Here is a 41,597-nt window from a genome sequence, read left to right as displayed (position 1 = left end):
AGGAGCGGCGTGCCACATTCTCCCTCGTTCTGATGGTGGTTGCACCCCCGAGGCCCTGCGGTGCCTGGTGCCGCGTGGAACGGGAGGGGGGGGGGGGGGGGGGGGGCCCCCCCCCCCCCCCCCGCCGTCGTGTCCCGGGTTACGGGCGCAGCCTCAGCACCTGCGGGTCGTGGTCGCTGATCTGGTCGTGGAACTCCGAGTTGATGTGCACGCTGTCGTAGTCGAAGTCACCGCCGCGGCGGATCGCCGGGCTGATCAGGATCTGGTCCAGGACCTGCTGGTTGCCCTGGTAGTCGTAGGTGTAACGCTCGCTCCTCGGCAGGGACTTGATCGCCGACCACAGCGCGCCGTCGCCCTCCAGGATCCTCGTGGTGCCGGAGAACTCGAAGTCGTTCATGTCGCCGAGCGCGATCACGTCCGCGTTCTTCTGCACGGCCAGGATGTCCTCGACGAACGCGTTCACCGCCGTCGCCTGGGCGTGCCGCTGGATCTCCGAGCTGCGCACCGGGGGCTGGTACTGCGAGGTCAGCGCCTGGTCACCGCCCTTGGAGTTCAGGTGGTTGGCGATCACGAACACGGTCTTGCCGCGGAAGGCGAACTCGCCCACGAGCGGCTTGCGGCTGTTGCTCCAGGCCGCGTTCGCCGGGTCGATCCGGCCCGGCGACACCGTCAGCCGCGCCTTGCCGTGCGCCTTGGCGACCCCGACCGCGGTGGTCGAGTCGCCGCCCGCGCGGTCCGTGAAGGAGACCCGCTCGGGGTTGAACAGGAACACCTGGCGGATGTTGCCGCCGGGCTCGCCGCCGTCCTGGCCGTCGACCGGGTTGACCGAGCGCCAGTCGTAGACCGGGCCGCCCGCCGCGGCGATGGCGTCGATCAGCTTGGTCACGGTCCGGTCCGCGTCGACCGTGCCGTCGTTCGTGGCGCCGTTGTTGTCCTGGATCTCCTCCAGGGACACGATGTCCGGCGACTGGAGGTGGCGCACGATCGCGGCGGCGTGCTGTTCGAAGGTGGTGTCCGACGGGTCGAGGTTCTCCACGTTGTACGTCGCCACCGCCAGCTCGCGGCCCGACTGCTTCCGCGTCGTCTCGCGCTCCAGGCCGCCGCTCTCCAGCGTGCCGAGGCCGCTCGCGACCAGCGTGTAACCGCCGTACTGGTTGAAGTCCAGCGGGCCGGTCGTCGTACCGGAGAGGGTGTCGCCGACGTCCGCCTTCGGGAAGTCGGCGGCGGAGCCCAGCGACTGGATCTGGAGCCGGCCGGTGTTCTGGGAGTCGTAGGAGCCGTAGACCGTGCCGCCGCGGCGGCTGCGGTGCTCCCACGGCTTCACGGTGACCCACAGCTCGCTGTGCGAGTCGGTCGCGGTGACCACGCGGGCGTCGGCGACCCGGACGTTCATGCCCTCCAGGGACTCGTAGTAGTCCAGCGCGTACGCCGACGGGTCCAGGGCGAGGCCGTTGACCGAGCCGCCCGCGGCGGTGTCGCCCGCGGGCGCGTAGGCGTCCGGTACCGCGTCCTCGTCGATCAGGGCCGGCGCCGGGACCGCGTTGCCGGTGGAGACGGTGGTGACCTGCGGCTTGGTGATCTCCGTCAGCGACTGGTTGCCGGAGGAGGCGCCGCCCGGGACGTACTCGGTGACCGTGCCGGTCACCGTCACCGCGTCGCCGACCGCGACCTTCGGCGTGGAGCTGGTGAAGACGAAGACGCCCTCGCTGGTGGCCGGGTCGTCGTCCGGGGCCGCGTCCTGGAGCCAGAAGCCCCGGGAGGAGCCGTAGGTGCGGGTGGCGGTGACGATGCCGGGCACGTCCGTCACCTTCTGCCCGGCGTACGGCGATATCCGGGTCGTGCCCTGGATGTCGTGGACGCGCACCGAGTCGGCGTGCGCGGGGGAGGTGAGGACGACGGCGGACGCCGCGCCGCAGACGGCGGCGACGGTGAGCGCGGCGAGGCGCGCGGAAGACCTGCTCGGCAAGGGATTCCCTCCGGGACGTGCGTGGGCGCCGGGACGAGGACGGAAACGGAGACCGTGTGGGGCGGGTGGCCCTGTGTGACACGCGTAGAGCCGAGTGAACAGTTGTCCCCCCGCTTCTACGCGCGTCAATCTCCTGCCTGGCCCGGGGACTTGTCAAGGTTTCGGCCATGTACGACTCCTTGCGCGGAGATGAACCGGGCGGCATGGGTGGAAATCCGTCTAGGCTGAGCGGCTGAGCCCGTTTCACGGTCCGAGGAGATCCAGCCGATGTCAGACAGCTCCCCCCTGCCGCCCGCGCGGCTGCACCCCGAAGCGGAGCTGGCGCGTGCCGCGCTGTCCACCCCCCTGCTGTCCCGGGCCGCGCGCCTCGCCCGCTGGGCCGGGCCGGACACCCGGGTGGACGCCGGCGGCTCGCTGGCCGAGGAGCAGCTGCCGGCCGCCGCCGGCCTGCTCGGACTGACCGGGGACGACGCCGCCGCCTACGCCGGCGAGGCCTGGCGGGTCGCCGTGGACGCGGGCCTGGTCGAGATCGTGGACGAGGAGGCCGGGACCGTCCGCGCGGGGGAGAGCCTGGCGCTGCTCACGGGCTCCCCGCGCGAGGTGCTCGCGGTGTGGCTCACCGCGCTGGAGACCGTCATCGCCGACGCGGCCGTCCCCGACCTGGACGACCTGGCCGACGCGATGGACGAGAGCGGCAAGGTCGATTTCTCGTCACTCGACTGGGACCCGCGGGCCGAGGCGGACTTCCTGGACGGCGTCCTCGGCAACCTCTATCTGCTGACCGTCGGTGAGGACGGCCCCGACGAGGTCCCCGTCCCGCTGCCCGCCCTCGCCGCGTCGATGCTCGTGCCCGACGGCATGGGCGAGCCCACCAACGACGTCCTGGAACAGGTCTCCGACGCGATGATGCGGCTCGACGACCAGTTCCGCGCGCTGGAGCCGGCCGGGGTCGTGGCCTACCGGCCGGTGGACGAGGCGCTGATGGCCGACGCCGAGGAGGAGTCCGCGGCGCCCGTGGACGAGACCGACGTCTCCCGCTACGGCGTGGTCCGGCTCACCCCGCTCGGCGTGTACGGGCTGCGGGCCCGGCTGCTGGAGGCCGGGTTCGACGCGCCGGCCGTGGGCGACCTGGCCGACAAGGGCGCGGACGCGCTGCTCGACGGCACCGCCCGGTTCGGGCAGTCCGCCGCCCGCGCCGAGACCGAGCAGTGGCTCGCCCGCCGCGAACCCCTCGCCGGCGCCCGGGAGTTGCTGGCGGCGGCGCGCGGCGCGGACGCCGGGGGCCCGCTGCGCCGGCTGCGCTGCCAGCAGGCGCTGTCGCTGGTGGGCGCCGAGGCCGAACCCGCGCTGCGGGAGGTGCTGGACGACCCCGAGCTGGGCGGGCTGGCCCGGGTGTGGCTGAGCGAGCGGGGCGCCGCGGGGGTGCCGGCGCCCTCCCAGGAGCTGGTGTTCTGGCTGACCGTCGACACGCTGGCCGCGCAGCTGGCGGCCGAGGGCAACTCCGAGGAGCTGCGCGCGCTGGTGGAGGGGCTGGCGGCACAGCACGGCGGGTTCTTCGCGGCGGCCTGGCGGGTGGACCACCCCGCGACCGCCGAGGTGCTGGACGCGATGGGCCGGCTGCACCCGGACAAGAAGGTGGCCAAGGAGGCCCGGAAGGCGGCGTTCAAGGCGCGGTCGCAGCACGGGGGGTGAGCGCGCCGGGGGCGTGGTGACGGGCGCGGGCGGCCGGAAGCCGCCGATGCCCGGGGCCGTGGACCGCTGAGGCCCGGGGCGTGGGCCGTCGGTGTACGGGGCACGGGCCGTCGGTGCCCGGGGCCTTGCCGGCCGGGGCCCCGGGCGGCGGCGTGCCCCGGCCCGGCCGGATCCCCGAGGGGGTGGCGGTGCGCGGGGCCCGGACCGGCGTCCGGCCGCGAGGTTCCCCGCGCCCCCGGGCGCTGCCCGCCGTACCGGTTCCGGTCCGGGCGGTCTCTTATACGCGGTCGTGGTCCGGCGCATACGGATTCATGGAACAGGCGCCGCGGTGGTCGTCCGGCGTTCAACTTCCGTTCACGGATGGACGGGAGCGTGGCGCCGAACCGAGGCCCCCCACCCTCCACGACACCGCAACCGTCGTCACAGGAGACACCATGTCGCTCACCCGCAGGGACTTCGCCAGGACATCCGCGCTCACCGGCGCCGGGGTCGCCCTGGCCGGCAGCGTCGGCGCCCTCGCCACCGCGCCGAACGCCCTTGCCGCCACGGAGACCGGGAGCGGCGAAGCCGCCTCGGCGCACGGGGGCCACGACCACCACGGCGTCGGCTACGGCCCGCTGCTCCCCGACCCGGACGGCATCCTCGCCCTGCCGGCCGGCTTCCGCTACGAGATCATCACCTACAGCGGCCGGACCCGCCTGGAGTCCGGCGAGTTCACCCCGTCCAACCACGACGGCACCGCGACCTTCGAGGGCCCGCGCGGCACCACCCTGCTCGTCAACAACCACGAGCTGGCCGGCGCCCGCGCCCAGTGGCCGCACCCGGTGCCGCTCACCGAGGGCCTGGTCTACGACCCGGCCGCGGCCGGCGGTTGCACGGTGGTCGAGGTCCGCCGGGGCGGCGAGGTCGCCGAGTGGGTGGGCATCGCCGGCACCGCCACCAACTGCGCGGGCGGCAGCACCCCCTGGGGAACCTGGCTGACCTGCGAGGAGACCGAGGACAAGGCCGGGAAGAACGGCTTCACCAAGGACCACGGCTATGTCTTCGAGGTCGACCCGGAGGACCGCCGGGCCAACCGCGACCCCAAGCCGGTGAAGGCGTTCGGCCGCTACGCCCACGAGGCCGTCGTCATCGACCCCAAGCACGGCCACGCCTACCTCACCGAGGACGCCTCCGGCCCCAACGGCCTGTTCTACCGCTGGGTCCCGCCGACGGGCTTCCGGCACGGCCGCGGCAGGCTGCGCACCCTCGCGGACGACGCGGGCGTGCTCCAGGCGTTCAAGTGCTTCGACTCCGGCGGCCGGTTCGTGGACGACCTGTCCCGCGCCACCAGGACCGGCACCGTGTACGGCGTGGACTGGGTGGACGTCCCCGACCGGGACGCCCGGACCGTCTCGGTGCGCAAGCAGTTCACCGAGGGCCAGGTCACCCGAGCCCGCAAGCTGGAGGGCATGTGGTGGGCCGACGGCGGCGTCTACGTCGTCTCCTCCTTCGCCCGCCAGGAGAGCCCGGTCCAGCACGACGGCCAGGTCTGGTTCTACGACCCCAAGCGGCGCACCCTCACGCTGAAGGTGCTGCTCGGGGTGAACCCGGACCCGGCCGTCGACGGTGCCTTCGACGGCCCCGACAACATCACCGTCTCCCCCTACGGGGGCCTGGTCATCGCCGAGGACGGCGAGGGCGTCCAGCACCTGTTCGGCGCCACCGAGAGCGGCCGTACCTACCCGATCGCCCGCAACGAGCTGAACATCGGCACCCCCCAGGAGCCGGAGTACAGCGAGTTCACCGGTGTCACCTTCTCGCCCGACGGCCGGACCCTGTTCGCCAACATCCAGACGCCCGGCATCATGCTCGCCATCACCGGTCCCTGGAAGCGGCACCGCCGCTGATCCCCGGGGTTCCCGGCCTTCGGCCCCACCCGGCACGCCGCGGCGGCCCTCGTGCCCGTCGCGGCGCCGGCGTCGGACGGGGCGGCGATCGGCAGGGCCGGTAGGAGGGCGCCGGGGGCTCCCCGAACGCCCGCCTCACGCACGGGGGCTGCGGCGCCGGCCGGTCAGGACCGCGGCCGCCACCAGCAGGGCCGTCAGCGTGAGCAGGGCAGCGGCGGCGAAGGCGTGGGCGGTGCCGTGGGTGAGGACGGCGTCCGGGGAGCCGGTGGCGTGCCGGGTCGCCGTGCCGTACACCGTGACCAGGACGGACAGTCCGACGGTGCCGCCCAGCCACTGGAGGGTCTGGAGCAGGCCGGAGGCGGCGCCGGCCTGCCGCGGGGTGACGGCGGACAGGATCGTCGCGTTGAGCGGCATGAAACTGAGGCCCATGCCCAGGCCGATCAGGGCCAGCGGGCCGAGCAGTCCGGTCGCGTAGCCGTCCCCGGGCCCCAGCAGGGCCAGCCAGCCGGTGCCGAGCGTGGCCAGGGACAGGCCGGACAGCAGCACCGGCCTGGTGCCGAACTTGGCGATCAGCCGGGGCACCAGCCGTACGGTCGTGAACATCACCAGGGTCAGCGGCAGGAAGGCGAACCCCGCGCGGAGCGGGCTGTAGCGCAGCACCTGCTGGGCGAACAGGGTGAGGAAGTAGAACGCGCCGAACATGCCCGCGGGCAGGAGCAGGATGCTCGCGTACCCGCCGGCCCGGTCCCGGTCGGCGAACAGGGACAGCGGCAGCACGGGCTGGTCCGCCCGGGACTCCAGCAGCAGGAAGCCGGTGAGCAGGACGGCCGCGGCGGCGAAGCCGGCCAGCGCCCCGGGGTCGCTCCAGCCGCCCTCCGACACCCGGATGAACGCGTACACCAGCGAGGTCGTGCCGGCCGTTGCGGTGAGCGCGCCCGGCAGGTCGAACCGGCCCGCGTGGCGCCCGGTCTCGGGGACGAAGCGGGGCAGGGCGAGGGCCAGCGCCAGGCCGAGGGGGACGTTGACCAGCAGCGCCCAGCGCCAGGACGCCCACGAGGTGAGCATCCCGCCGAGGACCAGGCCGACGGAGCCGCCGATGCCGGCCATGGAGGAGTAGACGCTCAGCGCGCGGTGCCGGGGCGGGCCGTCGGGGAAACTCGTGGTGATCAGGGCCAGGGTGCTCGGCGCGATCAGGGCGGCGCCGGCGCCCTGGAGCGCGCGGGCGGCCAGCAGCCACCCGCTGTCGGTGGCGAGGCCGCCGAGCAGGGACGACAGTGCGAACAGCAGGACACCGGCGGTCAGGGTGCGGCGGCGGCCGAGGAGGTCGCCGACCCGTCCGCCGAGCAGCAGCAGGCCGCCGAACGCGAGGGTGTAGGCGTTGAGCACCCAGGACAGGGCGGTGGGACTGAAGCCGAGGCCCCGCCGGATGTCCGGCAGCGCGACGTTGACGACGGTGGAGTCGACGCCGACCATCAGGTAGGCGGTGACGATGACGAGGAGGGTGGTGGCGAGCCGCGCGGGTGGCGCGGGGGCCGGTGCCGAGGCGGTGGTGGAGGACGATGCCGACGTGGACGGGGTGGACGGGGTGGACATGCGGTCTCCCGGTCTGGGGTCCCCGGGCGCGCGGCTTCACGCGGGCAGGGGTGAGCTGCCCACGGAGTACTGCGGCGATAAGCGGGGACTGTCTCCGTTTGGTGCTCGATAAGATACGGAGACGGTCCCCGGTTGGCAAGGAGTGAGTGGATGACGCAGGTCAGGCCCATGCGCGCGGACGCTCGGCGCAACTACGAGCGGTTGCTGAAGGTGGCGGCACAGGCCTTCGCCGAGCATGGAGAGAACGCGTCACTCGACGACATCGCCAAGCGGGCGGGGGTGGGCTCGGGCACGCTCTACCGGCATTTCCCGACCCGGCAGGCGCTGTTGGAGGCGGCGTACGTGGACCGGATCGAGGCGCTCGGGGCGCGGGCCGACGAGCTGGCGAAGCGGCTGCCCGCGGGGGAGGCGCTCGCGGAGTGGCTGTACGAGCTGGCCGTCGGCACGATCCAGGTGCGCGGGATGAAGGCGCTGCTCGGCTCCGCGGTGACGGACGGCGGGGCGGCGGCGCTGACGACGTGCGGGAACGTGGTGAAGGGAGCCGTGGCGCGGTTGGTGCTGGCGGCGCAGGCGGAGGGGGCGCTGCGGGGGGACGTGGAGCCGATCGAGGTGCTGCGGCTGGCGCACGGGATCGCGTCGGCGGCGGAGCTGGCGGGGGCGGGGGAAGAGGAGATCCGCCGCTATCTGCGTCTGCTGGGCGAGGGGTTGCGGGGCGGCGGGGACTGACCGGCCGAGGGTGCTCGCCGGTGCGGGCGGGCCGGCGAGCACCCTTCCGGACCGGGGGCCCGGGGCGGGGACGGGTTCCGCCCCGGGGGTGTGCCGGTGTGCTTACAGGGCCTTCGCCGCCGGGTCGACCATGTTGCGTACCGTGCGGGCCTTGACGAAGTCGCCCATCGCCGTCATGTCCCATTCGCCGGAGAACTGGCGGATGAGCTTGGCCATCATGACGCCCGTGCGGGGCTCCGCGGCGGTGAGGTCGAAGCGGACCAGTTCCTCGCCCGTGGCCGCGTCGATCAGGCGGCAGTACGCCTTGGCGACCTCCGTGAACTTCTGGCCGGAGAAGGAGTTCACGGTGAAGACCAGTCCGGTGACCTCCTGGGGCAGCCGGCCGAGGTCGACCGTGATGACCTCGTCGTCGCCCCCGCCCTCGCCGGTCAGATTGTCACCGGAGTGCCGGATCGCGCCGTTGAGGATCACCAGGTTGCCGAAGTAGCAGCTGTCGATGTGGTTGCGCTGCGGGCCGTAGGCGATGACCGAGGCGTCGAGGTCGATGTCCCTGCCCCGGAACGCCGGTTCCCAGCCGAGGCCCATCCGCACCTGCGACAGCATCGGCCGGCCGCCCTTGACCAGGGACACCGTCTGGTTCTTCTGGAGGCTGACCCGGCCCTTGTCCAGGTTGATCTTCCCGGCGCCCGGCACCGGGGCGGGCGGCGGGGCCGCCGGCTGCGGCGGCGTCACCGGCCGCGGCGGGGCCTGGGGAGCCGCGGGGGCCGCCGCAGCCGGGGTGGCGGCGGCCGGTTCCTCCACCGTCACTCCGAAGTCGGTCGCGATGCCCGCGAGCCCGTCGGCGTACCCCTGGCCGACCGCCCGCGCCTTCCACTGGCCGCCCCGGCGGTAGATCTCCACGATCACCAGCGCGGTCTCGGTGCCGAGCCGCGGCGGGGTGAACGTCGCCAGCACGGCCCCGCCGTCCGCGTCCCGGATCGTGGCCGTCGGCTCGATGCCCTGGAAGGTCTGGCCGGCCGCGTCCGGGCTGGCCGTGACGACGATCTTCTCGATCTGCGGCGGGACGGCGGCGGTGTCCACCGTGACCGCGTCCGGGGCCGTGCCGCCGCCCGAGCGGTAGGTCACGCCGGGGCCGCTGGGCTGGTTGTAGAAGATGAAGTCGTCGTCGGAACGCACCTTGCCGTCGCCGGTGAGCAGCAGGCCCGACACGTCGAGCCGCACCGGGGCGGACACGTCCACCGTCACGCGCGCGGTCGGCAGAGGGATGTTCGAGCCTGGGGTCATAGCTGTCATGCCGGGTGAACGAACGACACCGCTTTACCGTTCCCTTACCGGACCGAACCCACCGGACGGACTACGGCACCACCACGATCTTCCGCCCCACGCCCGCCGCGAACTGCTCCAGCGCCTGCGGGTAGCGCTCCAGCGGGACGCGGTCGCTGATGAACACCTCCGGGTCCAGCACCCCGTTCGCGAACAGCTCCGCCGCCCGCTCGAAGCTGTGCAGCACGGCCATGGAACCGGTGATCGTGATCTCCTGGTTGTAGATCCGGTACGGGTCGATGGTCACGCGGGTCGCGTAGTCCGCCACGCCGAACTGGAGGAACGTGCCCGCCTTCGCCACCCGGTCCAGGCCGTCCTGGATCGCCGCCGCGTTGCCGGTCGCGTCCACGACCACGTCCCAGCCCCGCGGCCGCTCCAGCTCGTCCGCGCTGCCCGCCGCGGCCGACACGCCGAGCCGGCGGGCGGTCTCCAGGCGGGCCGGGTTCACGTCGACCACGTCCACGCTCGCCGCGCCGGTCCGCTTGGCCAGCTCCAGCATCATCAGGCCCATCGTCCCGGAGCCGTAGATCAGCACGTGCGCGCCGAGGCGGGCGCGGAGCACGTCGTAGCCGCGTACCGCGCAGGACAGCGGCTCCACCAGCGCCGCGTCCTCGGTGCGCACGTGCTCGGGCAGCCGCACGCAGTTCGCGACGGGCGCCACGGCGTACCGGGCCGCGCCGCCCGCCGTCGTCACGCCGATCGCCGCCCAGCGCTCGCAGAGGTTGTTGTGGCCCGTTCGGCAGTAGCGGCACTCGTGGCAGTACAGGGACGGGTCGACCGCGACCCGGTCGCCGACCGCCACCTCCGTGACCCGGGTGCCGACCCCGACCACCTCGCCGGCGAACTCGTGTCCCGGCACGATCGGCAGCTTCGGCGCGAACTCGCCCCGGAGGATGTGCAGGTCCGTGCCGCACAGGCCGCAGGCGGCGACCTCGACGACGACCTCGCGGGGTCCCGGCGTCGGGTCGGGCACCTCGGTGACGACGGCGCGGCCCACGGACTCGATGACGGCGGCCTTCATTTCACGGCTCCCAACGACAGGCCCTGGACCAGCTTGTCCTGGGCGGCGAACCCCGCGGCGAGCACCGGCAGGGAGATGACGAGCGACGCGGCGCACACCTTGGCCAGGAACAGGCCCTGGCTGGTGATGAAGCCGGTCAGGAAGACGGGGGCGGTCTCGGCGACCACGCCCGTCAGGACCCGGGCGAAGAGCAGTTCGTTCCAGCTGAAGATGAAGCAGATCAGGGCCGTGGCGGCGATGCCGGGCAGGGCGATCGGGGCCACCACGCGGGTGAGGACGACCGGGAGGCGGGCGCCGTCCACCCGGGCCGCCTCGATGACCGCGACCGGCACCTCGGCGAGGAAGGACTGCATCATCCACACCGCGATCGGCAGGTTCATCGAGGTGTAGAGGACGACCAGCAGCCAGATGTTGTCGAGCAGGCCGGTGTTCCTGGCGAAGAGGTAGACGGGCAGCAGGCCCGCCACGGCCGGCAGCATCTTCGTCGACAGGAAGAAGAACAGCACGTCCGTCCACTTGCGCACCGGCCGGATCGACAGCGCGTAGGCGGCCGGGAGGGCGAGCAGCAGGACGAGGAGCGTGGAGGCGACCGAGGCCACCGCGGAGTTGGCCAGCGCGGGCCAGGGGCTCGCCCCGCCGCCGCTGCCGAAGAACTCGCGGTAGCCGTCCAGGGTCAGGGCGGCGGTGAAGGACGGCGGGTTCGTCGCCGCGTCCGTCTCCGAGTGCAGGGACGTCAGCGCCATCCAGGCGATGGGCAGGAAGAACACGATCCCGGCGAACCAGGCCAGCAGGCCCGGCCCGTGGCGGCGTACGGCCCTCATGCGCGGGACACCTCCTCGCGGAACAGGGACGACACCACGCGCAGCGCGAACGTGGCGATGACGAGGGAACCGATGACGACGAGGACGCCCGCGGCGGAGGCGAGGCCGTTCTCGTGGGCCTGGTAGAAGCTCTGGTACACGGTGTAGGGCAGGTTCGCGGTGCCCAGGCCGCCGGAGGTGATCGTGAACACCGCGTCGAAGTTCTGCACGATGTAGACCGAGCCCAGCAGGGCGCCGAGTTCGAGGTAGCGGCGCAGGTGCGGCAGCGTGAGGTGGACGAAGATCTGCCAGTCGCCCGCGCCGTCCACCCGGGCCGCCTCGACCTGCTGCTGGTCCCGGCTCTGCAGCCCGGCCAGCAGGATCAGCATCATGAACGGCGTCCACTGCCACACCAGGGAGGCCTCCACGGCGAGCAGCGGGGTGCGGGACACCCAGTCCGGCTGCGGGCCGCCCACAGCGTGCGACAACCCGTTCAGGAGGCCGTATTCCGGGTTGTAGAGCACGTGCTTCCAGAGCAGGGCCGCGGCCACCGGCACCACCAGGAACGGCGCGATGAGCAGGGTGCGCACGATGCCCCGGCCGCGGAACCTCCGGTCCAGCAGCAGCGCCAGCGCCAGTCCGAGGACCAGGCTGGCCAGCACCACCGCCGCGGTGAGCAGCACGGTCGTCCACACCGAGTGGCGCAGGTCCGCGTCGGTCAGGACCTGGCGGTAGTTGTCCAGGCCGGTGAAGCGGCGGGCCTTCGGGTAGAGGGCGTTCCAGTCGAAGAAGGAGATCACCAGCGTGGCCACGAACGGCAGCTGGGTCACGGCGATCAGGAAGACGAGGGCGGGCAGCAGCGGGGCCCGGGTGGCCCAGGCGCGCAGCCGGGCGGGGGGCCGGTGCGCGGCGCGTGCCGGGGTGCGGGTCAGGGGTGCGGTCGTCGCGGTCATCGTCCCTCGTACTCCTCGGAGATCCGTTCGGCGAGCCGCTGGGACTTGCGCAGGGCCGAGGCGACGGACTGGCGTCCGGCGATGGCCGCGCTGATCTCCTGGGAGACCTTGGTGCCCAGATCGGTGAACTCGGGGATGCCGACGAACTGGATGCCGGGCGCGGGGCGCGGCTGGACGCCGGGGTCGTTCGGGCGGCTGCTCTCGATGGCCTTCCTGGTCATCTCCTGGAAGGCGGCGGCGGACGCGCGGTAGTCGGCGTCGGCGTACGTCGAAGCCCGTTTGCCCGCGGGCACGTTCGCCCAGCCGCTGGTCTCGCCGACCAGCCGTTCGTAGCCCTTGCCGGACGCCCAGGACACGAACCTCCACGCCTTGTCCGGGTTGCGGGAGGCGCGCTGGATGCCCCAGGCCCAGGTGTAGAGCCAGCCGGAGGACTCGGTGCGCTCCACGGGCGCGGGGGCGTAGCCGAGCCGGCCGCGCACCGGGGAGCCCTTCGCCTCCAGCAGGCCGGCCGCGGAGGTGGCGTCGTACCACATGGCGGTCTTGCCCTGGGTCATGTTGTTCAGGCACTCGGCGAAGCCGGACTGGGCGGCGCCGGACTCGCCGTGCCGGCGCACCAGGCCGACGTAGAACTTGGTCGCCTTCTCGAAGGCGGGGGAGTCGAGCCGGGCCGTCCAGTCCTTGTCGAACCACGTGCCACCGAAGGTGTTCACGACGGTGGTGAGCGGTGCCATCAGCTCGCCCCAGCCGGGCAGTCCGCGCAGGCAGATGCCCCGCATGCCGGGCCGGGCGCCGTCCGTCTTCGCGGCCAGCTCGGCGACCTGCCGCCAGGTGGGGCGGGCGGGCATCCTCAGGCCCTTCTCGGCGAACACGTCCTTGCGGTACACGAGGAAGGACGACTCGCCGTAGAAGGGCTGTCCGTAGAGCTTGCCGTCGGTGCCGGTGAGGGCCTCGCGCATGGGCCGCAGGATGTCCGGTTCGTCGTACGCCGGGTCCTTCGCCACGTACCGGTCCATGGCGTGCAGCCAGCCGTTGCGGGCGTAGATCGGTATCTCGTAGTTGGACAGGGTGGCCACGTCGTACTGGCCGGCCTGGTTGGCGAAGTCCTGGCTGATCTTGTCGCGGACGTCGTTCTCCGGCAGGACCGTGAAGTTCACCCTGATGCCGGTGTCCCGGGTGAAGTGGGCGGCGGTCAGCTTCTGCAACTCGGTCATCTGCGGGTTGTTGACCATCAGGACGTTGATGGCGTCGCCGCCGGAACCGGACCCGCCCGCACCGGCCCAGCAGCCGGACAGCAGCGGGGCGAGCAGCGTCCCGGCGGCGGCCGCGGCGAGCGCGGCTCGCGGCCTCGGTCGGCTCGGGGTGCGCATGGATCGCTCCTGGATATAAGGGGAGATAAGGGGTGTATGAGGGTGTGCCGCGGCCCCGGACGGGGGGCGGGCCGGGTGGTCAGACGCGGATGACCTGGGGGCCCAGCAGGGAGTAGCGGTGGGCCTCGGCGGACGGCAGGAGGGTGCTGGTCACGATCGCCTCCAGCGCGCCGACCTCCGCGAACCGGCAGAAGCTGACCGCGCCGAATTTGCTGTGCACGCCCACGAAGACCGTACGGCGGGCCGCCCGCACGGCCTGCGCCTTCACCTCGCTGACCGCGGGGTCGGGGGTGGTCAGGCCGTACTCGCGGGATATGCCGTTGGCCCCGATGTAGGCGAGGTCGATCACGAAGCCGGCCAGCATCTTCGTCGTCCAGTGGTCGACGGTGGCCAGCGTGCCCGGGCGGACCCGGCCGCCGAGCAGCAGCACGGACACGTGGTCGGCCTCCGCGAGGGCGCCCGCGACCGGCAGGGAGGCGGTGACGACGGTCAGCGGGCGGTCCCGGGGCAGCGCCTCGGCGATGAGCCGGGGGGTGAAGCCCTCGTCGACGAAGACCGTCTCGGCCTCTCCGAGCAGCCCGGCCGCCGCGGCGGCGATCCGGCGCTTCTCGGGCACCCGGCTGGTGGCGCGGAAGGCCAGCGTCGTCTCGAATCCGGCGCTCTCCACCGGATAGGCGCCGCCGTGGGTGCGGCGGACCAGGCCGTGGTCCTCCAGTGCCCGCAGATCGCGCCGGATGGTCTCCTTGGCCACGCCCAGTTCGGCGGCGAGGGCGGTGACGTCCACCGAGCCGGCGGCGCGCGCGACGCGCACGATCTCCCGTCGGCGTGCCTCCGCGGTCCAGGCGTCCATGTCGTCACCCGCTTCCCTGGGGAATCGCCCGTTCGGGCCCATGGGGGAAGTTCTACCGTCGGCGACCGGCGCTGACCAGGTCTGTCGCGGGCCCGATCCTGCCCGTTCGGGCCCGTTTCGCGGGGGGCGCGCCCGCGGCGGACCTGCGCGGCCGTCCGCGGCGGGGTGGGTTCGGGCAGGGCGGGTGCCCGGATGCGGCGGCGGGCGGGCCCGTTCGGTGCCCGCCCGCGCGCGTGGACGTCCGTTTCCGGCCGCCGGGCGGTCACCCGGGAGCCGGCCGGGGTTCAGTAGGGCCAGATCGGCGGGTCGTTCACGAAGTGGCCGCCCAGGTGGGCGTGGGCCGGGTTCGCCGGGTCGAGTTCGCCCTGCTCCGCGATGAGCTTGCGCGCGTACGGCTCGGAGTCGTCCCGCGGTTCGTAGCCGAGCGCCCGCGCGCTGCCCAGGTCCCACCACAGGCGGGTGTTGGCGGAGGAGCCGTAGACCACCGTGTGGCCGACCCCCTCGGCGGTCAGGGCCGCGTGGAAGAGACGGGCGCCGTCGGCCGGGCTCATCCACACCGAGAGCATGCGCACGCTGGTGGGCTCGGGGAAGCAGGAGCCGATGCGCACGGACACGGTCTCCAGGCCGTGCTTGTCCCAGTAGAACTGGGCCAGGTCCTCGCCGAAGGACTTCGACAGGCCGTAGAAGGTGTCCGGGCGGTGCGGGGTGTCGACCGGGATCGGCGGCTCGCCCGCCCGGGGGGCCGGGGTGAAGCCGACGGCGTGGTTGGAGGAGGCGAAGACGATCCGCCGCACGCCCTCCTCGCGCGCGGCCTCGTACAGGTTGTAGGTGCCCTCGATGTTCGACTTCAGGATCTTCTCGAAGGGCGCCTCCAGGGAGATGCCCGCGAGGTGCAGGACGGCGTCCACGCCCCGCACCGCCTCGCGCAGCGCGTCCTTGTCGGCGAGGTCGGCGGTGACGGCGTCCGGTTCGCCCTCGACGGGCCGGACGTCGAACAGGCGCAGCGTGTGGCCGTACTCCGGCAGCAGGGACCGCATCAGGGTGCCGAGCCCGCCGGCGGCGCCGGTGAGCAGGACGGTGCGGGGAGCGGGCATCCTTCGATCTCCTTGGGGTCCGAGAGCCGGTGTCCTCGACGGTCGCATGTGCGGACGGAGTTCACATTCGTGGACACGCTAGGGAGGGGTGCCGCGCCCCGTCAAGTGTGCCCCGCCAGGGGGAAATCCGCTGCTCCGTTGCGCGTTCTCCGGCTTGACCCGCCGCAATTGCGGCCCTTAGCGTGAGGCTGTTCAGAAATATAGACACTGGTCAGAAGCATGCACCGTCAGGGAGCGCCTGTGACGCCAGCCCCTCTCGCCGCCCGGCTCCGCGATCCGCGCGGGCCGCTCTTCTTCCCCGTCACGGCCTACGGCCCCGACGGCTCACTCGACCTCGACGTCTACCGCACCCATGTGCGCCGGGGCGTCGAGGCCGGAGCCGCCGCCGTCTTCGCCGCATGCGGCACCGGGGAGTTCCACGCGCTGCTGCCGGAGGAGTTCGAGGCCTGCGTCCGCGCGGCCGTCGAGGCCGCCGACGGGCGCGTCCCGGTCGTCGCGGGCGCCGGATACGGCACCGCCCTCGCCGTCCGCTACGCCCGCCTCGCCGAGCGCGCGGGCGCCGACGGCCTCCTCGCCATGCCGCCCTACCTCGTGCTCGCCGGCCAGGAGGGCCTGCTGCGGCACTACCGGGAGGTCGCCGCGGCCACCGCCCTGCCCGTCGTCGTCTACCAGCGCGACAACGCGGTCTTCACCCCGGAGACCGTCGTCGCGCTCGCCCGCACCGACGGCGTCATCGGCCTCAAGGACGGCCTCGGCGACCTCGACCTGATGCAGCGCGTCGTCAGCGCCGTCCGCACCGAGGTCCCCGGCGACTTCCTGTACTTCAACGGCCTGCCCACCGCCGAGCAGACCCAGCTCGCCTACCGCGCGCTCGGCATCACCCTGTACTCCTCCGCGGTGTTCTGCTTCGCGCCGGAGATCGCCCTCGCCTTCCACCGCGCCCTGCGCACCGGCGACCTGCCCCTCGCCCACCGCCTGCTGGACGGCTTCTACGGCCCGTTCGCCGACCTGCGCGCCCACGGCCGCGGCTACGCCGTGTCCCTGGTCAAGGCGGGCGTACGGCTGCGCGGCCTGGACGTCGGCGAGGTCCGGCCCCCGCTGCACGAACCGGCCGGGGACCACGTCGGACGACTCGCCCGGCTGATCGAGCGCGGGCAGGCGCTGCTGGGGGAGGACGCGTGAGGGCCTCGGCGTTCGTCTACCCCTGGGACGTCAACGGCGACCCGGAGGCGCCCGCGCGCATCGCCGGGCTCGGCGTCGGGCAGGTCACCCTCGCCGCCGCCTACCACTCCACCCGCGCGCTGACCCCGCGCCACCCCCGGCACCGGGTCGTCACCGCCGAGTACGCGGCCGTCCTCTACCCGCCCGGCGACCGCTGGGCGGGCAGGGGCCTGCGCCCCTACCCGGCCGGCCGCTGGGCCCCCGGCAACGCCTACGCCGAGGCCGCCGGGGCCCTGGCCGCGGCCGGCCTGGAGGTGCACACCTGGGTCGTCCTCGCCCACAACTCCCGCATGGGCGCCGAACACCCCGACACCTCCGTGGTCAACGCCTACGGCGACCGCTACCCGTGGGCGCCCTGCATCGCCCAGCCCGGCACCCGCGCGTACCTGACCGACCTGGCCGCCGAGGCCGCCGTACGCCCCGGCGCGCGCGGCACCGAACTGGAGTCCCTCGGCTGGTACGGGCTCCAGCACCTGCACGCCCACGACAAGACCGCCGGCGTGGCCCTCGGGGAGGCCGGGCAGTACCTGATGTCCCTGTGCTTCTGCCCGTCCTGCCGGGACGGCTACGGCGAGGCGGGCCTGGACGCCGACGCGCTGGCCGCCGCGGTGCGCGGGGCGCTCGAACCGCTGTGGCGGGGCGCGGCCGACGACACCGGCTGGCCGGCGGTGGAGAAGCTGCTCGGCGAGGAGACGGCGGCGGCCACGCGCGCGTGGCGGGACACCACCGCCCGCACCCTCCAGGAGGAGGCCGTCGCCGCCGTACGCGCCGCCGCGCCCCGGGGCTTCCGGGTGCTGCTGCACGCCGACCCGGTCTCCTACCACTGCGGGGCGAACGCGGGCGTCGACCCCGCCCACATCCTGTCCGTGGCCGACGGCGTCGTGGTGCCCTGCACCGGCGGTACGGCCCTGCTGGCGCCGTTCGCCGCCGCGGCCCGGGAGGGGACGGTACTGGCCGCCAACCTCACCGTCGTCGGCGGCATGGGCGGCAGCCCCGGCACGCTCGCGGCGGACGCGGCCCGCGCACGGGCCGAGGGCGCGACCGAACTGCGGCTGTACCACGCCGGACTGGCGTCGGACGAGGACCTCGCGGCGGTGCGGGCGGGACTTTCGGCTCTCTGAGGGCGGGGCGGGGGCGTTCGCAAGGCCCCCACCCCCGCCCTCCGGCGCAACGGTGTCAGTGCGTCAGAACCCCTTGACCCGCCACTCCTGCGAGTCGTTGCCGGTCTTCGACCACAGGGTCAGATAGGTGCCGTCGTTCAGCGAGTCCCCCTTGGGCGTGACGGCCTTGCCGAGGCGGTTGGTCACGGCACCCCCGTCCTGCTTGAACAGCTGCGACGCGTTGCCGTTGCAGGTCCACAGGGTCAGTACGGCGCCGTTGGTGTCCTCCGCGTCGGCCTGCGGGGTCAGGCACTTGCCGCTCGCCTTGTGGACGAGGCGGCCGTCCTGGAAGGCCCACCGCTGGCTCTCGGACCCGATGCAGTGCCAGACCGTGACGATGGTTCCGTTGGCGGTGTCGTCGCCCTTGGGCGTGGCACACGTGAAGCCGGGCTTGGTGAAGTTGGACATCCACCCCCAGCCGTCGACCGCCGCCCCGGCGGACGGGTTGATGGAGAACACCACGCGCTTGGGACCGACCCCATACGGGGGGTCCTTGTCCGCGAGGGCTTCGTTGAGGCCCCACAGACGCCCGGCGTTCGGGTCCCAGGAAAGACTCTCGGTCAGCCCCGGCGCCTGCGTGAGCACGTGCGTCGTCTCGCCCTCCGCCGCCACGTGGATGCACGAGTAGCCCGAGTGCCAGGACGACGGGCAATCGCCGCTCAGGTAGAAGCGCGTGCCGTCGGTGGCGGCGCCCTGCACGTTGAGGACCGGGTCGGCGTAGTAACCGCGGGAGGACGAGGTCACCTTGGCGGGGAGCTGGGTGCCCAGCTGCGCCAGCGGCCAGCGCACGATGCGCGCCCCGGTGTTCGTGCCGATGTTCTCCACGGAGACCAGGCTGGACGTCGACCGGTCGACGCTCAGGCTGCTCAGGCACAGCACGCTTTTGGTCGGGCCGCAGGTCCGCACGCCCGCGCCGAACGGCTGGGGGTCGGTGTCGGTGACGGCGCCCGGCTTGGTGGTGTAGCGGGCCAGCAGCGGCAGGGCCCACCTGTGCCAGTGGGCGGAGGTGCGCCCTCCGACCAGTCCGGTGTAGCCACCGCCCGCATCGCTCGTGTCGTTCATGCTCCACAGGTGGCTGAGGTCGTACACCTGCAGTTCCACGCCGTTGGCCACGAAGAGCCGGTTGCCGTACCAGGCGATCCCGTCGGCGTGCGACTTGTAGGACAGGTCCTTGAAGTTGCCCTGCACCGGTTCCACCAGCGCCACGTGCCCGTACGTCACCTGGTCACCGGTCGACTGGGTGATCGAGATCCGGGTGTACTGCTCGTTCGGGGTACCGGAATCGTACTTGCCGTAATACCACGAGGCGATGTACAGGTGCCGGCCCTGGTACAGGCCGTCCGCGTAGGCGTCGTGCGAGCCGGTGAACCCCTGCGGCATCCAGCCGCCATCCCCGACGTCGTACCTGGAAGTGTCGTCGCCGCGGTCCCAGCAGAAGCCGTCGTAGGCCAGCGCGCCGTTGAGCCCGGTGCCGTGGCACAAGTGGGCGATGCCGGTGTGTGAGCCCAGGACGTCGGTGACGGCCGCCTTCGCGACACCGGCCGACTCCGCCGACTCGATCAGGGCCTTCTTGTCACCGTCGACGCGCGTCAGGGTGAAGTCGGCGTCGAAGGACGCCAACTGGGAGGCCGCCTGGGCGGGCTGCGCGGGAAGCAGCAGGCCGGCGGCCAGGGCCGCGCCGGCCGCGGGGGCCAGGACACGCCGTAGGTGTTCGAACAATCGTTTCACGGCGGGTAAGTCAACCATGCCCCGGCCGGGGAGCCCCGGCGTTTCGGCCGGGCCCCGGTGCCCCCGGCGGCCCCGTCAGTCCAGGATCGTGGCGAGGCCCCGGCGGCGGAGGTCGGCCAGCGCGTCGCGCATGGCCTCGATCTGCTCGGGGGAGTGGCCGGCCCAGTCCCTCAGTTCCGACACGACGCGCACGGGCTCGCGCGTGCGGTAGGAACGGGTGGGGTTGCCGGGGAGCTTCTTGTCGGTGACGTTGGGGTCGTCCTCCAGGGCACCGGTCGGCTCCACCACGTAGATCCGGCCGGGCCCCTCGCCGGCCGCCAGTTCGGCGCCCCAGGCGGCGGCGTCCAGCGTCTCGGAGACGTAGACGTGACGCGACGTGCGCCCCTCCTCGTAGTTGGACGCGTGACCGGGGGTCAGCACGTCCCCCGGAGCGAGGTCCGCCTTCGTCCCGTGCAGATAGGTCCCCGCCTCGTACGCCTGGAAGGGGACAGGGGTGCTGGTCATGGGCTGCTCCTCCGGCCTGGGCTTGGGAGGACAGGGAATCACGGCGGCTGCCGGAACCGCCCGCACGGTGCGCGGTCCGCTTCCCGCTCCCGTGAAACGGAATCCCCGTCACCGCAACTACCTCTGCCAGAAGCATTGACGGGATTCGCGGCCACTCCTACCTTCAACGCGTCGTACTTCGTACGTCATATATGAGACGCGATACGTGAGATCCGAGAGGGCCGCATGACCTCTGTGCCCACGCCGATCCCCTCCCGCACGCAATACGTGCTGGACGCGATCAAACACCGCATCCTCACCGGGCAGTTGACGCCCGGTCAGGCACTGGTCGAGACGGAACTGGCCGCGCAGTTCGGGGTGTCCAAGACCCCGGTGCGCGAGGCGCTGAAGACCCTCGCCGGAACCGGCCTGGTCGTGATGAGCCAGTACAAGGGCGTCACGGTGCGCATGGTGGACGCGGACATGGCGCGCGAGGTGTACGACGTACGGCTGCTGCTGGAGCCGGAGGCGCTGCGCCGGGCCGTGACCAAGGGCGCCTCCCTCGACGCCGCCCGCTCCGCGCTGACCCGCGCCGACGACGCCACCGACACCGCCGAACGCTCCCTGGCCAACCGCGAGTTCCACCGCGCCCTGTACCTGCCGTGCGGCAATCCGCTGCTCGCCCGGATGCTGGACCAGGTCCGCGACCAGGCCGCCCTCGTCTCCGCCGTCGCCTGGGCCACCGACCCCTCCTGGGAGCGGGAGGCCGCCGAGCACCGGGAGATCCTGCGCCTCGCGCTGGACGGCGACGCGGACGGGGCCGCCGGCGCCCTGCACGCCCACATCGCGTCCTTCGTCCACCGGGCGTTCCCCGAGCCCCTCCCCACGGAAGGTGAGCGATGAGCAGCGGGACCTTCGAGACCCAGCGGGCGGCCCTGGCCGACGTGGTGGCCATCCCGGTGACCCCCTTCGCCGCGGACGGCACCGTCGACACCGCCACCCACCGGGCGCTGCTGCGCCGCCTGCTCGACGGCGGGGTCACCACCCTCACCCCGAACGGCAACACCGGCGAGTTCTACGCCCTCGCCCCCGAGGAACGCCGGCTGGTCGCCGAGATCACCGTGGCCGAGGCCGGCGACCGCGCCGTGATCCTGGCCGGCGTGGGCCACGACCTGCCCACCGCGATCGCCTCCGCCCGGCACGCCCGCGACCTCGGCGCGCAGATGGTCATGGTCCACCAGCCGGTGCACCCCTACGTGTCCGCGGCCGGCTGGGTCGACTACCACCGCGCCATCGCCGAGGCCGTCCCCGAGCTGGGCGTCGTGCCGTACATCCGCCACGCGCGGCTGCCCGGTGCCCGGCTCGCCGAACTCGCCGGCCACTGCCCGAACGTCATCGGCGTGAAGTACGCCGTCCCGGACGCCGCCCACTTCGCGGCCTTCGCCCGCGACGCCGGCCTGGACCGCTTCGTCTGGGTGGCCGGACTCGCCGAGCCGTACGCCCCCTCCTACTTCTCCGCGGGCGCCACCGGCTTCACCTCCGGGCTGGTCAACGTCGCCCCGGCCGTCTCCCGGAACATGCTGGACGCCCTGCGCGCCGGTGACTACCCGGCCGCCATGAAGGTCTGGGAGCAGATCCGCCGCTTCGAGGAACTGCGCGCCGCGCAGGGCAGCGCCAACAACGTCACCGTCGTCAAGGAGGCCCTCGCCGCGCTCGGCCTGTGCCGCCGGGACATCCGCCCGCCCAGCAGGCCGCTGCCCGAGGACGAGCGCGCCGAGGTCGCCGCCATCGCCGCCGGATGGTCCGTGTGAACGCGACCCCCAAGCGGCCCGAGGAACTGCGCAGCCACCAGTGGTACGGCACCGACGGGCTGCGGTCCTTCAGCCACCGCGCCCGCACCCGCCAGCTCGGCTATCTGCCCGAGGAACACCTGGGCAAGCCGGTCATCGCCATCCTCAACACCTGGTCCGACATCAACCCCTGCCACGTCCACCTGCGCGACCGCGCCCAGGCCGTCAAGCGCGGCGTGTGGCAGGCGGGCGGCTTCCCGCTGGAGTTCCCGGTCTCCACCCTCAGCGAGACCTTCCAGAAGCCGACCCCCATGCTCTACCGCAACCTGCTCGCCATGGAGACCGAGGAGCTGCTGCGCTCCTACCCGGTCGACGGGGCGGTGCTCATGGGCGGCTGCGACAAGTCGACGCCCGCGCTGCTGATGGGCGCGGCCTCCGTCGACCTGCCCGCCGTGTTCGTCCCGGCCGGCCCGATGCTCCCGGGCCACTGGCGCGGCGAGGTCCTCGGCTCCGGCACCGACATGTGGAAGTACTGGGACGACAAGCGGGCCGGCCTCATCGGCGACTGCGAGATGGCCGAGCTGGAGAGCGGCCTGGCCCGCTCGCCCGGCCACTGCATGACGATGGGCACGGCCTCCACGCTCACCGCCGCCGCCGAGGCGCTCGGGGTGACCGTGCCGGGCGCGTCCAGCATCCCGGCGGTGGACTCCGGGCACGACCGGATGGCGGCGAAGGCGGGCATGACCGCCGTCGGCCTCGTCCACCGCGACCGCAGGCTGTCCCACCTCCTCACCCGGGAGGCCTTCGAGGACGCCGTCACCACCGTGCTCGGCCTCGGCGGCTCCACCAACGCGGTGATCCACCTCATCGCCATGGCCGGCCGGGCCGGGGTCCGGCTCACCCTGGACGACTTCGACCGCATCGCCCGCACCGTCCCGGTCCTCGCCAACGTCCGCCCCGGCGGACGGAAGTACCTGATGGAGGACTTCCACTTCGCCGGCGGCCTGCCCGGGTTCCTCTCCCGGATCACCGACCTGCTCCACCTGGAGCGGCCGACGGTGTCCCACGACACCCTGCGCGAGCAGATACGGGGCGCCCGGGTCCACGACGACGACGTCATCCGCACCCGGGACAATCCGGTCGCGCGCGAGGGCGGGGTCGCCGTGCTGCGCGGCAACCTCTGCCCGGACGGCGCGGTCATCAAGCACATCGCCGCCGAGCCGCGCCTGCTCAGGCACACCGGCCCGGCCGTCGTCTTCGACGACTACAGGACCATGCAGCGCACCATCAACGACCCCGCGCTCGGCATCACCGCCGACAGCGTCCTGGTGCTGCGCAACGCCGGCCCCAAGGGCGGCCCGGGCATGCCCGAGTACGGCATGCTGCCCATCCCCGACCACCTGCTGAAGCAGGGCGTGCGGGACATGGTCCGGATCTCCGACGCCCGGATGAGCGGCACGAGTTACGGCGCGTGCGTCCTGCACGTGGCCCCCGAGTCCTACGTCGGCGGCCCCCTGGCCCTGGTGCGCACCGGGGACCTCATCACGCTCGACGTCGGGGCGCGCACCCTCCGGCTCGACGTGGACGACGCGGAACTGGAGCGCCGCAGGGCCGAGTGGACACCGCCGCCCGTGCGCTACGAACGCGGCTACGGCGCGCTCTACAGCGAGCAGATCACCCAGGCGGACACCGGCTGCGACTTCGAGTTCCTCGCCCGGCCCGGCACGGTGCAGGACCCCTACGCGGGCTGAACCGCCCCCGACCGCGACCCCCTGCGGTCGAGATCCCGAACATCGATCGGAAAGCGCTTCACCGAGAACGGAGAACAGTCATGGCCCAAGCCGCAGCCGTGGCGAAGCCGCCCGCGCCACCCCGGCGGCGCCGTGCCTCCGCGACCCCGCGCAGGCTGCCGTACCTGCTGATCGCCCCGGCCGCCCTGCTGATGCTGGGCTTCATCGCCTACCCGGTGCTCAGCGTCTTCTACTACAGCCTGCAGAACTACAACCCCACCAAACCCTGGCGGAACGGCTTCGCGGGCCTGGACAACTTCACCCAGGCGTTCGCCCACGACCCGCAGTTCTGGGACACGCTGACCTTCAGCGCCAAGTGGGTCGTGGTGGAGGTCGGGTTGCAGCTGCTGTGCGGTCTCGCCCTGGCGCTCATCGTCAACCAGACCTTCGTGGGCCGGGCCGTGGGCCGCGCGCTCGTCTTCTCGCCCTGGGCCGTCTCCGGCGTGCTGACCTCCGCCATCTGGGTGCTGCTCTACAACTCCCAGACCGGCATCAGCCGTTACCTCGCCGACGCGGGCCTCGGCTCCTACGGCACCAGCTGGCTGTCGGACACCTCCACGGTGTTCCCGGCGGCGGTGGTCGCCGACCTGTGGCGCGGGGTGCCGTTCTTCGCGATCCTCATCCTCGCCGACCTCCAGTCCGTCTCCAAGGACCTGTACGAGGCCGCCGAGGTCGACGGGGCGAGCCGGCTCAAGCAGTTCCGGCACATCACCCTGCCCCACCTGAAGGACGCCATCGTCCTGTCCACGCTGCTGCGCGCGGTGTGGGAGTTCAACAACGTCGACCTGCTCTACACCCTGACCGGCGGCGGCCCGGCCGGCGAGACCACCACCCTGCCGCTGTACATCGCCAACACGTCCGTCGACGCCCACAACTTCGGCTACGCCTCCGCCCTCACCACGGTGGCGTTCGTGATCCTGCTCTTCTGCTCGATCGCCTACCTGCGGCTGAGCAAGTTCGGAGGCGAGTCCAGGTGATCACCGAGATCGCTCCCGCTCCCGGCCGCGTGGCGGCCGAGCCCGCCCGGCCCGGCGGAAAGCGCCGCGCCTGGGACGAGGTCCCGCGCTGGCAGATCTACGTCCCGCTCTCCGTCTACCTGCTGTTCACCCTGATCCCCTTCTACTGGATCCTGCTCTTCGCGCTCCGCCCGGCCGGCTCCACCTCCCTGGTGCCCTGGCCGATGACCTCCGAGCACTTCGAGAAGGTGTGGACCGAGCGCAGCTTCGGCACCTACTTCGCCAACAGCGTCTACGTCGGCCTCGCCACCCTGCTGCTGACCACCGTCGTCGCCCTGGCCGGCGGCTACGCGCTCGCCCGCTTCGAGTTCCGCCTCAAGCGCGGCTTCATGCTGGCGCTGCTGTGCTCGCAGTTCGTGCCGGGCGCGCTGCTGCTGGTCCCGCTGTTCCAGATCTTCGCCGGCCTGCGGATGATCAACTCCCTGGGCAGCGTGGTCATCGCCGAGACCGTCTTCCAGCTGCCGCTGTCGATGATCCTGATCAGCGGGTTCATCCGGAACGTGCCGTACTCCCTGGAGGAGGCCGCCTGGGTGGACGGCTGCAACCGCCTGACCGGCTTCCGGATCGTGGTGCTGCCGCTGCTGCGGCCCGGGCTGATCGCCGTCGGCTCCTTCGCCTTCGTGCACGCCTGGAACCACTTCCTGTTCGCCCTGATGTTCCTCTCCGACCAGGGCAAGCAGACCATCCCGGTCGGCCTCAACACCCTGATGAGCGCCGACAGCGTCGACCTGGGCGCCCTGGCGGCGGGCGGCATCATCGCGGCCCTGCCCGTGGTGATCGTGTTCGCCTTCATCCAGAAGTGGCTGATCACCGGCTTCAGCGCGGGGGCGGTGAAGGGATGAGCCCCGGGGGAGACCGTACGGTCGACCGGCCCGCCCTCCGCCACGCCTGTGACCGCGGCAGCGAGCGCGACCCGACGGCGGACGCCGGCCGGACACCCGTCCCGCGCCGGAAGGCCGACGGCGCGGCGGTGGCCCACCGGGCCGTGGCGCGCGGCGCGGGCACGGGGAGGATCCCATGACCGTACCCGTCGTCCTCGCGGGTGCCCGCGGTCACGGCCGCTGGCACCTGGAGAACATCCGCCGGCTCCAGGCCGGAGGCGTGGTGCGGCTCGCCGGGATCTGCGAACCGGCCCCGCTCACCGGGGCGGAGATCCCCGACGGCCTGGGCACACCGGAGCAGTCCGCCGACCTCGGCGCGCTCCTGGACGCCACCGGCGCGCGGATCGCCGTGATCTGCACCCCCATCCCCACCCACACCGAGCTGGCCCTGACCGCCGCCGCGCGGGGCGTGCACCTGCTGCTGGAGAAGCCCCCCGCGCCCTCCTACGCCGAGTTCCGCCGCATGGCCGACGGGGTCGCGAAGGCGGGGGTGGCCTGCCAGATCGGCTTCCAGTCGCTCGGCTCGCACGCGGTGCCCGCGATCCGGCGCCTGATCGCCGAGGGCGCCATCGGGCGGGTCGCCGGGGTCGGCGCCGCCGGGGCCTGGGCCCGGGACGAGGCCTACTACCGGCGGGCACCCTGGGCGGGCCGGCGGCGGCTGAACGGCGCCGACGTGGTCGACGGGGTCCTCACCAACCCCCTCGCGCACGCCGTCGCCACCGGCCTCGCCCTGCTCGGCACCACCCGCGCCGAGGACGTCACCGGCGTCGAGACCGAACTGCTGCGCGCCAACGCCATCGAGTCCGACGACACCTCCTGCGTCCGCGTGCGCACCCCGCGCGGACCGGTCACGGTCGCCGCGACCCTGTGCGCCGAGCACCCCGGCGAGCCGTACGTGCTGGTGCACGGCGACACCGGCCGGATCACCTTCTGGTACAAGCAGGACCGGGTGCTGCTCCAGCGCGCCGGGCACGGCCCCCGGGAGACCGAGTACGGCCGCACGGACCTGCTGGAGAACCTGGCCGGCCACCTGGAACACGGCACCGGACTGCTGGTGCCGCCGGACGACACCGGTGCCTTCATGCGGGTCGTCGAGGCGATCCGCACCGCCCCGGACCCGGCACCGCTGCCGGACACCGCCTGGCGGCTGCTGCCGGACGAACGGCGCCGGATCGTGCCCGGCGTCGACGGCCTGGTCGCGGCGGCGGCCGACACCCTCGCCCTCTACTCCGAACTGGGCGCCTCCTGGGCCCCGCCGAACGAGGTGAGCACCTGATGACAGCCCACGACAGCCTGGTCCTGCGGGCCGCGGGACGCCCGGTCGGGCGCTATGTCACCCGGCCCGAACTGCCCGCGCGGCTCGCCCCGCGCCCCTATCTGCATCCCGTCACCACCCTGGCCGGCACGCCGGTCACCGAGGCGAGCCCCGCCGACCACGCCCACCACCTCGGCGTCGGTGTCGCCGTTCCCGACGTCGAGGGGCACAACTTCTGGGGCGGCCGGACCTTCGTGCGCGACCGGGGGCCGGCCGAACTGGACAACCACGGCGCCCAGCGGCACACCGGCTTCCAGCTCCGCGACCCCGACGGCTTCGTGGAGGAACTGCGCTGGGTCGCCGCCGGCACCGAGCTGCTGCGCGAGCGCCGCACGGTCGCGGCCACCGGGCTCACCGCGTCCGCCTGGGCGCTGGACTTCACCTTCTCCCTGACCAACGTCACCCCCGGCCCGCTGTCCCTCGGCAGCCCCGCCACCAACGGCCGGCCCGGCGCGGCCTACGGCGGCTTCTTCTGGCGGGCCCGCAAGGAGTCCCGGCCCCCGGAGGTCTTCACGGCCGACCGGGAGGGCGAGGCCGAGGCGCACGGCGCCCGCGCCGACTGGCTCGCGCTGGCCGGCGCCGGCTGGACGCTGGTGTTCGCCGGGGCCACCGACGACACCCGCCGCGACCCCTGGTTCGTCCGGGCCGCCGAGTACCCCGGCGTGGGCTCCTCGCTGGCGCACACCGAACGGCTGGCCGTCGCGCCCGGCGAGACCCTCGTCCGCCGGATCGTCACCGTCGTCGCCGACGGCCGCCCGGCCCGCGACGAGGTGGCCGCCCTGGTCCGCAAGGCGGTGGCCCAGTGACCGCGACCTACCGCAACCCGGTGCTGGACGCCGACTGGTCCGACCCGGACGTGGTCCGCGTCGGCGACGACTTCTACCTCACCGCCTCCAGCTTCGGCCGCGCCCCCGGACTGCCCCTGCTGCACTCGCGGAACCTGGTCGACTGGACCCTCGTCGGCCACGCCCTCGAACGCCTGGAGCCGGAGGAGGAGTTCGCGCTGCCCCGGCACGACCGCGGGGTCTGGGCGCCCTCCATCCGGCACCACGACGACCGCTTCTGGATCTTCTGGGGCGATCCCGACCAGGGCGTCTTCCAGGTCAACGCCCCCGGCATCAGGGGCCCGTGGACCCGGCCGCACCTGGTCAAGGCGGGCAAGGGCCTGATCGACCCGTGCCCGCTGTGGGACGACGAGAGCGGCGAGGCCTACCTCGTGCACGCCTGGGCCAGGTCCCGCTCCGGCGTCAAGAACCGCCTCACCGGCCACCGGATGCACCCCGACGCCACCTCGCTGCTCGACGAGGGCAAGGTGATCGTCGACGGCGACCGCATCCCCGGCTGGTTCACCCTGGAAGGACCCAAGCTCTACCGGCACGACGGCTGGTTCTGGATCCTCGCCCCCGCCGGCGGGGTGGAGACCGGCTGGCAGGGGGCGTTCCGCTCGCGCGGGTTCTTCGGCCCGTACGAGGAGCGGATCGTGCTGGAGCAGAAGGACACCGACGTCAACGGCCCCCACCAGGGCGGCTGGGTGCGCACCGCGGCCGGCGAGGACTGGTTCCTGCACTTCCAGCAGCGCGGCCCCTACGGCAGGGTGGTCCACCTCCAGCCGATGCGCTGGGGGAGGGACCGCTGGCCGGTCATCGGGGACGAGGGCGCCCCCGTCGCCGTACACCGGCGGCCCGCCCTGCCGCCGCAGCCGCCCGCCGCGCCCGCCACCGACGACGACTTCCCCGGCGGCCGGTACGGCCGGCAGTGGCAGTGGACCGCCAACCCCGGCGACGGCTGGGCCACCCAGCACTCCGGGGACGGTCTGCGGCTCGCCTGCGTCCGCTCCGCCGACGCCCACGACCCGCGGAGGCTGCCGAACGTCCTCACCCAGCGGCTGCCCGGACCGCCCGGCACGGCCGAGGTCGAGCTGCGGCTGGACGCCACCGAGCCGGGTGCCCGCGCGGGACTCGTGGTGCTCGGGGACGCCTTCTCCTGGATCGGGCTGGAGCGCGGGGCCGACGGCACGGTCCGCCTCGTGCACCGGTTCGGGGAGGCGGTCGCCGACAGGGAGCGCGACGCCGGGGTGCCGTGCGCCGCGCCGCGGGGCCGGGCACGGCTGCGCATCGAGGCCGGACCCGGGGCGCGCTGCCGGTTCTCCTACGACACCGGGGACGGCTTCCGTTCCTCCGGCCCGGTCTTCGCCGCCACGCCCTGGCGCTGGGTCGGCGCCCTGCTCGGCCTGTTCGCCGTCGCACCCGAGGGGCTCGGGCACGCGGGCTCGGCGACCTTCACCCGGTTCCGGATCACGCCCCTGTAGTCGCCGAGGCAGCCGCGCCGGACGCCCGCCGCCGAGCCGTCCCACGACTTCGCACCCCCCACACCCCTCGTCACCGCCCGATCCAGCAGAAGAGAGCCGACCGATGACAAGCAGCATCCACATCCGCGGAAGCAGGCGCGCCGCACTGGCCGTGGCCCTGGGATCCGTCCTCGCGCTGACCGCCACCGCCTGCGGCGACGACGGCAGCGGCAGCGCGGGACAGAAGGGGAACGAGGGATCCGGCAAGGGCGAGATCACCTTCTGGGACAACAACGGCGGGGTCCGCACCGACGTCTGGAAGCGGATCATCGCCGACTTCGAGGACGAGTACCCCGGCATCAAGGTCAAGTACGTCGGCGTCCCCGCCGCGAGCGTGCAGTCCAAGTACGACACCGCCATCCAGGGCGGGGGCCTGCCGGACGTCGGCGGCGTCGGCACCGCGATGCTCGCCGAGGTCGCCGCGCAGGGCGCGCTGGAGCCGCTGGACCAGCGGCTCTCCTCCAGCCCGCTCGGCGGCAGGCTCAACGCCAAGTTCCTGGAGAGCGTCAAGGCGGCCGGCGGGGACGGCAGGACGTACACGGTGCCGACGTCCGCGAACAACGGCACGCTGTGGTACCGGACCGATCTGTTCCGCGCGGCCGGGCTGGAGCCGCCGACCACCTGGACGAAGTTCTACAAGGCCGCCGGCAGGCTCACCGACAAGGACGAGAACGCCTTCGGTTACACCATCCGCGGCGGTGAGGGCTCCATCGCCCAGGCCTTGGACGCCATGTACGGGCAGAGCGGCATCACGTCCTTCTGGAACGGCGACAAGACCACCGTCAACGACCCGCAGAACGTGGCCGCGCTGGAGAAGTACACCGGGCTGTACAAGAAGAACACCCCGGCCGCCGACGTCAACAACGACTTCACCAAGATGGTCGCCCAGTGGGACTCCGGGACGATCGGAATGCTCAGCCACAACCTGGGCTCCTACGCCGACCACGAGAAGGCGCTCAAGGGCAGGTTCCGGGGCATCCCCAGCCCGACCCGGGACGACGGGACGCGGGTGCAGGTGTCCAACCCGGTCGACGGGCTCGCCCTGTTCAAGTCCGGCAAGAACAAGGCCGCCGCCTGGAAGTTCATCGAGTTCGCCGCCTCGCACGAGTCGAACAGCAAGTGGAACGAGTCGGCCGGTTCGGTGCCGGCCAACACGGAGGCCGCGAAGGACGCCTGGGTGCGGGCCAACGAGCCGACGAGGCTGGCGACCGAGGCGCTGGACGGGGCCGGCACGAAGATCGTGCAGCTGCCGTACTACCTGCCCGACTGGAACACCATTTCCAAGGCCGACAACGAGCCGAACTTCCAGAAGGTGCTGCTCGGCAAGATGAGCGCGAAGGAATTCCTGGACCTGCTGGCCGACCAGCTGAACAAGGCGCAGCAGGACTGGAAGCAGAACCACTGAGAGTCCACTCGGGTGGTCGCGGGGGCGGGGAGCCGCCGGCCGGTGACGGGCCGGTCGCGCGCTTCCCCGCGCCCCCCGACCGGAACACAGGTGAAAGGCGCAGGTTGTGTCCCTCACGCGCAGACAGGTCACGTCCGCCGCGATCGCCGCGGTCCCGCTGCCCCGGCGATCGGCGAAAGACGCTCGCCGTCTCCACATCGCCGGTGATTCGACGGCCGCTGTGAAATACGCCGACGCCGCCCCCGAGACCGGCTGGGGAATGGCGCTGCCCTTCTTCCTCCACAAGGAGCTGACGGTCGCCAACCACGCGGTGAACGGCCGCAGTTCGAAGAGTTTCGTCGACGAGGGCCGGCTGGACGCCCTTCTCGCCGGGATCCGGCACGGGGACCTGCTGGTCGTCCAGTTCGGGCACAACGACGAGAAGGCCACCGACCCCACCCGCTCCACCGAGCCGTGGACGACGTACCGGCGGTATCTGCGGCTGTACCTCGACGGGGCCCGCGCGCGGGGTGCCCGGCCCGTCCTCGCCACCTCCGTGGAGCGCCGCAGGTTCGACGCCGACGGCACCGCCCAGCCCACCCACGGCGACTACCCGGCGGCCATGCGGGCGCTCGCCGAGGAGGAGGAGGTCGCGCTGCTCGACATCGAGGCGCTGTCGCTCGCGCTGTGGCAGCGGCTTGGGGCGGAGGAGACGAAGACCTACTTCAACTGGACCGCCACCGAGCAGGACAACACGCACTTCAACCCGCCGGGCGCCATCGCCGTGGCGCGGCTGGTGGCGCGGGAGCTGCTGCGCACCCGGGTGCTGGCCCGGCCCGACGTCCGCCGGCTGGACGAGGACGTCCCGGCGTCCTGGATCACCTGGCCGCCCGCCCCCGCGCCCTGATCAGCCGCCACCGAGCCACCGGACCACCGCTTCACCGCTTCACCGATTCACAGCGATCAACCGAGCCACCGAGTCATCGAGGAGAGCCGCACAGTGCGTACCCAGAGATGTCATGGACGGGTCATGAGTGCCCTGGTGGGCGCCACCGCCCTCGTCCTCGCCGGCACCGGCACCGCGTCCGCGCACCCCGCCCACCCCGCCGGCCCCGACCGGCGGACGCTGCCCGCCGGGGACGGCTGGGCCGCGTACGGCACCGGGACGACCGGCGGGGCCGCCGCCGACCCCGCCCACGTGTACACCGTCCGTACCTGGGAGCAGTTCAAGGCCGCCCTCGCCGACGGCGGCAGCGCCCCGAAGATCGTCCGGGTGAAGGGCACCCTCGACGCCGACGGGCCCGGCTGCGACGCGTTCGCGGTGCCCGGTTACGACTTCGGGGCCTATCTGAAGACCTACGACCCGGCGGTGTGGGGCCGCACCAAGACCCTCGACGCCGAGCCCGACGACAGCCCCGAGGGTCTGCGCCGTGCCTCGGCCGCCCGCCAGGACGCCTTCATCAAGGCGGCCGTCCCCGCCAACACCACCATCGTCGGCATCGGCCGCGACGCCGGGTTCAAGGGCGCCAGCCTCCAGATCAAGGGCGTCGACAACGTCATCGTGCGCAACCTGGCCTTCGAGAGCCCCCTCGACTGCTTCCCGCAGTGGGACCCGACCGACACCGCCGACGGCAACTGGAACTCCGAGTACGACAGCGCCGTGGTGTACGGCTCGACCCATGTGTGGATGGACCACGACACCTTCACCGACGGCGGGCACCCCGACAGCACCCTGCCGTCGTACTACGGCCGGATCTACCAGCAGCACGACGGCGAACTGGACATCGTCAAGGGCGCCGACTACGTCACCGCCTCCTGGAACGTCTTCGAGGACCACGACAAGACGATCCTCGTCGGCAACAGCGACAGCGCGGCCACCGCCGCCGTCGACCGCGGGCACCTGAAGGTCACCTTCCACCACAACCTGTTCCGGAACCTGGTCGAGCGGGCCCCGCGCGTCCGCTTCGGGCAGGTGGACTCGTACAACAACCACTTCGTCGCCGGCGCCGGCTACTCCTACACCTACGGCATCGGCCTGGAGTCCCAACTGGTCGCCGAGCACAACGCGTTCACCCTGCCGGACGGTGCCCGGGCCGGAGCGGTGCTGAAGAAGTGGAAGGACGCCCCGGTCACCGCCGCCGACAACCAGGTCAACGGCCGGCCGGTGGATCTCCTCGCCGTCCACAACGCGGAGGCACCCGGCGAGACCCTGCGGTCCGGGGCCGGCTGGACGCCGAGCCTGCGCACCAGGGTGGACCGGCCGGGGGCCGTCCCCGGCATCGTCGGCCGCCACGCGGGCGCCGGACGCCTGCGCTGAGCCCTTCGGCCGGGGCGCGTCCCGCCCCGGCCGCCCGAGAGGGAGGACTTCCATGCCCCTGACCCGACGAGGTCTCCTCACCGCGAGCACCGGAGCCGCCGCCGCGCTCGCCCTGACACCCGCCCCGGCGCACGCCCGCCCCCGCCCGTTCGGCCGCCACGGCTCCCCGGCCCGCCGCCTCACCCCGGGCACCCTGTACGTCGACCCGCACGGCCGGGGCGACTTCCCCTCCGTCCGGGCCGCGGTCACCGCCGCCACCGGTACCGGCCGGACCCTGGTCATCGCCCCGGGCACCTACCGCGAGACGGTCGCCGTCGACCCCGGCCGCACGGAGATGACCTGGATCGGCGCCGGCGAGGACCCGCGGGACGTGGTGATCGTCCACGACAACGCCGCCGGCACCCCGGCACCCGGCGGCGGCACCCACGGCACCAGCGGCTCGGCGACGGTCACCGTCCAGGCCGACGGGTTCACCGCCCACCGGATCACCTTCGCCAACGACTGGCTGCGCGCCGACCACCCCGGCACCACCGGCACCCAGGCCGTCGCCCTCAAGGCGCAGGGCGACCGGAACGCCTTCCGGCACTGCCGCTTCCTCGGCCACCAGGACACCCTCTACGCCGACTCCACGGCCCTGTCCGCCTTCGCCCGGCAGTACTACGCGCACTGCTACGCCGAGGGTGACGTCGACTTCGTCTTCGGCCGGGCCGCCGCCGTGTTCGCGCACTGCCACTTCCGCACCCTGGACCGCACGGACCTGCCCGCCGCGCCCTACGGCTTCGTCTTCGCGCCCTCCACCGCCCGGGCCAACCCGCACGGCTTCCTGGTCACCCGGAGCCGGGTCACCAGCGAGGCCCCGGACGCCTTCTACAAGCTGGCCCGCCCCTGGGTCCCCGGCTCCGACCCCACCGCCCACCCGATGCTCACCGTCCGCGACACCCGGCTCGGCCCCGGCATCGACCCGGTCGCGCCCTACGCCGACATGCGGGAGGCCTACCCGTGGCAGTCCATGCGCTTCGGGGAGTACCGCAACTCCGGGCCCGGCGCGGTGGTGAGCGTGCCGGCCGACCGGCCGCAGCTCACCGCCGCCGAGGCCGCGCGGCACACCCCGGCCGCCTGGCTCGGCGACTGGGACCCCCGGCGACGCGCGCCCATGTCGATCGGGTGAGCGCGGGCACGGGGCCGGCCGGCCCTAGGAGGGGTCGTGCGGGGCGAAGTCGCCGGTCACCGCGTAGGTGCGCCCGCCGGCCGTCGCCGTCATGACATAGCCGTCGTCCTTCGCGTCCCGCCCCCCGCGGGCGTGGTCGTACTGCCCGGCGAACACCCACTCGCCGGCCGGCACCGTACGCCCCCGCCGCAGCGTCCACGTGTAGACGACGTACCCGTCCTCCTCCACGACGCGGTGGGCGAAGTCCCCCTCGGGCAGCGAGCGCCAGGCGCCCGTGGAGGACACCCCGCCGGTCTGCGCGATCCGCAGCTCCACGGTGAGGGACGTGAGCCGGTCCGACGTCTTCAGGGTCAGATCGCTCTGCGCCCAGAAGTCGTTGCTGTGCGGGTCGACCGAGCCGTCCGACCACAGGGGGCCGCTCCGCTCGGCACGGGCCGGCGGCGGCCCGGCCGTGGCGGTGGACCCCGGGGTGGCGGAGGCGGGGGAGGACGACGAGGACGACGAGGACGACGAGGGCGAGGAGGGCGGGGAGGACGGCGCCCGGGTGGGGGCGCCGGCCACCCCGCCGGGCGTCGGGCGGGCCGTGTGGACGGGGGGTGCCGGGGCCGTGGTGCGCCGCGGGGACCCGCCGGGCGTCGGCGAGACCGCCACCGTCCGGCGGGCCGGCGGCTCGTCCTTCACCGCGGACGCCACCGCGTAGCCCCCGACCGCGAGCACACCGGCCACCGCGGCCGTCGCGGAGGCCACCCGGAACCACCCCACCACCGGCGGGCGCGCGGCCCGGTGGCCGGGGCGGGACGGCTCGGCCATGCCGCGCTCCACCCGCGCCAGAATGCGCGCGCGGTCCGGTTCGTGGGCCCCGGCCGCCTCGTGCAGCCGGGCGCGCAGCTCGTCGTGCACGTCCTGCCGCCTCATCGGTTCCTTCCTCCGCTCTCCCCGCTCCGGGCCGCCATCGCCGCGTGCACCCGCCGCGGGTCGCCCTGCGGGCCGAGCAGCCGCTGGAGTTCGGCCATGCCCTTGGACGTCTGGCTCTTCACCGTACCCACCGAGATCCCGAGCGCGAGCGCGGTGTCCTTCTCCGACAGGTCGAACGCGTGCCGGAGCACCACGCACGCCCGTTTCCGGAACGGCAGTCTGCGCAGCGCCCCCTGGACGTCCACCACGCCGGCGACGTCCGGCTCCTCGGTCCGCTCCTCGCCGCGCGGCCAGAACAGGGCGATCCGCCGCCGCTCGCGCACCGCGCCGCGGATGCGGGTGCGGGCCAGGTTGGCGACCACGCCCCGCGCGTACGCCACCGGGCGGTCGGCCGCGCGCACCCGGTCCCAGCGGTGCCACAGGGCCAGCAGGGCGTCCGCCGCCAGGTCGTCGGCGGCGTCCGGCTCGCCGGTCAGCAGGTGGGCGAGGCGGGCCAGTTCGGCGTAGTGCCGTTCGAAGAAGGCACGGAACTCCACGGAGGCCGCGTCGTCGACGACTGTGCCCACGGGTGACCTCTTCTCGATGCGCGCTCGGGAGGTGAGTGTCATGTGAATGACATGCGGGAAGCCAGGGTTCGAAAGGAAGGGGAAGGAAGGGGGATTCCGCGCCGGACGGGGCCGGGGGAGTGCGTGGCGCCCCGCCCTCTGCCGGGGCGCCACGGACGGAGCTACTTCAGCGCCGCCTGCATCATGGCCCGGGCCACCGGCGCCGCCAGGCCGTTGCCGCTCACCTCGGAGCGGGCCGCGTCGGACTGCTCCACCATCACCGCGACGGCCACTTCCTTGCCGTTGCCGTCCGACTTGCCGTACGAGGTGAACCAGGCGTACGGCGTCTTGCTGTTGTTCTCGCCGTGCTGCGCGGTGCCGGTCTTGCCGCCGACGGTCACCCCGTCGATCAGCGCGTTGGTGCCGGTGCCGTCCTTCACCACCGTCACCATCGCCGACTGGAGCTGCTCGGCGGTGGCGGAGCTGATGATCTCCGAGGTGCCGGCGTCGTCGTCGTAGTCCTTCAGCACGTCGCCGCCGCCGTCGGTGATCCGCGCGACCATGTGCGGCGAGGCCAGCTTGCCGTCGTTGGCGATGACCGCCGAGACCATGGCCATCTGCAGCGGGGTGGCGGTGACGTCGAACTGGCCGATGCCGGACAGGGCCGTCTGCGCCTTGTCCATGCCCGAGGGGTAGACGCTCGGGTAGGCGCGCACCGGCACGTCCCGCTCCTCGTCGTTGAAGCCGAACTTCTCGGCCATGTCCCTGACCTTGTCCTGCCCCAGCTCGACGGCCATGTGGCCGAAGACGTTGTTGCACGAGTAGCGCAGGGCGACCCGGATGGAGGCGTTCTCGCACGGCGCCGACGTGTTCTCGTTCTTCAGCGGGAGCACCGTGCCCGGCATGACGTACGGATCGGGGCTGTCGGTGGGCTCGTCCACGTCCTTGTACAGCCCGTCCTCCAGCGCGGCGGCGGCGACGACCAGCTTGAACGTCGAGCCGGGCGGCAGCGGCTGGCGCAGCGCGCGGTTGGTGAGCGGCTTGTCCTCGTCCGCGTTGAGCGCCTTCCACGCCGTGCCCGCGGTGCTCGCGTCGGTGAGCGCGGAGGGGTCGTACGACGGCGTCGAGACCACGGCGAGGATCTTCCCCGTCTTCGGGTCGATCGCGACGGCCCCGCCCTTCTTGCCGCCGAGCGCGCGGTAGCCCGCCTTCTGCACGGCCGGGTCGATGGTCGTGATGACGTCGCCCGGGTCGGCGCGCTCCCCGGTGACGGTGTCCATCACGGTCTTGAGCTGGTTGTCCGTGCCGTTGAGCAGGTCCTTGTAGATGCCCTCCAGCTGGGTGGGGGCGTACGCCTGCGAGGCGTAGCCCGTCACCGCGGCGTACAGCTCGCCGTCCGTGTACGTCCGCTTGTACGCGAGGTCGCTTCCCTTCGTCCGGGCGGAACCGGTGATCGCGTCCCCGGCCACGATGATGTTCCCCAGGGGACGCGAGTACGTCGCGATCACGTTCCGCCGGTTGTCGTTGTCGTCCGCGAGGGCCTGGCCGTCGTACACCTGCAGCCACGTCGCCCTGACCAGCAGGGCGAGCACGAGCAGCAGCGCGAAGACGGACGCCCGCCTGATCGTCTTGTTCATCCCGCCCGGAAGACGAGCGGAGCGGGGGTGAACGTTCCCGTACGCCCCGTTTTTCATCCCGCTTTCAGGAAGCGGCCCGGCTCCGCGTCCGGGAAGGGGGCGCCGCAGGCCGTCAGGAAGCCGCCCGCCCCAGCCGGTCCGCGCCGCCCTCCAGGACCAGGACGACCTCCTCGATCTCCCGGCCCCGCGCGTTCGCGAACCCCCGCGCCCGGGCCGCCTCGCGGAACCCGCACTTCTCCAGCACGCGCAGCGACCCCGCGTTGTCCGCCGCCGCCCGCGCGTACAGCGGCCGTTCGGGGACCTCCGCGAGCAGGGCCCGCAGCGCGGCCGTCGCCACGCCCCGGCCCCAGTACGCGCGGTCGATCCAGTACGTCACCTCGCGCTCGCCGGCCACCCCGTACACCGCGGCGCTGCCCGCCACCGCCCCGTCGGCCAGGACGGTGCGCAGCACGGCGCAGGTGGCGCGCAGCCGCCGCCAGTAGACCGCGAAGGCCTCCGGGCAGGAGGTGTCCTCCGGGCCGAACGCGGCCATCCGGACGGCCTGCGGATCGGTCATCTGGCGGTGGAACACCGGCACGTCACTGTCCCGGACGGCGCGCAGCGCGATCTCCATGCGGCCGAGCCTACGGCCCCCGGCTCACAGGCGCCGGGTCGCCAGCGTCAGCCGGTCCCGGGCGTCGAACAGCGCGTCCTTGATCATCTGCTCGTGGGCCGGGGTCAGCCGGGCCACCGGGACCGAGCAGCTGATGGCGTCCCGGGCGGGCGTGCGGTACGGGATGGCCACGCCGAAGCAGCGCAGGCCCAGCGTGTTCTCCTCGCGGTCGACGGCGAAGCCCTGCTCCCGGACCTGGTGCAGCTCCTCGATGAGCCGCTCCCGGTCGGTGAGGGTGTGCTCGGTGAGCGCGGGCAGCGTCTCGGGCAGCAGCTTGCGCACCTGCTCGTCGGTGTAGGTGGCGAGGATCGCCTTGCCGAGGGAGGTGGAGTGGGCGGGCAGCCGGCGGCCGACCCGGGTGAAGGGCCGCAGGTAGTGCTGGGACTGGCGGGTGGCCAGATACACCACGTTGGTGCCATCGAGCCGGGCCAGGTGGATGGTCTCCGTGGTGTCGTCGGAGAGCCGGTCCAGGGTGGGCCGGGCGGCGGCCACCACCTCGTCGCCGTCGATGTAGGAGGTGCCCACGAGCAGCGCCCGCACCCCGATGCCGTACCGCGTGCCCGTGGCGTCCGTCTCCACCCAGCCCAGCTCCACCAGGGTGCGCAGCAGCATGTAGAGGCTGGACTTGGGATAACCCACGGCCTCCTGGACGGCCGCGAGGGAGTGCATACCGGGCCGGCCGGCGAAGTACTCGAGCAGTTCCACGGTCCGTACCGCGGACTTGACCTGCGCCCCGCCCCCTGTGTCGCCTGCCGTCATCGCCCTTGACCCCTTCGTTCGACGAGGACCTCAGATATATAGTCTCCGAGCAGCGTTCATCATCAGAGACGGCGTTCAGTATATCGAACGCGGCGAGGGGTGACGCGCATGGTTCGGGATAGTGCGGCCTTTTTGGGAGGGACCCGCGGTGGCAGCAGCACCAGTCTGGAGTGTCGACCCGCGCACCGGGAAGCAGCGTGAACAGGTTGCGGCCGAGGCCACAGCCCAGGAGGTCGACGCGGCGGTCCGCGCGGCACGGGCGGCGCGCGGGGCGCTCGCCGACCGGGCGGTCCGCGCCGCCTTCCTGCGCTCGGCCGCCGCGGGCCTGGAGGCGGAACGGGACGGCCTGGTCGAGACCGCCGACGCCGAGACCGCCCTCGGGCAGGTCCGGCTGACCGGCGAACTCGCCCGGACGGCCTATCAGTTGCGGGCCTTCGCGGACATCGTCGACGAGGGCGCCTTCCTGGACGTCGTCATCGACCACCCCGACGACACCGCGACCCCGCCCGTGCCGGACCTGCGCCGCTACAAGGTGCCGCTCGGCGTCGTCGCCGTCTACTCCGCCTCCAACTTCCCCTTCGCCTTCTCCGTCGCCGGCGGCGACACCGCGAGCGCGCTCGCCGCGGGCTGCCCGGTCGTGGTCAAGGCCCACCCCGACCACCCGGCGCTGTCCGAGCGGGTCGCGGGCGTGCTGCGCCGGGCCGCCGCCGGACACGGCATCCCCGAGGGCGTCGTCGGCCTGGTGCACGGCTTCGAGGCGGGCATCGAACTGATCAGGCACCCGCTGGTCGCCGCCGCCGGCTTCACCGGCTCCATCCGCGGCGGCCGGGCGCTGTTCGACGCCGCCGCCGCGCGCCCGGTGCCGATCCCGTTCCACGGCGAACTGGGCTCGCTGAACCCGGTCCTGGTGACCGAGGCCGCCGCGGCCGAGCGGGCCGAGGAGATCGGCGGCGGGCTCGCCGGGTCGATGACCCTCGGCGTCGGCCAGTTCTGCGTCAAGCCCGGCCTGGTGCTGGTGCCCTCCGGCGCGGGCGGCGACCGGCTGGTGAAGTCCCTGGCCGACGCCGTCGCCGGCACCGACGCCGGGGTGCTGCTCGACCACCGCATGCGGGACAACTTCGTCTCCGGCGTGGCCGAACGCGCCGAACTGCCGGACGTGGACGCGCCCGTCACCCCGGGCGAGGGCGGCGAGCACACGGTCAGCCCGGGCTTCCTCACCGTGCCGGCGGCGAAGCTGGCCGAGGAGGGCGACCACGACCTGCTCCTGGAGGAGTGCTTCGGGCCGGTCACCGTGGTGGCCCGCTACAGCGACGAGCAGGAGGCCAAGACCGTCCTGTCCCGGCTCCCGGGCAACCTCACCGCGACGGTCCAGCTCTCCTCGGACGAGGCCGCGGGCAACGGCCGGGGACCGGAGCTGCTCGCCGAGCTGACCCCGCTGGCCGGGCGCGTCCTGGTCAACGGCTGGCCGACCGGGGTCGCCGTGGCGCCGGCCCAGCACCACGGAGGTCCCTACCCGGCGACCACCTCCACCTCGACCTCCGTCGGCGGCACCGCCATCGAGCGGTGGCTGCGGCCGGTCGCCTACCAGAACGCGCCCGAGGCCCTGCTGCCGGCCGAGCTGAGGGACGACAACCCGCTCGGCCTGCCCCGCCGGTTCAACGGGCGGCTGGAGCGGTAACCCGCCGGCGGCCGAGCGGGAACGCCAGGGCGGGCGGGGCCGCCGCCACGGCCGGGTTCGCCCGCGGCCCGGCGGCGAAACCGCCGGCCACCAGGGCGCCGAACACCGCGACGCCGGGCCTGCCGGAGATCCGCCGGGCCGCGTCGGGCACCCCGGCGGCCGGCCCCGCCCGGCCGGCACGGCGTCCGTCCTCACCGTGGTGAGCGCGCCGGGACGGCCGGCGCGACACCGACCGCCATCGGCACGGCCACCACGGCGGCCGGTCCCGCGTCCACGGCGAACAGGCCCAGCGGCCCCGCCGCCGCGAGCGCCCGGCCGAGCGGCGGCGGCACCCGGGGCCCGTAGCGCCCCGCGAGCCGGCCCGCCGTGGCCCGACCGGGCGGCGCGCGGCCACGGGAATGCCACGGCCTGCTTGAACGTTCACGTACGCGGTCCGGGGAGATCCCCCGGGGCCGTACGACCCCGAAGAGAGCCGAAGACATGCGCGTCGAGATCTGGGGCGACATCGCCTGCCCCTGGTGTTACGTGGGCAAGGCCCGCTTCGAGAAGGCGCTGGCTGCCTTCCCGCACCGCGACGAGGTCGAGGTGGTGCACCGGTCCTTCGAGCTGGACCCGGGCCGCGCCAAGGACGACGTCCAGCCGGTGATCACCATGCTGACCAGGAAGTACGGCATGAGCGAGGCCCAGGCGCAGGCCGGCGAGGACAACCTCGGCGCCCAGGCCGCCGCCGAGGGCCTGGACTACCGCACCCGGGACCGCGACCACGGCAACACCTTCGACATGCACCGCCTGCTGCACTTCGCCAAGGAGCACGGCCGGCAGGACGCGCTGCTCCAGCTCCTGTACCGGGCCAACTTCGCCGAGGAGCGGTCCCTGTTCACCGAGGGCGCCGCGCGCCTGGTGGAGCTGGCCGCCGAGGCCGGACTCGACGCCGGGGCCGCCCGCGCCGTCCTCGCCGACCCGGACGCCTACGCCGACGAGGTCCGCGCCGACGAGCGCGAGGCCGCCGAGCTCGGAGCCACCGGCGTGCCGTTCTTCGTCCTCGACCGCAAGTACGGCGTCTCCGGCGCCCAGCCCGCCGAGGTCTTCACCCAGGCGCTGACCCAGGCCTGGGGCGAGCGCCCCCCGCTGCGGCTGGTCGGCCAGGGGGACGCCGACGCCTGCGGCCCGGACGGCTGCGCGGTTCCGCGGCACGACTGAGAAAGCGCAGGCCGGGGCCGTCGTATAAGCCTTCCTAGGGGACGGCACCCGGAAATTCGCGATGGACGGGGGGTTCCGGGGGACGCAGAGTGGTCCCATGCAGACCACGGAGACGTTCGACCGCCTAGTCCGCGCCGAGTTCCGGCCCCGGAGCACCTACCTCAACACCGCGAGCCACGGCCTGCTGCCGGCCCGTACCGTCGCCGCCCTGAACGAGGCGGCGCTGCTGCGGGCCGAGGGCCGGCCGCTGACCCCGCTGTACGAGGACGTGGAGGGGGGCGGGGGCCGGTTCGACCGGGTCGGCGGGGTTTTCGGAGCCCGGGGCGTGGGCAGTGTT

36 protein-coding genes and 1 pseudogene are annotated in these 41,597 nt (G+C 73.4%); 20 read left to right on the top strand and 17 right to left on the bottom strand.

All coding sequences use genetic code 11. From position 1 onward, the window contains the following. Positions 1-139 precede the first annotated feature (139 nt). Complete coding sequence (locus ACZ63H_RS18485) at positions 140-1,966, bottom strand: endonuclease/exonuclease/phosphatase family protein (protein WP_469866234.1); 1,827 nt, start codon at positions 1,964-1,966, stop codon at positions 140-142. Between the two features lie 267 nt (positions 1,967-2,233). On the opposite strand from ACZ63H_RS18485, the gene ACZ63H_RS18480 reads away from it, so the two are divergent. Both ACZ63H_RS18480 and ACZ63H_RS18475 read left to right on the top strand, forming a co-directional pair. Beyond that, on the top strand, positions 2,234-3,658 hold the full coding sequence (locus tag ACZ63H_RS18480) for a hypothetical protein (protein ID WP_469866232.1): 1,425 nt from the start codon (positions 2,234-2,236) through the stop codon (positions 3,656-3,658). 434 nt (positions 3,659-4,092) lie between these two features. After that, positions 4,093-5,547 (top strand): alkaline phosphatase PhoX, encoded by a 1,455-nt coding sequence (locus tag ACZ63H_RS18475; RefSeq protein ID WP_469866230.1) that lies wholly within the window; start codon positions 4,093-4,095, stop codon positions 5,545-5,547. 135 nt (positions 5,548-5,682) lie between these two features. Here the strand turns inward: ACZ63H_RS18475 and ACZ63H_RS18470 are convergent, their stop codons facing one another. Then, entirely contained in the window at positions 5,683-7,140 is a 1,458-nt protein-coding gene (locus tag ACZ63H_RS18470) for an MFS transporter (protein ID WP_469866228.1), read from the bottom strand. 150 nt (positions 7,141-7,290) lie between these two features. Here ACZ63H_RS18470 and ACZ63H_RS18465 point away from each other — a divergent pair, with 150 nt between their 5' ends. Continuing rightward, positions 7,291-7,866, top strand: coding sequence for a TetR/AcrR family transcriptional regulator (locus ACZ63H_RS18465; protein WP_469866226.1), 576 nt, complete (start codon positions 7,291-7,293; stop codon positions 7,864-7,866). A gap of 102 nt (positions 7,867-7,968) precedes the next feature. Here ACZ63H_RS18465 and ACZ63H_RS18460 read toward each other — a convergent pair whose 3' ends face one another. From ACZ63H_RS18460 to ACZ63H_RS18430, 7 genes are all read right to left on the bottom strand, one after another. Next, positions 7,969-9,150, bottom strand: coding sequence for a TerD family protein (locus tag ACZ63H_RS18460; protein WP_469866224.1), 1,182 nt, complete (start codon positions 9,148-9,150; stop codon positions 7,969-7,971). Between the two features lie 70 nt (positions 9,151-9,220). Continuing rightward, positions 9,221-10,210 carry a zinc-dependent alcohol dehydrogenase family protein gene (locus tag ACZ63H_RS18455; protein WP_469866222.1) on the bottom strand — a complete coding sequence of 330 codons (990 nt, stop codon included), beginning with the start codon at positions 10,208-10,210 and terminating at the stop codon, positions 9,221-9,223. Then, positions 10,207-11,031 carry a carbohydrate ABC transporter permease gene (locus tag ACZ63H_RS18450; RefSeq protein ID WP_469866220.1) on the bottom strand — a complete coding sequence of 275 codons (825 nt, stop codon included), beginning with the start codon at positions 11,029-11,031 and terminating at the stop codon, positions 10,207-10,209. Before ACZ63H_RS18450 ends, ACZ63H_RS18455 begins: the two co-directional genes overlap by 4 nt. Further along, positions 11,028-11,963 (bottom strand): carbohydrate ABC transporter permease, encoded by a 936-nt coding sequence (locus ACZ63H_RS18445; protein WP_469866218.1) that lies wholly within the window; start codon positions 11,961-11,963, stop codon positions 11,028-11,030. The genes ACZ63H_RS18450 and ACZ63H_RS18445 overlap by 4 nt, the downstream gene beginning before the upstream one ends. After that, complete coding sequence (locus ACZ63H_RS18440; protein ID WP_469866216.1) at positions 11,960-13,330, bottom strand: ABC transporter substrate-binding protein; 1,371 nt, start codon at positions 13,328-13,330, stop codon at positions 11,960-11,962. Before ACZ63H_RS18440 ends, ACZ63H_RS18445 begins: the two co-directional genes overlap by 4 nt. Positions 13,331-13,409: 79 nt before the next feature. Beyond that, positions 13,410-14,180, bottom strand: a complete 771-nt coding sequence (locus ACZ63H_RS18435; RefSeq protein WP_469866214.1) for a DeoR/GlpR family DNA-binding transcription regulator — start codon at positions 14,178-14,180, stop codon at positions 13,410-13,412. A gap of 284 nt (positions 14,181-14,464) precedes the next feature. Further along, a complete protein-coding gene (locus ACZ63H_RS18430; RefSeq protein WP_469866212.1) occupies positions 14,465-15,274 on the bottom strand; it encodes an NAD-dependent epimerase/dehydratase family protein in 810 nt (269 codons plus the stop codon). Positions 15,275-15,514: 240 nt separating this feature from the next. Here ACZ63H_RS18430 and ACZ63H_RS18425 point away from each other — a divergent pair, with 240 nt between their 5' ends. Both ACZ63H_RS18425 and ACZ63H_RS18420 read left to right on the top strand, forming a co-directional pair. Further along, positions 15,515-16,456: a 5-dehydro-4-deoxyglucarate dehydratase gene (locus tag ACZ63H_RS18425; protein ID WP_469866210.1), complete on the top strand. Its 942-nt coding sequence runs from the start codon at positions 15,515-15,517 to the stop codon at positions 16,454-16,456. After that, positions 16,453-17,616, top strand: coding sequence for a hypothetical protein (locus ACZ63H_RS18420; RefSeq protein WP_469866208.1), 1,164 nt, complete (start codon positions 16,453-16,455; stop codon positions 17,614-17,616). Before ACZ63H_RS18425 ends, ACZ63H_RS18420 begins: the two co-directional genes overlap by 4 nt. A gap of 63 nt (positions 17,617-17,679) precedes the next feature. Here ACZ63H_RS18420 and ACZ63H_RS18415 read toward each other — a convergent pair whose 3' ends face one another. Together ACZ63H_RS18415 and arr are read right to left on the bottom strand one after the other, a co-directional pair. Then, the gene (locus ACZ63H_RS18415) at positions 17,680-19,383 is read right to left on the bottom strand and encodes an RICIN domain-containing protein (protein ID WP_469866206.1); all 1,704 of its coding nucleotides are present in this window, start codon (positions 19,381-19,383) and stop codon (positions 17,680-17,682) included. 75 nt (positions 19,384-19,458) lie between these two features. Beyond that, positions 19,459-19,887 carry an NAD(+)--rifampin ADP-ribosyltransferase gene (gene arr / locus ACZ63H_RS18410; protein WP_469866204.1) on the bottom strand — a complete coding sequence of 143 codons (429 nt, stop codon included), beginning with the start codon at positions 19,885-19,887 and terminating at the stop codon, positions 19,459-19,461. A 225-nt stretch (positions 19,888-20,112) separates the two neighbouring features. On the opposite strand from arr, the gene ACZ63H_RS18405 reads away from it, so the two are divergent. From ACZ63H_RS18405 to ACZ63H_RS18350, 12 genes are all read left to right on the top strand, one after another. Beyond that, complete coding sequence (locus ACZ63H_RS18405) at positions 20,113-20,769, top strand: GntR family transcriptional regulator (protein WP_469866202.1); 657 nt, start codon at positions 20,113-20,115, stop codon at positions 20,767-20,769. Continuing rightward, positions 20,766-21,677 (top strand): dihydrodipicolinate synthase family protein, encoded by a 912-nt coding sequence (locus tag ACZ63H_RS18400; RefSeq protein WP_469866200.1) that lies wholly within the window; start codon positions 20,766-20,768, stop codon positions 21,675-21,677. Before ACZ63H_RS18405 ends, ACZ63H_RS18400 begins: the two co-directional genes overlap by 4 nt. After that, on the top strand, positions 21,674-23,407 hold the full coding sequence (gene araD / locus ACZ63H_RS18395; protein ID WP_469866198.1) for an L-arabinonate dehydratase: 1,734 nt from the start codon (positions 21,674-21,676) through the stop codon (positions 23,405-23,407). Before ACZ63H_RS18400 ends, araD begins: the two co-directional genes overlap by 4 nt. Positions 23,408-23,487: 80 nt before the next feature. After that, positions 23,488-24,423: a carbohydrate ABC transporter permease gene (locus ACZ63H_RS18390; RefSeq protein ID WP_469866196.1), complete on the top strand. Its 936-nt coding sequence runs from the start codon at positions 23,488-23,490 to the stop codon at positions 24,421-24,423. Then, on the top strand, positions 24,420-25,304 hold the full coding sequence (locus tag ACZ63H_RS18385; RefSeq protein ID WP_469866194.1) for a carbohydrate ABC transporter permease: 885 nt from the start codon (positions 24,420-24,422) through the stop codon (positions 25,302-25,304). Before ACZ63H_RS18390 ends, ACZ63H_RS18385 begins: the two co-directional genes overlap by 4 nt. Before the next feature lie 175 nt (positions 25,305-25,479). Then, the gene (locus ACZ63H_RS18380) at positions 25,480-26,619 is read left to right on the top strand and encodes a Gfo/Idh/MocA family protein (protein WP_469866192.1); all 1,140 of its coding nucleotides are present in this window, start codon (positions 25,480-25,482) and stop codon (positions 26,617-26,619) included. Next, positions 26,619-27,464, top strand: a complete 846-nt coding sequence (locus ACZ63H_RS18375) for a DUF6807 domain-containing protein (protein ID WP_469866190.1) — start codon at positions 26,619-26,621, stop codon at positions 27,462-27,464. The genes ACZ63H_RS18380 and ACZ63H_RS18375 overlap by 1 nt, the downstream gene beginning before the upstream one ends. Continuing rightward, entirely contained in the window at positions 27,461-28,966 is a 1,506-nt protein-coding gene (locus tag ACZ63H_RS18370) for a glycoside hydrolase family 43 protein (RefSeq protein ID WP_469866188.1), read from the top strand. Before ACZ63H_RS18375 ends, ACZ63H_RS18370 begins: the two co-directional genes overlap by 4 nt. A 103-nt stretch (positions 28,967-29,069) precedes the next feature. Then, the gene (locus tag ACZ63H_RS18365; RefSeq protein ID WP_469866186.1) at positions 29,070-30,410 is read left to right on the top strand and encodes an ABC transporter substrate-binding protein; all 1,341 of its coding nucleotides are present in this window, start codon (positions 29,070-29,072) and stop codon (positions 30,408-30,410) included. A 106-nt stretch (positions 30,411-30,516) separates the two neighbouring features. Next, positions 30,517-31,296, top strand: a complete 780-nt coding sequence (locus ACZ63H_RS18360) for a rhamnogalacturonan acetylesterase (RefSeq protein ID WP_469866184.1) — start codon at positions 30,517-30,519, stop codon at positions 31,294-31,296. Positions 31,297-31,389: 93 nt separating this feature from the next. Next, on the top strand, positions 31,390-32,706 hold the full coding sequence (locus ACZ63H_RS18355) for a pectate lyase family protein (RefSeq protein WP_469866182.1): 1,317 nt from the start codon (positions 31,390-31,392) through the stop codon (positions 32,704-32,706). A gap of 52 nt (positions 32,707-32,758) precedes the next feature. Further along, positions 32,759-33,874, top strand: a complete 1,116-nt coding sequence (locus ACZ63H_RS18350; RefSeq protein ID WP_469866180.1) for a pectinesterase family protein — start codon at positions 32,759-32,761, stop codon at positions 33,872-33,874. 24 nt (positions 33,875-33,898) lie between these two features. Here the strand turns inward: ACZ63H_RS18350 and ACZ63H_RS18345 are convergent, their stop codons facing one another. From ACZ63H_RS18345 to ACZ63H_RS18325, 5 genes are all read right to left on the bottom strand, one after another. Continuing rightward, on the bottom strand, positions 33,899-34,789 hold the full coding sequence (locus ACZ63H_RS18345) for a hypothetical protein (protein WP_469866178.1): 891 nt from the start codon (positions 34,787-34,789) through the stop codon (positions 33,899-33,901). Continuing rightward, the gene (locus tag ACZ63H_RS18340; protein WP_469866176.1) at positions 34,786-35,355 is read right to left on the bottom strand and encodes a SigE family RNA polymerase sigma factor; all 570 of its coding nucleotides are present in this window, start codon (positions 35,353-35,355) and stop codon (positions 34,786-34,788) included. The genes ACZ63H_RS18345 and ACZ63H_RS18340 overlap by 4 nt, the downstream gene beginning before the upstream one ends. A gap of 161 nt (positions 35,356-35,516) precedes the next feature. Continuing rightward, entirely contained in the window at positions 35,517-36,971 is a 1,455-nt protein-coding gene (locus ACZ63H_RS18335; protein WP_469866174.1) for a peptidoglycan D,D-transpeptidase FtsI family protein, read from the bottom strand. A 112-nt stretch (positions 36,972-37,083) separates the two neighbouring features. Beyond that, positions 37,084-37,584, bottom strand: coding sequence for a GNAT family N-acetyltransferase (locus ACZ63H_RS18330; RefSeq protein WP_469866172.1), 501 nt, complete (start codon positions 37,582-37,584; stop codon positions 37,084-37,086). Between the two features lie 24 nt (positions 37,585-37,608). Next, the gene (locus ACZ63H_RS18325; RefSeq protein WP_392076441.1) at positions 37,609-38,382 is read right to left on the bottom strand and encodes an IclR family transcriptional regulator; all 774 of its coding nucleotides are present in this window, start codon (positions 38,380-38,382) and stop codon (positions 37,609-37,611) included. Positions 38,383-38,530: 148 nt separating this feature from the next. On the opposite strand from ACZ63H_RS18325, the gene ACZ63H_RS18320 reads away from it, so the two are divergent. Next, the gene (locus tag ACZ63H_RS18320; protein ID WP_469866170.1) at positions 38,531-40,060 is read left to right on the top strand and encodes an aldehyde dehydrogenase (NADP(+)); all 1,530 of its coding nucleotides are present in this window, start codon (positions 38,531-38,533) and stop codon (positions 40,058-40,060) included. 191 nt (positions 40,061-40,251) lie between these two features. On the opposite strand, the gene ACZ63H_RS18315 is transcribed toward ACZ63H_RS18320, so the two are convergent. Next, positions 40,252-40,392, bottom strand: coding sequence for a hypothetical protein (locus ACZ63H_RS18315; protein ID WP_469866168.1), 141 nt, complete (start codon positions 40,390-40,392; stop codon positions 40,252-40,254). A gap of 148 nt (positions 40,393-40,540) precedes the next feature. Here ACZ63H_RS18315 and ACZ63H_RS18310 point away from each other — a divergent pair, with 148 nt between their 5' ends. Together ACZ63H_RS18310 and ACZ63H_RS18305 are read left to right on the top strand one after the other, a co-directional pair. Then, positions 40,541-41,260, top strand: coding sequence for a DsbA family oxidoreductase (locus ACZ63H_RS18310; RefSeq protein WP_469866166.1), 720 nt, complete (start codon positions 40,541-40,543; stop codon positions 41,258-41,260). Positions 41,261-41,357: 97 nt separating this feature from the next. Then, positions 41,358-41,597: pseudogene (locus tag ACZ63H_RS18305) on the top strand (aminotransferase class V-fold PLP-dependent enzyme); the annotation flags it as partial.

Source organism: Streptomyces sp. NPDC104831, from assembly GCF_055583025.1.
Note: the sequence above shows the minus strand (reverse complement) of the source record. Positions and strands in the feature narration are given on the sequence as shown.

Excerpts from the sequence above, each read along its gene's own strand:
- ACZ63H_RS18475 (WP_469866230.1), top strand. The coding sequence starts at position 4,093 with ATGTCGCTCACCCGCAGGGACTTCGCCAGGACATCCGCGCTCACCGGC.
- ACZ63H_RS18365 (WP_469866186.1), top strand. The coding sequence starts at position 29,070 with ATGACAAGCAGCATCCACATCCGCGGAAGCAGGCGCGCCGCACTGGCC.
- ACZ63H_RS18380 (WP_469866192.1), top strand. The coding sequence starts at position 25,480 with ATGACCGTACCCGTCGTCCTCGCGGGTGCCCGCGGTCACGGCCGCTGG.
- ACZ63H_RS18310 (WP_469866166.1), top strand. The coding sequence starts at position 40,541 with ATGCGCGTCGAGATCTGGGGCGACATCGCCTGCCCCTGGTGTTACGTG.
- arr (WP_469866204.1), bottom strand. The coding sequence starts at position 19,887 with ATGACCAGCACCCCTGTCCCCTTCCAGGCGTACGAGGCGGGGACCTAT.
- ACZ63H_RS18400 (WP_469866200.1), top strand. The coding sequence starts at position 20,766 with ATGAGCAGCGGGACCTTCGAGACCCAGCGGGCGGCCCTGGCCGACGTG.
- ACZ63H_RS18325 (WP_392076441.1), bottom strand. The coding sequence starts at position 38,382 with ATGACGGCAGGCGACACAGGGGGCGGGGCGCAGGTCAAGTCCGCGGTA.
- ACZ63H_RS18345 (WP_469866178.1), bottom strand. The coding sequence starts at position 34,789 with ATGAGGCGGCAGGACGTGCACGACGAGCTGCGCGCCCGGCTGCACGAG.
- ACZ63H_RS18450 (WP_469866220.1), bottom strand. The coding sequence starts at position 11,031 with ATGAGGGCCGTACGCCGCCACGGGCCGGGCCTGCTGGCCTGGTTCGCC.
- ACZ63H_RS18460 (WP_469866224.1), bottom strand. The coding sequence starts at position 9,150 with ATGACCCCAGGCTCGAACATCCCTCTGCCGACCGCGCGCGTGACGGTG.
- ACZ63H_RS18430 (WP_469866212.1), bottom strand. The coding sequence starts at position 15,274 with ATGCCCGCTCCCCGCACCGTCCTGCTCACCGGCGCCGCCGGCGGGCTC.
- ACZ63H_RS18470 (WP_469866228.1), bottom strand. The coding sequence starts at position 7,140 with ATGTCCACCCCGTCCACCCCGTCCACGTCGGCATCGTCCTCCACCACC.
- ACZ63H_RS18455 (WP_469866222.1), bottom strand. The coding sequence starts at position 10,210 with ATGAAGGCCGCCGTCATCGAGTCCGTGGGCCGCGCCGTCGTCACCGAG.
- ACZ63H_RS18445 (WP_469866218.1), bottom strand. The coding sequence starts at position 11,963 with ATGACCGCGACGACCGCACCCCTGACCCGCACCCCGGCACGCGCCGCG.
- ACZ63H_RS18390 (WP_469866196.1), top strand. The coding sequence starts at position 23,488 with ATGGCCCAAGCCGCAGCCGTGGCGAAGCCGCCCGCGCCACCCCGGCGG.
- ACZ63H_RS18350 (WP_469866180.1), top strand. The coding sequence starts at position 32,759 with ATGCCCCTGACCCGACGAGGTCTCCTCACCGCGAGCACCGGAGCCGCC.
- ACZ63H_RS18480 (WP_469866232.1), top strand. The coding sequence starts at position 2,234 with ATGTCAGACAGCTCCCCCCTGCCGCCCGCGCGGCTGCACCCCGAAGCG.
- ACZ63H_RS18330 (WP_469866172.1), bottom strand. The coding sequence starts at position 37,584 with ATGGAGATCGCGCTGCGCGCCGTCCGGGACAGTGACGTGCCGGTGTTC.
- ACZ63H_RS18375 (WP_469866190.1), top strand. The coding sequence starts at position 26,619 with ATGACAGCCCACGACAGCCTGGTCCTGCGGGCCGCGGGACGCCCGGTC.
- ACZ63H_RS18465 (WP_469866226.1), top strand. The coding sequence starts at position 7,291 with ATGACGCAGGTCAGGCCCATGCGCGCGGACGCTCGGCGCAACTACGAG.
- ACZ63H_RS18335 (WP_469866174.1), bottom strand. The coding sequence starts at position 36,971 with ATGAACAAGACGATCAGGCGGGCGTCCGTCTTCGCGCTGCTGCTCGTG.
- ACZ63H_RS18405 (WP_469866202.1), top strand. The coding sequence starts at position 20,113 with ATGACCTCTGTGCCCACGCCGATCCCCTCCCGCACGCAATACGTGCTG.
- ACZ63H_RS18440 (WP_469866216.1), bottom strand. The coding sequence starts at position 13,330 with ATGCGCACCCCGAGCCGACCGAGGCCGCGAGCCGCGCTCGCCGCGGCC.
- ACZ63H_RS18435 (WP_469866214.1), bottom strand. The coding sequence starts at position 14,180 with ATGGACGCCTGGACCGCGGAGGCACGCCGACGGGAGATCGTGCGCGTC.